Source organism: Cupriavidus sp. HY129, assembly GCF_059492215.1.
Window position 1 is genome coordinate 170,609 of record NZ_CP083256.1, and the last position, 57,671, is coordinate 228,279.

The window sequence follows — 57,671 nt, forward strand, 5'->3', positions numbered from 1 at the left end:
TGAGTGATGACCCACCCGTTCACGACCGTCGACGCCCCCGGATTTCTCACGGTGACCAGCGCAGACGTCAATGCTGCGTATCCGCCAGAAGCTTTCAACTGATCGTAGGGGACACTGCCGAACAGCACATACTCTACATTACTGCCCCCGAAACCTTGCCGGGATGTGTACGAGTATGCGTACGGGGTAGCCGCTGGAACCGGCACGCCGCCACCCGCCGCAAAGCCGCCAGCAACAAGCACAAACGTCACCGTGTTTGGCGGTGGTGGAGGCGGTGGTGGAGGTGGTGGCGGCGGGGGCGGTGCCGGAGCGCCGCAAGTGGCCAGACCATTCTGGACGAGCCAGATCTTCCCGGCAGGACAGTCTGCCACTGTCATTGGTGACGCCGGAAACGTGTACAACTGTGCGGCCGCTGTTGAGAATTCGGCAGCGAGAACGCTCGCCAAAAGAATGCGCTTCATAGATCGATCTTGCTTCTAGTACATGCAGCCTGTCGTGACGGTGCCCAGCAGTTGCCCTCCAAGAGCCCCGGTATCGTTGCCGCTATACCAAGCCGCTGGCGACATGGCGCTTGCCTGCGCGTACCAGTAGGTGCCATAGTCGTTCACTGAGAAGTACGTTCCTTGAATGGGCGGCATTACGGTTCCAGTGATATTCACCATTTCCTGCCTTGGTGTGTACATCGCCCAAGCGGTGCCGCCAGGGCAGTTGTCCTTAGAGAACGTCATTCCATCCGATACGTTCTCGAATTTCCGCGTGATCGACAAGTTCCCCAACCCGTTGGTCAACGCGACATACCGGTTCCCTTTGCAGATGTAGCCGACGTTTGTACCGCTCGTGGCAAGCTGGCCATTGTTTCCGCACCACGTACCGTCGGTCACATTCGTGACGGCCGTGCCGATCGGCTGCCAAATGCCGCCGAAGCAAATCACGAGCCCCGTTCCCGTTGTGCTCGTCCGGATCGATTTGTCGACACCGCATGCGCTGCCTGGGCTTCCGGTGCTGGTCAGGTATGTCTCACCGTTGCTTGTGAGGGATGTGTTTGCCGACACCCGCCTTGCGTTGTTGACGTCATTGCCGCCCAGGTCGAGCGATGTCTGCATCTGGTTCAGCTCGGGATGCCCCGGTACCTGGACCCGGTACAGATACCCGTTATTGGCCTGCGCTCCGGTGAAGGCCAACAACGAAGCCAGCCGGCCACTCCCCGGGTTGGTGTAGTTCGCCAGCGGCACCTGCCACGCGCCGTACGCCCCATAGGCCCTGGTTGGCACCATCGTCGGGTCTCCGTTCTGCCCTGCGTATGGTACGAAGCCGCCCTGCGCACCGGCTTGCGCAGCGATCTGCACCAGCTGGCGCGTGTCTGTGATGGCACGGCCGCCCTGCGATGTGACAAGCGCCTGCAGGTTGTTTGGCGTTGGCTGCATGACCTGGAGCAACCACGTCTGCCCGAACACGTTCGTCACTGAGAAACCAGCGGGCAGATAGCCACCATTGACTAGCATCGCCGGCGTGACCGACACCGGCACACTCGCCGTGGCCTGGGCGACCAGCGTTGCGGCTTCGTCCTGCACGAACTGCAGGGCGGCCTTATCGAAAACCAGCATCTGGCTCGCCGCGGCTGCGGTCTGCACGTTCGTGACGCCGGCTTTCGCCCACGTCGCGAAGCCGGCAAGGCTCAGCATCGAGAGCATCAGCGCGATGAGATATCCGAGTATCGCTTCCATGCGTTTCTCAGGTGTTCAGCTGGACCCAGTGGACCAGCGCCCCAACGGGAATGTTCGCCGGCACGCTGTACGCCATGCCGGTTGCAAGATTGACGCCCGTGCCCTGACTTCGGACGCGGAACCACGCCAGGCTGCCTTGGGTGGTGCCGAGCAGCGACGCGCCCGCCCCTGAGGACACGCGCACATAGCCGTACACGTCCCGCCCCCCAGCTGGGTTGGCCACGGCCATGCAGCCCGCGCCGGCAGGAGTCACCATGCCCGCCGGCAGCACCGGCGTGACACTTGCTCCGACCAGGCCGGGCGTCGCGCCGGCCGTAGCTACGCAGGCTGCGCCGTAGGCCTGCGCCTGCTGTGCGGTGATGGTTGCCACCGATTCCATGCGACCGGGCACACCGGCACCGGGCGCCGCTTGCGACAACTGCGCGAGCTGCGCCACGAATCCAAGACAAAACAGGACCGTGGCGATGGGCATGATCAGGTAACCCATGACATTTCTCCTGAGGAACCAGCACGGGCCCTCGACCTCACTGGAAGGTGAGCGTAAAGGCGGCAGTCCTTGAGAAGCAGGGCCGCGCTCACGCCCTGCTTTGCGGTCCGACCGCCGCCTTCACCAAACTGAATTACCCCTTGCGAGCCACCGTTGGCAGAAGACAGCGTCATGGCATGCCCCAGGAATCGAGCAGCGTGGTGCTGCGAACCATGTCCGTCGGGAACACCCGCCGGTAATCATCGACGGAACGATCGCCGTCGTGAAGTTCGGTGGAGCCGTCGTAGCCCTGCGAGAACCCTGCGCGGGCAATCGTGCTCAGCTGTGCAATGTTGGTTGCCACTGCCCCGGCCTTGTGGCTCTGGATGCGGTTGTACCCCGCGTAGGAAACTACCAATGAGTGCCAACTGGCCCAGAACAATCGCGATGATCCGACCAAGAATCCCATCCACGTCATACCCCTAAAGTGCCATGCTCGATTACGTTGCCTTCCATCGTGGATGTGATACCGATGCAGAAGCGGTCGCTGTAGCCGCACGCTCGCCTTACTCACTGGAATGTCAGAGCGAAGGTCGCCGTGGCGCTACAGGCCGCGCCGGCGGTCGCCTGGTCGGGAAGGTTGGCCTGGTTGAACGTCGTCGAGCCGACTGTCAGCGTCACATAGTCCTTGAGACCCACGGCTGCGCTTACGCATTGCTTTGCGGTCTGTGCGTTGCCGCCGCCGAAGGTGATCACGCCCTGCGAGCCATTGTTGGCGGACGAAAGCGTCACTGCATTGCCCCACGGATCGACCAGCGTCGTACCGCGCACCATGTCCGTCGGAAACATGCCGCCAGTAACCATGGCCGCGATGTTCGCCGTCGTGAAGTTGGTATACCCGTTGTTCCCTTGCGAGAATCCGGCACGAGCGTTCGTAATCAGCTGCGTGAGGTTGGTCGCGACTACACCGGCTTTATGGGTCTGAAAGCCGTTGTAACCCGCGTAGGCAATGCCAACCAGTGCGAGCAGGCCCAAGACAATGGCGACGATGCGCCCGAGAATTCCATCCATTCGATACCCCTTTTTGAGTTTGAAATAAGCCGTTTGTTAGAACTGTCCCATCGAGGACGTGAGGATCGATGAGAGAGAGTTGGAGCCGAGCTGCAGCACCACGAAGGCCAGGAACATCAACCCGGTGAAGATCGCGGACATGACCATCCCTTTGGCGAGCAACTGCCGCTCGATGACCTCAGCGTTTTGGCGCACGGCCACCGTGATCTTTTCGGTGAAGTCATCGAAGCCCGCATATGCGCCGATTTCGTCGATTAGATCCAAGGACGGGAATCCATTGCCGGCCTGACGCATGGCCTCCGCCAGGTCCAGACCATCAGCAAGCCCAAGACGGATCGGCCGCAGCCGTGACGCCAGCCAGGGCGACGCCGAGCTGATCTGTCCCTCCAGCGCAACGGTGTCAGGTACGTTCGCCCGCAACAGTGCGACGAAGGACATCAGCCAGGTGAAGCCAGTAATCTCTCGGTACGCCGTGAACGGGAACACGTGCCGGTCACAGACTCGCCTGCCCGGCCCCGTCCATCGAGACAGCGCCCACCAACTCCAGCCGGCATATGCACCGATCCCGCCGAAAATCACTGGCGCTGGCCACCCCACCGCCAACTGCCCCATCCAGTACATCGCATAGGCCCAGTCCGTCCATCTTTGGAGCGGCAGTACATCGAGGAACTGCGGGACGATGTATCCCCCGATCAGCAGCAAGACCACGTAGAGCGTCACGAGATACACCGTTGGCGCGAAGAAGCTCGCCTGTAGCTTCTGACGAAGGCGTGTCGTCAGGTCCCGAACGTCCAGCACGAGCCGCATCGCTTCCGGCAATTGCCCCGCCCTCTCACCCGCGTCCAGCACGCTGCGCTCGAGATCGCTAAGGCTTGCGCCCATTGCCGCCATCAGTGTCTTGCCGTCGCGTACCTGGCGACCCACCTCGTTCGCCGCCTCGGCCGCGCGCTTTCTGCCGCGCCGAGCTTGCCGTTCGCGGAAATCCTCCAGAACCTGCGCGAGAGTCAGCCCATTCTCCAACTGGCTGGATGCCTGCTGATACAGGCGCCGCCGCATTCCCCAGGACAATCCGTTCACACTTGCTCCCGCATCGGAATGGCATCGACATTTCGCTCGGCGTCAACCGGATCGAGCCGGCCGGCCAGGACCAGGTCCATGGCGTGAGCGATCATCGGCTTGTCGGAGCCGGGCCGCGCCCTGTGGTTGCGCCTCGCCGCCAACACCCCGTCGTTGATGCAGTCTTGCATCAGCGCCTCGTTGGTCACTACGACCTCTGCCACTGCCTGCTGACCGACAATGCCTTCGCCATGGCAGTGTTCGCACCCTGCGCCGCGAACGCGCACGCCAAACAGATCCCCCCAAGAGCGCATCGCACGCATCATGTAGTCCGGCAGCGGTTCTGCCGCGCTTTCAATTGGCACGCAGCATTCCGAGCAAAGCAACGGGACGATCCGTTGCGCAATCAGACCGATGACCTGGTTGTGATTGCAGATCACGTCCATCGCCAGACGCACGTGGTCGAGCATGACGAGCCGCAAGAAGGTTTCGAACGGATCGGTCACGTGCAGGGTGGTCAGTACCAGGTGACCAGTGGCCGCGGCCTGCAGCGTTGCGATCGCCTCTTCAACACCACGGATTTCGCCCAGCAGTACGGCATCCGGGTCCATCCGCAGTGTCATGCGCAGCATCTCCGGAAAGCGTTCGCTTTCCGTGACAAGCTGGATCGCCCAGTCCATCGGGTACTCGGTCGGGTTCTCGATCGTGACCAGCCGCTTCTGGGGGAATAGACGGGCCTGGTGGCGGGTGCACTCGAAGAGCGTCGTCGTCTTGCCGCTGCCGGTTGGGCCCGTCACGACGATCACCCCCATGGGCCGACGAAGTAACTGCGAGATCAGTTCCACCTGTAAGGGCGTGTATCCCATCTCGCCGAGCTTGAAATCGCCCATCGGACTCTCTGGCATCCGAAGGTCCAATCGCTTCGCCGCCTCGAGCGCTTCGGACTTCTTGGCTCCCTGGTGATGTTCCCGGTATTGCAGGCGCGCCACGAGAAAGCCACCGCCGCTCTCCACCGGATAGGCCGGCCCGCGGACGATCCGCACACTGGAAAGGCCCGTGCCGGGCAGCGCGTCGCCGGCAATCTGCGCATCCTGGACGTCCAGCGGATTGTAGGTAGCGGCCTTCACGGTGGCCAAGCCCGTGTACATTGCCCGGATCAGTCGCTCCCCCTCTTCCCTGCGCATGGACAGGGCGGCGACCGTGCGCAGGTCCCCTTTGACCCGCACCTGGATCTCGGTATGGTGCTCACGGACCAGGATGTGGATATCCGAGGCGACCAGCACGGCGCAATCGGCAATCAGCCGGCGCGCCAGGCTCAACGTATGCAGGTCTGCATCCTGCAACAGGCCTGTACCGCGCTGCTGCCGCAATACCGAGAGTTCCTGCGCGGACACCTTGCGCACTTGTGGCGCCGCACCGCTGCGCCGCAGCTTCGCTTCCCAGGTAAGGAAGCGAGGCGTACCAAAGTGCCGCGCGTCCACGTAGATTTCGCAACCGTGCACCGCCAGCACCTGCTGCACTTCATCATTGGTGAGGCCGAACTCCTCGACGAGATTCTCGACATAGAGTCCGCTCTCGGACGCGCGCTGACGCAGAGCCGCCGCTTGCTCAGCCGTCAGGCGGTTCATGTTGCAGGCAACGCGGTCGAAGGTTGCCGGAATGGTCTTCGGATAGAGGATATGGGGCGCCAACACATCCGGTGGCGGCGGCAAGGTCAGCACGTCGGATTTCACCGACGGCTCGGCCCGCAAGGCAATTGCCGTGAAACGGGCAGGATCTCGGCTCGGATTGCGCCACAGGCGCGAAATGGTCCCGATCATCGTGGTTTTCCGACGTTGTGATTGGCCGCTACCGGCGGCGATGCACCGTCCCGCAGTGCGTATAGCTTCCCGGTTCCCTTCCATGCCTGAGTGGCTGCGTCGTAGCTGACTTCCGTGAGCCGCAAGCCAGGCACGGCATCAAGACCTCCGCCCGTGCCGAGCCAAGGCGGTGCGCCGAACGAGATATCTGCTGTCATGGAAAGCCAGGGATCAACCGGTGGATTGCCATTTGACGGAGGCAGCGCGGGCGGCATGGTCAACTGCAAGCCCACGCCACTGCCGTGCGCGTAGGTCCACATTGACCGCTGTGCATCCGCAACGGAATGAACAGCCGACGCCGAAGGCAGAAAGGCAGCCGGGACATTTGACGAGGCATTCGCCTGATTGCCGTCCGACGTGAGCACACCCGGCGCATTGGCGGCGATCCCGCCATCCCGCTTCCAGTTCGTTTCGATCGTCATGGTCGTCGAGGTGGCTCGCTTGCAGTGCCATCCGGCGAGCGTCCACCCAGCCTCAGCGAGCGCCTGGTTGTCCCACGCACGGCGGCATGCCTGAAGGAAGGCCGCCGGCGCGGCCTCTTCCACCCAAGGCAACACCCGTTGCTGCGCGGCCTCATTGGCACGCTGCGCGGCGGCGATTGCGCGTTGACGCATCAGCTGGGCTTCGCGCTCCGCCTTTTGCTGTTGGTCATACCAATACCACCCGCCCCCGGCGAGCGCGGCTGTCCCCGCGATCGCCGCCGCGACGTAAGCGGTCGACTTCCATGGCCCCGTCAGGACGTCCCGCATGGCCGACACGCCCTTCGACGCACGCGCCATCGCCGCCAGGTCGCGCAGCGTCCCCTCAACCTCCGTCCATTCGCCAAGCGCCCGATGCTGCGCGCGGACTGCAGTCAACTCTTCCAGAGTGCCGACTTGATCTCCACCGGTAATGACGGCATGGCCTTGTCTGACCGCCACATACCAGCAGCGGCTGCCTTGCAGGTGAAAGAGGCCCATCCATGGCTGACGATGCTGGCTCGCCACGATGGCGGCGAGCGGCTTTAGCCCAGCAGGCTTCGCGCCGGCCATGGGTTCGCAGAAGCCACTTTGGACCGCACCTTCGGCGCTTTCATGGACCACGCCCCAACGAACATTGCGGCCAAGCTCCAGAGCGCTTGCACGCAAGGCGCTATTGGTAGGCTGTGCCTCCTCGTGCAGCCAGGACAACCCAATAGCAAAGCCGCCCTTCAGCCCGGGGAATGACAGGATCTCGGCCATGGCTCAGGGCCTCAGCGTGCGCACGCGCTTGCCGTTGGCAAGCCTCACGCCGGCGTCATCGATGCTCACCACCTTCCAGCCGCCATCCAGCGTGTCACCGGCTTGAACCGGCACGGTACGCCCGTCGACATCGAGAATGGCGTTGTAGTGGCCGTCGAAGGCGCGTAGCGACACGAGGCGTGTCCCATCTGACAGCCTTGGGCTGGCCCCACCCGTCGGCATCGGACCGGTCAGCGAAATTGAAGGTGCCCCGCCTGGCTGCGGCGCCCCCGCAGGTGCGGCCGTGATCGAGTCCTCCGCGCGCTTCACTTCCGCCTTGTACTTGGCGATCTCCGCACGGGCCTTCCACAGCGCGAGCTGCGACTGCAGGGTGGCCAGCTCCGGCGCATCCGTGTTCCGAGACGGCTGGGTGGCTTCGACCGGAGCGCCTGCAGTGGTGCCTGCAGTCGCACTCGCTGCAGCGATCGCTGCGGTAGGATCCGTGACCGATTTCGCCGTCGGACTGGAAGCCGGGGGCGAGGTCACGTGGGCAGCCCCAACTGAGGCAACTGCGGCAGCAGCCGGATTGGGCGACGCGAGAGCCGCAGTGGTCGTGGCGGTCGCCGACAGACAAGCAACGGCGATGGTCAAGGCAGCCGCAGCCCAACGAAGATTCAATGCGCGTTTCTGCATAGTGTTGTCTCTGTGTTACAGGAGGCGAGCCGAGATCACGATTGCGATGACCGTGTCTCCCCTGGTGGCGCCGACACCGCCACCAAGAGCAGCCATCCATGGCTCACCGACGCCGTTGTTGGTCGTCGCTGCCTTCTGATTGCGCAGGCCTGTCAGCACCAGGGATTCGCCCGGCTTGAGGCTTACCGACTGCGCGAAGCGATTGGTCGGCATGGTGCGCAGCTGCACGCTGGTCTGATTCGCGTCGCCGCCTGCGTTGAACCGCTGCAGCGGAAGCAGGTCCGACAACGTCATATCGAAGTTCATCAGGATCCGGCCATCGACGACCTTGGGCAGGAACGCGCTGGTAAAGCCATAGGTCACGGTGCCTGTCTGGATGGAACTGGTCGAGCCGACATTCGCTGCCAACGTCGTCTGCGACTGCGGCACGTAGTCCTGCAGGGTTGCCGTCTGCAGGGCGAGCACCTTGCCGTTCTGGGTGACGCCTGAGCGCGACACCACCTGCGACACGTTGCCGAGGCTGGAGAGCGCCTGGACCACGGCCTTGCTTCCTGCCAGGGGGCCGCTCATGATCGTTGCGCCCAGGTTCATGGGCGAGGCGCTGCCGGAGATAGTCGGCGTGCTGGGCGAGCTGAAGGAGACGCCGGTGTGGCCGCTCGAGCTTTGGTAAGCGAGCGACAGGTTCAGGCCGTAGTTGTCCTCGCGCGTTACGCGGACTTCATAGACCTGCACATCGATGGCAACCTGCTTGCCATACATGGCAGCCAGGCTCTTCACGAACTGCTCGACGCGATCGCACTGTACGGGGTCGCCAGTGACCGTCAAAGTGCCCAAGTTCTTGTCAACAACGACCTCAGCACTGGCGCCGGCAACCGCCTTTGCCGTGTGCTGGAGTGTTTCCCAGGGCTTCATCTCGACCGACATGTTCGTCGACTGACCGCTCCTACCCGCGCCGGTCCCGCCAGCACCGCTGCCATTGCTGCTGGCACCGGACATGCCGCCGGAACTGCTGTCCGAGGTGGTGATCGATCCGGCCATGGATGAGGAGTCCGCAAGGCTCGGAAGCATGTAGGTACGCGTCTCGGTCCTGAAGAACGTCACGGTGCCGTCGTTATAGCGAGACCACGCGACAAAATGCGCCTCAAGCACCTCCAGAAATCCTTTGAAATTGCCTTCATAGCGCAGGGTCAACGGCAATGCCGGCGCCATGCTTGCGCCATTCGCCGATACCGAGGCTCCGCCGGCCAGCGGAGCACCCAGGTCCACCACACGCGGAGCCCCACCCATCGGGATAGGCCCACTTGGTCGTGGCCCGGATGCCGGTTGTACTTGAGCCGGGATGACTGGCAGCGCCGACGCGTCCACGGTGGCGCGCACACCGACGCTTTGCGCGATCCAGTTGGCGGCCTCGGTCAGCGAGCCGATGCTGCCTTTGAACACCACATGCTTGCTGTAAATGTCCGGTTGTGGCTTGCTTGCGCGAACCTTCTCTCCCATCAGCCATGCGCCCTCATGCACACGGAACACCGGCCGGCTGCGCGGCGCATCGGCATAGTGCGCGTTGGCCTCACTGCCGATCGCAGTTTGTACATTGCGTGTTTCGATCACGCCGCAGCCGGACATCAACGTGGCGGCCGCCACGGCAGCCGCCGTAAAGCGTTTCCTTCGCATACTCATTGCACTATTCCGTTTTGGCTGATGATCACCGTGCGGTTGCCGCGCCAGCTATCGCCGACCACGTCCGCACCATTGCTCGCGAGCTCTTCGACGACACGCTTGACGGCCGTTTCGAAGTCACTGCCGTAAGCTTTGTCGCCGGGGACGATCCAACCGTCCGGGACGTTCCATGCCACTGTCCAGCCAGCCCGGGTAGCCCAGCCTTGAAGCTGTTGTTGGAGGGGCTCCCCTTTGAGGAGTCTGAACTCATGAGCCACCGGCGCGACGGCCGCCGCAGCGGGCGAGGTGTCACCGGAGCCCAACACGGCGCTGCCTGTTACAGTGGTCCTCATGGGCGACACAGCGGCCAGCAGTGCCTCCCCGCCGGCGGCCTTGCTGGTGCGCTCGGGCTGCAACGACTGCCACCCATCGCTCGACAGTTGTTGTGCTGGATGCGCGCTGGGTGCCTTGGAAGCGTTGGCGGCCGGCGTGACGCACAGACTGGTGACCAGCGAGGCAATAGCCCCGGCGATGCGGATGGTTCGGTTGGATTGGCGCATAGCTATGCTTTCGAATGAACGGAATGGACTACCGCAATGCGGCACGTTGCAGCGCCTGCCACCGGGCATGGATCTGGTTGGCGTACCGCAACTGCTTGTCGGGCGACGCGGCGTTGTATGCGCCAACCGCCTTCCATGTCGGGCCGAAGCGCTGGATGTTCTCGCGCAGAATCCAGGCGCCGACGTAGGCATTCACGCAGCCATCGAAGAGGTGGGCCCGCGTAATGCCGTACTTGCTCAGCCGCGGCAAGTGAATCGAGTTGATTTGCAAGAGCCCAATATCCTCTGAGCCGTTCGTATTTCGGTTAGTCACCCACGGCCTCATGCCGGACTCTTGGATGGCGATGCTCCGCAGCAGCGGCGGGCTGACACCGTGGAATACGGCGGCATCGTCCAGGCAGTCGGCATAGGCAGTCCCAGCCAGCAGTGAGGTGACGATCAGCGCTCCGATCCTGCGAATCATCACAGCGCCACCTTCCCGGGTTGCTCTTTGAACCGCACTTGCGGCACGCGATCCACGTAGACCACGTTTCCGTCGGCGATCACCGTCAATCGCGCCGCAATGCCGTTGAATTTGTAGTAGCGGTCCTTTTGCTCACCGTTGCGCTGGTGGTCATCGCCGAAGACCGACACGCTGACCATCGATTTGGCGAAGCTCAGGTAGGTCGTGCCGTCCTTTTCGAAAGCCATTTCCAACCCGGCGCCGTTCTCTCGCGGGAAGACGTAGTCAATCTCCGGCACGCGCTGCACACTCACGGACTTTCCGTCCGCTATCGCCGTAAACCGGTCGACGGTGGCAAAGGACAGCACGCGCTGGGCCTCATCCCACTTCGTCCAGATCTTGCTATCGGTCTCGTCGCGCAACACCAGGTCCCTGGGCTCCTGCTCGAGCCGAATCTCGATGCGACCCTGCTTGTTGTCGCGGATTGCGACGGCACCGAAGGCCGATGCCAGGGTCGGGCCCTCCGGCAAAGGCGTTCCGGCCACCGGCACCGACGCTGCGGCTTCTGTTGGGCCGCCCGGCTCCATATGGGCTGCTGTCGCAGAAGCTTGCACCAGCCCACCCGTCCCCGCGGCCGACGCTTCACCCATCACCGAGAAGCTCTTCGGAGGCGCAACGCGCAGTGCGATGTTGCGGCGAGTGAAATCCACTTCGGCGTAAAGATCGCGGCGATCGAGGACCCGCGCGAGCGCCTGGAGCCAGTTCTCGCCACCCTGCAGCTCAATCGAGACGTCATCCGTCAGCGGAATGTCCTTCTGCGCCGTGCCGGTCCAACCGGCAGGCGCAATAGACTTGACCATTTGCGCCAATGGCAGGGACGACCGTCCCGCGCGCACCAGTGGCAAGCCCGTATAGCTGCCGATCAAAGCCAGCCTGCCCGAGATCGCCGCGCGCGGCAGATCGCCCAGCGGATTGGCCGGCTCGGACGTAAAGCCGTTGGCTCGCTTCCAACGCGCCACGACCGCCTGGCCGTTGGCCGAATAGCGCACCACATCGGGAACACCATCGACCACCCAGTACGGGCCGTTCTGCGCGGCACCGTCAGCCTGCACCACTTGGCCCGGCCGCGGTTGGATATACGTCGAGAGCCCGTCATTGAAGATCAGGGCAGGCCGATCCGCAGCCCGCGCAACGACCTGGTAATCGAAGTCCAGCGGCTCGGTGTCGGTCGCTGCGTGAGCGCTCGCCATCAACACCAGCGCGGAGAGAAGAAGCGACCTGATCATCGGAATTGGGCGACGTGGTTCATGAAACGAGCGAAGTACGGCCCGCCGCGCTCCGGATTGGCGCTGTGGTACCAGGCCACGGCCTTCATCGGGGAGCCGCTGCGCCGCAGGTTTTCGGCCAGGATGTCCTCCGCTACGCGGATATTGGTCGCCGGTGCGAGCGCTTCCCAAGGCGACGAGAAGCGCTTGCCGTGATAGCACCAGTTCACCTGCATAAGACCGACATCAAAATCGCAGCGCTGGCTGGCCAGCAGGCGGTTGACCGCCGCGTACGCTTCCTCGCGCGTGGCGAAGAACATGCCGCGCCCCGCGACGTTCAAGGTCCACGGCCAAGGGCGGCCGCGGTATGCCGATTCATTCATCGCGATGCCAGCCGTAATCTTGGGATCGACTCGTTGGCCCATCTGAGAAAACGGCTCGGTCTTCGGCGCGCAACCCCACCCGCCACGGCGCTCCGCGAGCGCTTCTTGGGCTGCTTCGGTGAGGATGGGCGGCCGCAGCCAGCCTTCGCGTGCGAGGAGGACAGCGATCGGCACGGCCTTCCCGCCGAGTTGGACGACTGGACCTTCCTCGGCCCCGGGCTCGATCAATGCGCCAACCAGCCTGGCCGACCAGCCTAGAAACGCGTCGAGGCCGCAATACAGGACCGGTTTTCCGGCGATGGTGTGCAGCCGGTCTTTTCCATCGGCATGCACTACCAAGGCGTTCGGGCTGATCACAGCCTGAATCATTGCGGCCTGTGCCGCGCCGGCGAGTACCAGCGTGGTCAGGGCGAGCATGGTCTTAGTCACGATATGCCTCCAGCACCATGTCGTGCTTGACTTGCACCATCATCTTCTGGCCCGGCTCGGTCGTGATCGTCGGACGGATGCTCTGGTTGCGGTTCAGGATGGTGGATGCGGTTTGCGCTGCAATCTGGCCGGCAGCATTGCCGTACGTCGTCAGGCCAGACGGTCCCACGGTTGTGGCTGTGTTGCTGTCATTAAAGCGTTGCTGAAGGACACCGATAACCAGGGCGCCACTGAAGATCTTCCAGAAATGGTTGTTGACGTCTCCACTGATGCCGGAGTGCCCGTTTGGGTCCGCCCCTTGCATACCCATGAGGGGCACCGTCTTCCCATTGGGCAACTGCATACGGACGAACGCGGCGAGGATGCGCTCCTGGCCGATCGTGACCTCGGCGCTGTAGGCACCTACCAGGGTGCTGCCGGCTGGGATCACCTTGCACCGCCCATTCACCGTGTCGTAGACGTCCTGCGAGACGGTCGCGCGGAATTCGCCCGGCTTGTCCGAATTGAGGCCGCCCGCGAACGTTGCCGGGATGACGAAGCCTCGGCTCAGCGTGCACTTCGGGAGCTTGCCGTCGAAGCCGGTGCGCAAGGTCGTCATGGCACCTGCTTCGCGGAGAAACTGCTTGTCCGGCGAGACGGCCAGTTCCGGCGCTTCCGGCGCCCCGTTGGCAGTGCTGGCACGGGCCACGGCGGCTTGCTGCAGCGCCCGCATCTGCGCGGGATCGGTCAGATCAGCAAGCCCGGCCGGCACCTTGGCCTGCCCGAGTTGGGACTTGCGCATGCCCTTCTTGAAGATCGAGGCCGTGAAGATATCGTCTTCTTCGTTCTTCTTCGCATCGGATGCTGCAGCTTTGGCCGGGGCGGCAAGATCCTTCGCCGTCATCACTGGCGCGCTGCCTGTGTCCGGCTTCACTGCCAGTGCGCGTTGGCGCTCCGCTTCAGCACGCGCCTTGGCCGCCTGATCACGAATCGTGGCCTCGAGCGTCTGCCCGTTGTCGCCGCTGCTGGCCCGTTGGCGCAGCTGCTCCGCCCGATCCTGCTCGGCCTTGGCATCGGACTGCTCTTCGCTGACCGACTGGAAGTAGTAGCCGAGCCCGCCCACCAGCAAGGCGGCGATCACGCCCAGCGCCATGACGATGTTGCGCGGCAGCTTTCCCTTGACGGTGCGCTCCTGCGCATCCGTCACATCGGAGACACCGGTGGACGATGTGCGATCGCGCATCAGAACAGCCCCAGGATGCGCCGGCGACCGCGCTCGACCTTGACCTCCTCGCTCCCGGAGCGCAGGGCGATGGCTTCCGCCAGCCGCTGTACGACCAGAAAGTCGCCACGGCGTATGAAGTTCACGACCACATAGTCGCTGCCGTCCTTGGCCAGCGGCACCGGCCAGTCCGCGCCCTTCGGTATCCGCAGCCACACCGCCTTGCCATCATCAAAGGCTGCCTCCGGCTTGAAGCTGGCGCTGCCCGAGATGGAATACTCGAAATTGAGCTGCTCAGGCCCTACGGCAAGGGCATCCGGATTGCGAACGCCCTCCAGATCAGCTCTCCCCTCGCCCCGCTCGCCTCTCGCATCACTACGCGCCTTGGCCTTGGCCGCAAACGTCGTGGGGATACGAAAGCGCACTTTCTGGTAGAAGATGCCGCCCAACGGCGACGATACGAGCGTGAACTCGTAGCTGCGCTTGTTGGTGTTCACTGAAAGGGTATTCACCAGACCCGCCGCTTGGGGCTTCACGTACAGATGGTTCAGGCCATCGGTTTCGTAGTCCCAACGAACGCTCTCACCCCACGCCGGCTCGCCAACGATCTGCTCGTCCTCGGGGAACTCGATCGTGGTCATCTTCAGCGGCGCGCTCAGCACACGAAAGATCTGGTCGCGGTTGTAGGTAAAGACGACGAGGCGGGAGTCACCCGGCAGCGCGATCGGCTCTACGCCGCCGTTAAAGGGGTTGGCCGGGTTCATGGCGTCGCTAATGTCGCCGATGCCGAGGCCCGCGACACTGGCGCCGACCCGGCGCACCGGCTTATCGGCGGCGTGCGCGTCCGGTATGGCAAGAGTCAGCGCCATCACAGCGGCGGCAACCAGGGAACTCAGCGGGGATGACTTGCGGATATCCATGAGCGTAGACCCGGCTTCATGCCGGCGATTTCTGGAGGCTGAAGAAAACGGGATGGACACCGAATGGATTCGTGCCAAGCACGGCGTCGCTCGTCGGCGGTTTTACCTGGTAGCGGAACGTCATCGCGTACCGCATCTTGCGCGGCTTGTAGCCGTCCTCCGTCGTGGTGGTAATGAATTCCACCGCGACGGTACTGTCGGGCAGGACGGCCACATTGGTTACCTTGACTTCGCGGACAAGGGTTGCCGACGCACCGACTTGCCGAAACGGTTCATCCTCTGCCACCCAATCCTCGAACTGCTTGCGAGAGGATCCGATCATCTGTTCGCGGACAGAACGCAGGTTGCGCGCCATCCGTGAGTCCTCGACCTGGGTTGTCAGGATCGGTTCGATGGTGAACCAGCGCGTCACGAGATCCTTGAGGGCCCATTGCAACTGAATGCCTTCCGGCTGGAACGCCTCAAGCTCTCGCACGATCGGCTTGCCGCTCGCATCCGCCGACACGCCTACAGCCTTCACGACCGAAGGCGGCGGTTCACGCGTCATGATCGCCGCCAACGCAATGCAGCCCAGGCCGAGGGTTGCGACCTTCCAATGGTTGCGCTCCACGGAGATTCTTGTGGTGCGATCGAAGATCAGCTGCTCGGGGCTTTCATTGCCATACATCCCTGGCGCAACGGCGAGGGGCTTGGCATTGTCGGAATCTTTGCGGAAGAAGCGCATGCTGCGGCAGTCCTTTGGGATGCCGCCAATTTAAGCAGTGAAGTCACCCCTTCAGGTCGCAGAAAGCCATGCGATTTTGCGCGGCTTTCCGAGAATCTCCGCGATCTCGCCAGATCACGCAGGACACTTGAGAGACCTCCGGACGCTGTAGCGACGCCTGGATCCTGCGACGGGCTTTGGGAGCCGGCTAGAGGCGTCGTTTGATGCTGCCTCTCCCGTCGCACCCTATATCCAACTGCCCCGAAGGAGGATTACCCGGAAAGCCGATGGTTTTGGTATCCCTTTCCGCGAAAACAGCATGAGCATGCTCAGACTTTCCTCTTCGCACCACACCAAGGCGTTGGCTCAGATCAGAGCCGTGCCGAAGAACCGTAGAAAGCTGGCAAAAGTCGTATATCTTTCAACGCGCCACACGATACATCGCCCGCCAACAATAGCGGGCATGGAATCCTCAGTCTCCAACCACCCCATATTGCAACTCAGCCAGCTCGAAGAAAGCGCGGTCGCGATGTTCTTTGAATCGCTCGCGCCAATACGCGCCTACATCGATGCGTCCGATGTGGCCGAGGTCATGGTCAACAGGCACGACAGCATCTGGGTGGAGCGGCGCGGCGAGATGACGCGATTGGACGTGAGGATCGAGCCCGCAAAGTTGGAAGGTGCTGTTCGCTCCCTGGCTTCCTCGGTGCAGAAGTCTGCGGTGCGGGGCACCGCACAAGGCATCATCAATGCGGGCCACAAAGGGCTTCGGATCGCCGCCGTCATGCAGCCCACAGCCATTGACGGCCATGCGCTGAGCATCCGCCGGCACCGCGAGACCAATCTCTCTCTTAGCGACTATGTGAAGGCGGGGGCCTTCTCGTCCCGGCACGCCTGCAGCAAACACACCGATCAGCCCATATTCACGGGCTCTGTCGAAGATGAAGCGCTCAAGGATGCCCTCATTGAGCTTGTCCTGCAGCGGAAGAACATCCTAGTCGCCGGCGGCACATCTTCCGGCAAGACCACATTCTTGAACGCACTGGTCGAGAACATTCCCGACGGCGAGCGTGTCCTGACCATCGAGGACACGATGGAACTCAAAACGCGGGTACCCAATACGGTCCGCCTGCTCTCCAACACCGACAAGAACGTGACCACCCAACAGCTGGTCGCGCTCGCCCTGCGATTCCGCCCCGACCGCATCCTCGTTGGCGAAGTCCGCGGCGGGGAGGCGTTCGACCTGCTGCAAGCGCTGAACACGGGTCACGACGGCGGCATGGCGTCGCTACACGCGAACAACGCCCGCTCGGCCCTCTCCCGCATGGAAAGCCTGGCGATGCTTGGCATCCCGCCAGGCTCTCGTTGGGAACTGGATGACATGCGCAAGCTCATCGCTGAGTGCTTTAACTACGTGGTGCATATGCGCCGCACCGGCGAAATGCGGCACGTCTCGGAAATCATCGAGATCAAGGGCTTCCGCAACAACGACTACGACATCGAACGCGTTTTCTAAACCAAGGAGTCTCTCCAATGTCTTCCCCGTTTGTTCAATGTGCCGCCAAGACGGCGCGCAAGTACGCCCCGTCGATGCTGGTCCTGGTCGGCATGCTGAGCGTGGCCACATCCGCCGTCGCGGCCGACTACGGGTTCCTCGGCAACCTCGGCGAATTCATCTGCGGCATCGCCACGTTCATCAACACGAAGTACCTCTTTGTCGCCGGTCTGATCCTGATCGTCCTGGGCGCTATCGGTATCGCCAACTCCGAGTCGACCATCATGAAGTTCGTCTCGGTGATCTGTATCGGTATCGGTCTTGCCGCTGCAGCCCCGGCGATCATGAAGACGCTCGGCGTTGCTGCCCAGTGCTCCGGATTCTGATATGCGCGAACACCACGTCAGCATTGGGCTATCCCGCCCTCGCCAAATCGGCGGGGCCGTGCGCGGACTGGCCATCGCCAACGGCACGGTGGTCGCTCTGCTGGTGTACGTGACGTTCCGCAGCGGCTGGAAGATCCCCGTCGCGGTGGTGCTGATGGGCATGGCGTTTCATGCGCTCTTGCGCTGGCTCACGACCCGGGATCCATGGTGGAACCAAATTCTGAACGTCTATAACCATTACGGCGATCTGTACGAGTCCACCCCGTGGCACGGCAAGCTGCATACCCTCTTTCGCCGTCCCTACGGCTTTGACAGCGACCTGCCATGCTGAAGTTAAAGCGCCGTCCCCTCTATGAGTTGGTGCCGTGGCTGACATCGATTACGCCGGAACTCGTCCTCAACAAGGATGGGTCGCTACTCGCTTCCTACGCGTTTCAGGGTGTGGACGCCGACAGCCCCGACAGCAATGACATCACGTCTGCGCGCAATCAGCTGGACCAGGCATGCCGTACGTTCGACAACCGGATTACCGCGTGGTGGAAGATCAGCCATCGGCGCGCTCGCGACTACGTTGAAGGAGAGTTCGCCTCGCAGGCCGACGAGCGTCTGGACGCCCTTAACCGGGCGCACATGACGACCGGCAAGTACTTCCACAATGCCCACTCGCTGGCACTCGCTTACACGCCGGAGAGCGGCATCGCGAAGTTCTTCGACAAGGCCGGTTTCCACATGACGGTCGGTGGCAAGTCCATCTACGCGGCGATCTTCGAGGCGACGAAGGACACGCTCTTCGCGCGCAGCGCCTTTGCCTTTGATCTGGAGAAGATCTCGACCGATGCGCGTCGCTTCGAGTCGATGCTCGACGCCTTCACCGGCGGCGTGCCGCGTCTGCGCACGCGCCGCCTTGTCATGCAGGAAAGCTACGCCGCCCTGCACCAGGCTGCCAATCCGAGCGTTCCGCCGAGGCGCATTCGCTACCCGGTGACGCTGCTCGACACCCACCTGACCGAATCCGAAGTGACCGTCGGCGCCGAGCGCCTGTTGTTCGAGTCCGCCCATGGCAAGCGGTACGCGGCAATCGTCGCCGTTAAGGAATGGATGAGCTTTCAGGAAGCGGCACTGGACAGCCTGATGCAGCTCGACGCCGAGCTCGATGTCTGCATCATGTATCGATTCCTCGACACGGCTCGCGCTGCGGCCTACATCGAAAAGGTGAGGCGCTTCTACAAGATGGCAGCGCTCAACATCCGCTCCATCCTGAAGCAGTACTTCGCCAAGGAAGAGGCCGAGAACGACGAGGGCCGCGAGGAACTGGCCAAGGAAGCTGGCAAAGCGCTCCAGCGGCTAACGGCCAAGAACACGCAGCACGGCTTTGCCAACATCTCCATCATCGTCTACGGTGATTCCGAGGCGGCCGTCGAGGACTCGGTCAGCGAGGTGGTTGGGGCGCTCACCAACGCTGGCTTCGGGGCAATCCGCGAGAAAGCCAATCTGATGGCCGCCTGGAACTCTACCCTGCCCGGCCGCTGGGACAAGCAGCGCCGACTGCAGTTCGTCGAGACGCCCGCGGTTTCCGACCTCGCCCCGGTCCGATCGGTCATGCCCGGCCCCTCGCGCAACGACTGGCTCTCGGACAAGGCAGGCAAGGAAGTGCCACCGCTGACCTGCCTGCCCACCCGCCATCGCACCGCGCAGCGTGTCGACCTGCACCAGCCCGGTGGAAATGCCCACCTGATCGTCATTGGCCCAATCGGTGCGGGTAAGTCCGTGTTCCTGAACTTCCTGGTTTCCCAGGCTGGCAGGCACGAAGCTCGCCGCATCCGATTCGACAAGGACAGATCCACTCGCATCACGGCGCTCCTGAGTGGCGGGAAGTTCATCGACATCACCGGCAAGTTCGAAGCGGCGACTCGGGTCAATCCGCTGTCGTTGTTGGCCGATCCTATGAACTTCACCTACGTCTCCGAGTGGGTGACGCTGGCCATTGAGGACGACTCCTTCACGCTTTCACCCCAGCAACGCCAGGATATCTTCGAGGCAGTGAAAATCCTTGCCGGATATGGGCGAGAGAGCTGGACCCTGGGCCGGCTCGCAACGCTGCTGCACGACAGCTTGCGGGAACGTCTGCAAATCTGGCTGCAAGGCGGACAGTACGGGCATTTCTTCGACCATGCCGAAGACGCGTTCGAGATCAGCGACAACCTGTCCATCGAGATGGGGGATCTGTTCCTGAACTATCCGCGGGCGGGCGCGCTGTTCATGGACTATGCGTTTTATCGCATCAGCCAGAGCCTCGGCACGCGATACACGATCATCGAGGTGGAAGAGCTGGGCTTCTTCTTCACCAACAAACGGTTCTACGAGCGGTTCGAAATGTGGATCGTGACCATCCGCAAGCTCAATGCGGCGCTCTGGGGTGCGACGCAATCGCTCAAACAACTGGCCCGGGTTGCCGACTTCGAGATCCTGAAAGAGAACGTCGGCAACTTCATCTACCTACCGAACAGCCAGGCGAACACCAGCAAGGACCTTTACAAGGAGAAGTTCGGCCTGACCGATGACCAGATCCAGATGGTCAACGATGCAGTACCGAATCGCGACTATCTGTGGATCACGCGCTCCCAGACCCGGATGCTGCAAAGCCCGTTCTCCGACGAGATGGTGGCGATGTTGCGCTCGGATGGTGTCGCGCAATCGATTCTTGATCGTCATTACGCGTCGGGTGCACCCGACTGGCAGCAAAGCTACGTGCGCGAAATGCTCGCGCGATCCGTCTAAGGAAAGTTCCAGTGAACAAGTGGTTCATCAAGGCCGCGGTCGCGGCATCCCTTCTTGTTTCGTCGGTGGCCCACGCCAGCGGGCTTCCCGTTATCGATGTGGCCAATCTGGTCCAGACGACGCGGACCGCCCTGCAATCGCTGAAAACGGAGATCTACGAGAACACAAACATTGCCTATCAATACCGGATGATGGCCAACCAGCTGCTGCAGGCCACCGGCATGGACCCCGTGCACCTGGCTGAACAGCTGGACGCCATCAAGGACGACATCGGCAAATACGACGTCTACGGCGTGACGCTGAAGGATCTCTATGGCACGGTTTCCGAGAATGCCGACTACCTGAGCAAGGTTCAGAGCATGGTGGCCGCATCCGGCAAATCCAGCGGTCAGTGGCTTGAAGATCAGCGCACGCTTCTCACCAACGGCGACAAGACCGCGAAGAACCTGTTCAACCTGGGCAACAGCGTCGTCAAGAACGTGCAGACCCAGGCGAAGCGACGCCAGAAGATCCAGAAGGAAATGAAGCTGACTGGAACGGCACAAGCTGCTGCCGAAGCGACGAATGAGATGCTGGATGTCCTCGCAAACCAGAACTCCGATCTGCTGCAGATCATGAGCGCCAAGACGCAGTCAGACGCCGACAAGGATCAAAAGGCACTGGCCGTCGAGGCCGAGTCGGTAGACGTCGCGCGCCGGCTGCAGGCAGAACGCGAACAGCAACGTCAGCGCATCCTGAACCTGAAATGAGCCACGCCTCGCTGATCCGACACAGCCTCTGTGCGATGCTCACCGCGCTCGTCTTCAGCTTCCTCACCCTCTTTTCCTGCGTTGCCGTCGCGCAGGAAGCGATCAGCAGTGGGGATAGCGCCACGGCTGCAAGTGCTGGCGCACCTGGTGAGGTCGGTCAAGGCATCAAGAAGGCGCTGGACAAGATGAACGGCCTGCGAAGCGGGCTCATCCAGGCTGCAGTTTGGCTCAGCGAGCGGACGCGACCTGACGCCAACAAGATCGCATTCGGACTCGGGGTAATCACCCTCGTCTTCGCCGGCCTACGATTCGCGGCAACGAGCGACGCAGTATCCGCGTGGACGGATCTCTTTGAGACCTTTCTGGTAGTTGGCATCTTCGCGTCTCTCTACGCCAGCTACACCAGCTTTGCGCCCGGGCTGTTTGTTTGGTTCAACGATCTCGCCCAAGCTATCAACGGGGGGGTAGACATCTACAACGTCCCAATCTCGTTGGCAAGGACCGGAGGTAGCTTCTACGACTCCGTGCTGAGGACACTACTCGCGGGGTTCGCCAACCCACTCAAACTGATTGATGCCGTCGTCTCAGCGATTCTGTTCGGCTTGGCATTCATTGCGGTGCTGATTGCGGCCTTGATCTACTCGTGGTTCATTCTGGTGGGTCACCTGCAGGTAGCCGTAGGCATCGTGGTGGGCCCACTAGCCGTCGCATTTGGCATGGCGGACGTCTCCCGAAAATACTTCACAGCGTGGCTGGACTACATGGTTACAGGATCGATGTATATGGTGGTCGCCGCCATCATCTCTCAGCTGGTGAGCGCCACACTGCTCAGCATCGTCTCAGACGTTGGCAACATCGGCACGGACACGCTTCTTGCTGCAAGCTACGCACTCAGTATTGCCATCCTATTGGGCTTTGTCGCGCTGGAGATTCCGAAGATCGCCGGATCTCTCTTCGGAACTGGTGGCGGGGTGAGTGGCACCGGTGGCATGAAGATGTTTGGGCGCGGAGCCTGGAACCTCGGCAGGAAGTTGGCAGGGAAATGATGACCCCTCACATTCACCTTTCCGCTTCCGATCTCCTTTCCTCCCAGGCAGACCGCGTCGCGCTCATCCGACAGTACGCCAACGAAGCGGATGGCGCGGACTTCAACAGCAAGTGGCTTGATGTGCTGGAGCGTTGTGCGACGTGGTTCTCCAGCATGCCGCTGCGCCACAACGAGCACGCCGAGGCCGGTGGTGCGTTCCGGGCAACGGTTGAGGCGGCCTACTTCGCCATGCGCCTGTCTGGCGCACAAAAGTTCGCGGCCAATCAGACGTCCGAACGGCGCAGGCAGTTGGAACCGCAATACCTGTATGCGCTGTTTCTCGCCGCCTGCTGCTCCCGCCTTGATGAGTCATGCCGACACTTCAAATTCTTTCGGGATAGGGATGGGGCGGAGTGGATCCCCGCCGTGCATGGAGCTTTCGGTCCGTGGCTAAGCGATGACACGTATCGCGTCACCCGTCGCGATGCGGTGCTCCCACTGGAGCGCATGCGCACCGCGTTGCTGGCGCGCGAGATTCTTGGTGCGGACCGGCTCGCACAGTTCGACGGCCAGGTCCTCGCTGATCTTTTTGGCGCCATCAACCCCGAGCCTCGACCGACCGGACTCGAGACCTTGCTTCAAAAGGTTGTCCGGCAGGCCATCGACACAGTGACACAGTTCGAGATCAAAGCCCGCCGCGCCGCCTTTGCGCCCGACAGGACGCCTGCACCGAGTGTCGAAGCGCTAGCCGCCGCGGTAGATTCGACCCAGATCAAGGCACCCGCCCCACCAGCACCGGCGCAAGCCGATTCGACACCCGGCCCGGAGAACGCGAGCACCGTGGTGGTGTCGCAGATGGAGAAGGAAGCAGGCCCTGGAACTGGCGAAGCCCAGTCTCAAGCCGAGACAGCCGAAGGCACGCAACGCGAGGTAGCGCGAAGCATCGTACAACTCGACGGCACCAAGTCGCTGCGCCCCGATCAGGCTGCCGACCCCTTCAAGGAAGCCTTGGAGGGTGCGTCCAACCTGATGCGCGAGTTCTTCAGGGCGCTAGCACAGGACGTGTCAGCGGGAAAGGTGAAAGTATCGTGGGTCGATAACAAGCTGGCAATTAGCAAGCGCATGCTCGGCAATTACGGCATCGCGTCCGAGACGCTCATCGACAACCTTCGCAAGTTCCAGCTGCTCTACAAGATCGTCGGCCAAGACATCCTTCTGGTTGACAAGGTGGCGAACCTCATTGCGTCCCCTCCGCAATCCCCAGAGAGCAGCGAGTGATGCACCACTACATCAATCACTTTCGGCCCATTTATGAATTCCGGGCCGCGATCGGGTGGCTTCTTGCCGCAGCTTTGATGTTGCTAAGCGATATGCCGAGCGCCGGGTATTTTTCCCTGTTCTGCGTTGGCATGCTGCTGTTCCGGTCTACACAGGTTTGGCGCGCGCTGAAGTTTCGGCTGGCCATCTCCACCAAGTGGCTTGCGGTCCTTCCGATCGAGGCGCTCCTCGCGCTGAGCGCTCGCATACGAAAGACCGACGATGCCATGTATCTTGGCACTGGCTTTGAGTGGACACAGAAGCATTGCCAGATCGCGCACGACATCCTTCGCATGCCGTCAAGCGATATTCCCGGCTTGCCGCGGTGGCTGCCGCAGCCTATAGTGGAGCGCGTCGAGAAACTGCTCGCGCCTGCGGGCAGCATTGCCGACCATTCGCCCCAGGGCAAATCATGGATACACGGCATGGAGCCGAAGAAGATCCAGGTGCCCTTTCACTACAAGGCGATGCCCGGCCATACATCGGTAAGCGGGACGACCGGCTCAGGCAAGACCCGGACCTACGAGGTCATTTCGACCCAGGTCATCCACAATCCCAACGACGTTTTAATCGTCATCGACCCGAAAAATGACGGCGAGTGGGTCGCACGTGTCAAGCGCGAGTGTGAGCGCACTGGGCGCAAATTTCTCTACTGGAAGCAGGCCGCTCCCTCGCAGTCCATCCGCCTGAACCCGTTAGAAAATTGGTCTCAACCCTCGGAAATCCCAACTCGCATCGCCCAGCTGATGGAGGAAGGACCCTTCCGCCAGTTCGCATTCTTGTTCATCGACCGCGCGGTAAAGGGCGAACTCTACGTCGGCGACAAGCCGAACCTGCGGTCAATCCTTCAATACGCCCAGAACGGCATTAACAATCTTCTGGATCGGGCCCTGCAGCGCTTCTTCCCTGAAGCCGGCAAGCCGGATTGGGAAGAGGAGGTGATGGGCTACATGCAACAGGCCGGCCAGCGCCCAGGCGGCACGCGCTTGGACGGGATGGCCCGGCTCTACATCGAGCGCTTCTCCGACAAGGGGAATGGCCACGAGGCTATCGATGGCCTCATCGCCACGTTCCAGCACGATCGGGACCACTACGGCCGCATCATCGCCTCTGCCCTGCCGTTGCTCCAGATGCTGGCCACCGGCGAGACGGGCCTCATGCTGGCGCCAAAGGCAGACGACTTCGACGATGACCGTGAGATCTGGGACATCGATAAGGTCATCAAGCAGAAGGCGGTGCTCTATGTCGGTGCGGATTCGCTCTCCAACTCTATGGTGGCCCAGGCTGTCATGTCGATGCTGCTAGCCGACATCGCTTCCGTCGCCGGTTCCATTTACAACTTCTACAAGAAGCCTCCAGAGATCGTCCTGATCGTCGACGAGGCAGCCGAGGCGATCAACGAGCAGATGCTGCAGATCCTGAACAAGGGCCGTGGCGCAGGCTTCAAGGCATTCGTCGCCTACCAGACACGCTCGGACTTCACCGCCAAACTGGGAAACGTGGCGAAGATGCAGCAGGTTTTAGGCAATCTGAACAACCAGCTCGTCTTACGATTGGAAGATATCGACACGGCCGAGTGGTTCTGCGAGAAGGCTGGCACCACGGCCATCCGGAATGTCGTGGTGTCGAGCAGCACAAGCACTGGCACCGAGGCGCATGTCGGGGAGTTCAGCGGTTCCGTGTCACGTTCGACCCAGCTTGAGAAAGCGCCATTGATTCCGCATGAGTTGATCATGCAGTTGCCCAACCTGCAGTACTTCCTGCGTATCTCCGGTGGCTCCGTCTACCAGGGTCGAATTCCAATTATCCAAGGTTAAAAGGTCAATGCGCACCAGCCTGTTCCGACAAATCGCCAAGGAATACAAACTCTCCGCGAAGCTCTCGCCCGTTTTCATCGTCTCGCCAGACCTGGACGACGTATGCACGCGGGTAGTCGAATACATCGGCGTGAACTTCCGCGTGCGTGAAGACCCGTTGGTCAAGGAGATGCTAACAGACGCTATCGCCGCCTGGCGCGCCGCTCGAAAGCATGGTGACGCCAACGCGGCCTTCATGAAAGGTCTGTTCGGCCGTGCCCACGATCTCTACGCCAAGCGCTACGCCGCATTCAAGGGCGAGAAGTACAACGTTTGGTATCCCTATCACGAGTCGATCCCCTCTTTCGAGCAACGCCAGCCCATCGGCTACGTCTGCCAGGTGGTAGACGAACCAGTTCCCGGGAATGTGACGCAGCGATGCGCAGCATTCCAGTTGGCCGCACGCGTGCTGACCGGGTACAGCTTTACCCGCTACTTCGAGAACTACGATGTCGCTCGAGACTTTGCATACTAAGGCGAGGCAATCGCTCGCTTCGCTGCGCAAGACCCAGCCGCGGATCGCCGCACGGCTCTTTCGCGTCGACGAGGCACTCGCGTTCGAAATGCAGGCGTGGATTTCCGCAGGGAATGCGGATACCCCGATACCAAGCGCATTCCTGCTCGGCAACGCGGCCCCGTGCTTCGCGCTGATTGGCATTGCGGCGCGTAAGCCGGCATTGTTCTGGGGCGCGCTCGCTGCGATCCCTGCGCTGCCTGTTCTGCTCGCTCTGCACTGGATCTGAGCCATGGCCAACAGTCGATTCGTCTCCCATGTTCGGATGTGGATGCTAGCCGCGCCGCTGATGATATGTGCCATCGCTCCGTTCATACAGGACGATGCCGTATTCGAAGTGAGTGAAGCGGAACAGGGTTCGGTTGAACATGTGCTCGGACAGCCCAAGGCGGACAAGGCAACGATGTTGGCTAACGACCGCTTTGATCGATGGTTTGTCCGGTCTGGTGCGTTGCGCGCATCGTTCTCCGGCTCGGATGCGAACACGGCGCTACCCGATGCCGGCGCATCCGAATTTGGGCGTGGTTGGATGCGGCACTTCTGGTTGACCATCTATCGAGCGGTCTATCGGTCGGCGGTTGCGCATTACTGGCTGTTTGGCGGCATGGTGCTGCTTGCTGCGCTGCTCAACGACGGCGCCGTGTCGAGAAGGATCCGAGCCGCCGGCGCTGGGTTCGCGAACCCGGTGACGTTCCATGTCGCCGCACATGGCTTGCTGCTGTGCTTCGGCTTCGGTGCATCCGCCCTGCTGCTTCCGATTTCCCTGCTGGCCTACTGGTGGACCTTAGGCGTCTGCCTGGTCGGCTTGCTCAGCTGGCGCCTTGCGGCGTCATTTCATGTCGGCAAGTAGTCGACACCATCTTTCTGAATGCCAAAGGCCAAGTGGCTGGCCATCCAAGGAGAAATTATGACCACTACCGATCTAATCCCTGCCGAGCTGCCCGCTACGGTCAGCGAACTGCTTGATCAGCCACTGGCCGCTGTTGCGGTCGACGTTGCCGGCACCGCGGATCGGCCCGATGACGTCGAGTCGGAGCTGCTTGAGATGGAGGCGTCTGCCGACGCCCTGCGGAAGGAAGGCATCATTTCAACGGCTGACCTGGAGAAGAAGAAGGCAGAGGTCGAGCGCACCCGCAAGCTGTTCCGCGAACTCTCGCCGGCAGACCGCCAAGCCATCGTTCGCCGGCGTCGCGAACTGGGTCGTCAAATTCTCGAGCGCGAGCTCGCTGGCGCGGCTGTCGTGGCCGTCGGACTGAAGTTGAATCACACCCGACTGCGGCCGCTGTTCGAGCAATGGTGGCCGTACATGAACCGCATGTCGCTCAACCTGCAGCGCTTCGGTCAGTCGACCTTCTCGCGCAGCGAATTATCGACCATCGAAACGTTCCTGGAGCGTGAGTTGGCAAAGCTCGAGGACTATGTCGACGAGCAGCTGCGCGTCGCAACCGCCTACCGCCAGCAACGCGAGCAGGAGATGCGGGCCAAGGACGACATCGTTTTCGAACCGACGATTACGCGGCCGTCCGTCGAGCTGGAGGTCCAGGCCTACTCTCGCTTTGCCGTCCGAGCGCTTCAGGTCCTCATCAAGTTCGACCAAACCATGGACCAGTTCGATTTCATGGTCTGGAACGGGATCCGCGACATGACGGACGTCAATGACGAGGTCACGAGGTTCCTGCGAAAGTTCCAGCCGCTCGGCCTCCGCTGCTATACGACACACCTGAAGCTGATGACCACCGTTCGCGGCGTCTGACTGTCCGCCTGCACGGTCCCGCTCAGTCACACCAAGTCCCACCAAGCCCTAGTTTCTACCCTCCGTTTAGAAGTAAGAGGATTGGCACTCTGTGGGACGCAGTGCCACTTGGTGATGGCTAGTGGGACCACGTGAGACATGATCTCACTTTCGAACGTATCAACAGACGTCGACATCTGCCCCGAGGTACCACTTCGGGGTACTTGCTGTTTTGAACCGGCACCAAGTGCCACTTACTGCCACACTGCGATCGCCATGTCGCTCGAAAAGGTATTGGAAGGACTGAACCCCGCCCAGCGCGAGGTGGTCGACCTGCGTCAGCACTGCGTCGCCGTGGCCGTGCCAGGCGCCGGAAAGACGGCGACGATTGCGGCGAAGGCAGCCGTGCTGCTCGCCAACCCAGACGTGACGGTGGGCGCGGTAACGTTCAGCAAGGACGCTGCGGTCGAATTGCGTGACCGTATCCTGGCGCTAGCCGGGGCCGATGCCAAGAAGCGACTGCTCGCGGGCACCTTCCATTCGCTGGCCTATAAGCAACTCGGGAAGGGAACCGGCAAGCTCACCGATATCGTCCACGACGGCGTTCGATTCGCTATCGTCGGGCAGATCCTGCAGGAAGGGGGATTTGATGGGAAGGTCGAGGATGCGATCGCTGCGATTGAGCGCGCCAAGATGCAACTGGCCGACCCGCCTTCAGGAACTGTGGAGGCTCAATTGTATGAGGCCTATCAGAGCGCCCTGGCCCGGAACGGCAAGATCGACTTTCAGGACATGCTGCGGTTGGCTGTAGCTGGGATGCAAAGCGGAACCATTGCGCCCTACCGTATGACGTACCTGCTGGTCGATGAGTACCAGGATTGCGACAGCTTGCAATCACGCTGGACGGCGCTGCACGCGGAGGCCGGTTCGATAGTGACGGTGGTCGGGGACGATGATCAATCGATCTACGGATTTCGAAGTGCGCTCGGATTTCGGGGCATGGAGGTATTCATCAAAGAGTTCGACGCACGGTCCGTCATCCTCGGGAAGAACTACCGCTCACACACTGAGATCCTGGACATCGCGGATCGTGTCATTCGAAACAACAAGGACCGTATCCTGAAGGAGCTGGTAGCCCATCGCGGGCCTGGCGGCGCTATCGAGTTCAAGCGATTTGAGGACGAGTACAAGGAAGCCGTTTCAGCCGTTGAGGCGCTGACACCGGTTTTGCGGGCTGGCAAAACGGCGGCCGTGCTGGCGCGGACGAACCGCATTCTCGATCCATTGGAGGCCGTCTGCCGCTCGCACGGTATCAAGTACTACCGGGCAACCGGCCGCTCTATCCTCGATCGCCCGGAGGCAGCGTTGATGGGGGACCTGCTGGAACTGATTCAGAAGTCCAAGAGCTCTGGCATCGATGCCCTGCTAGGTTTCGCCGGAATCAGCTCGCATGAGCTGCAGCTGCTACACACGCAGACTACGGCGAAGCCGGAGGGATCGATTCCGCGAAAAAAGGACCTGGTGCAGGCCGGGATCGCAGAACCAACAGTCGACAAGTATCGCGATTTCCTGAAGAAGCTGGCGGAATGGCAAGCGCTCTGTGAACGCGAGTTCCTTTCCCTCGTTCTCGATGGCGTGCGCGAATGGATGCTCAAGTTTGTGGCGGACGAGCCGGGCAAGCGCGCTATCAATACCGCATATGACGTCCTGACGCGGCTGAACGGTCCATTCTCGGAACGCGTGCTGTTTCTGCGCCAAAAGAATAACGAGCCGGCCGACGACGCCTTGGTGCTGACGACCATGCATGCCTCCAAGGGGCGCGAATGGTCGGCTGTTGTTGTGATCCGGGCCGAGGAAACCATCGTTCCGGACGAAGCCAGTCCGGAGAGTGAGGAGCGGCGACTTTTCTACGTTGCCCTCACGCGCGCCCGCGACTGGCTGCAGATTTCTACGGCAAAGAAGAACCCCACGTCCCGGTTCGTTGTTGAAGCCGGGCTAACTTGATTTATTAAGCAACCGATCGTTCGTGGCGTCTGATGGTTGCGAGCTCCCTGCCATCGCGCGTGCCATAGCCGTCCGGCACTTCATTTTTGTGCGTAGCGGTGGCACTCGGATTTCAAGGAGGGGTTGTTGAGCCCGTAGGCATCCTCATAAGCGAAAAAAGCCTGGAGTCCGCATGCTCCAGGCTTTTAATCGGCATTGACAAAAGGCGTAGCGGGCTTCAAAACCCTCTTGACTCGTCCAACAACAAGACAGTCTGAGTTTATGAAGCCCACCCTTCGTTGTCAATGCTCCCCACAAGTTTGCGCATTGATCGAAGAAGATGAGATATCGCTTCGACGGGCTTCCTATTGCCCGAAGAACAACAACGTGTGGCGGTGCGCCGCACTCTCCGGCCCCTGTCGAAAGCCACGGTTCGCAAGCCAAGCCAGCCAGGTGCGATGCCGGCCGGCTGCCGGAGCGGATTCTCAGAGCGATCGCGTTGGTCTACGAGTCCGATGGGCTCCGCGCTTTGCACATCACCAATCGCCAAGTCTTGGCAACGCTCATCCGCTTCGCCCTGAACCAGAAGGATCCCACCTCGCTCGCCTTCATAAAGAAGGCAACGATTGCGCAGCACCTCGCGATTAGCGAGGCCACTGTCTATCGGGCGCTTGGCGCACTTGAAGACGCCGGGCTTATTGAGCGTGAAAGGCAGCAACGCACGAGGACGCAACTCGAGGTTGTCGGGCGCATCGGGTTCACCGCAAAGTTGCTACAGTGCATCGGGATCGCTAGCCGGGAGCTTGGGCACCCAGAACCTCGAACGGGCTCCGATGAGTCGCGGTCCAGCTCCGCATGTCTCGCACCGGTGAGTGGCGTAAACAACCCCAACCAGTCTTCTACGAAGAAACATTCGGGGCCGAGAGAGTTTGTGCAAATTGATGATCGGGCCGTGCCCATTGATCTAGCGCCTCTCGTGCGTGACCAAGAGCTGACGACGTCCGCCCTCTTCCTTTTGATGCGGCTCGCGAGGGAGGCCGGCCACCGACTGTCGGACGTTGTTTCGGCAGCGGGTCACTTTCTTGGTCCACTCCGGGGACGAGAGCTGTTCGCCTACCTCAAGTCTCTCCTCGGAAGGCCCATAGACTATAGGCATGTCGTCCAAACTCGGAAGGCCCAAGAAGACGAGAGGCGCGCAACCGCCGCGCAGGCGGCACAAGACCGGCTGGAGGTTGCCCAACTCATTGAGCGATACCGTGGGCGACGGGTGTCTGCACCCGACGGTCGGATCTATGAGGTCGACTCGGCGTCGATTGTGATCACCGAGGCCAACGGTCGCCGTAATTCATTAGGGCATGAGCAAGCGCGTGCCTGGCTGATCGAGATGGACAGAGCTGCGACTGGGCTCTCGCGTGCCCTAGCCCAGCCGTCGTCAGCGAAACGGTCATCGTCGGCCATGGCACAGGCCGCTATTGAGCAAGTTCGCGGCATCCTCGGTGGCAGACCTCCTTCCAACATGTTCAGTCGGCCTGCTTAATGAGGGCATCGGCGTTGCGCATTTGGTGGGCCGGGTGGGATTTGAACCCACGGTGTCCTCTCGGAGGCGGATTATGAGTCCGCTGCCTGCAACCAGCACGGCGTCCGGCCCTGAGTATTGCGCACCTGCACTTCCAGGTGCGGCGATTGTATGCGTGCAGCCGAGGTTGGTGGGGGCCGGCCCGCAATAGAGCGGACGCCGCCGTGGCCTAATTTGTCACGCGATACCGCTTGATGCCGGTGAGCGCGGTCCACGCTGCGCGGCGTTAGGCCGGCTTTCCGTCACTAAAGAACGTTGTCCTGACTATTCGCACGGCTGCGGGCAGCCTTCCTCAGCTCACCGGCCACAAATGAACAGAATGAAGTGGCAATATTTGGTCGCTCCATAATGTTCTTTGCGTTTATGTCCGCAGGTTTGAGACCTTGACGCTCGATCGTTCGCGTCCCAATCGTCTTCGTCGTGACGAACTTACGGACTAGGTCTTCACGGGTCGTCATCTCGGCGCTCTCAAAATAGTCTCGAGCCGCGCGGACTTCCTCCAGCCTGCGACGCTCTGCGGCGGCGTCTGCCGCTGCAACGCTCGCCGCGACCGCGGTCTGCGCAGCAGACTTCGATTCGACTTCCTCCTTAGCCTTGTCTGCGAGCTTGGCTTGAACTCTCTCAACTTCCTTGTCTGCTTCGGAAACGCGATAGTCGTTTGCGATTGCATCCAACAAATAGCCTGATGCTCGCTTGACCTTGTCACCGGAACGGATACGCCATCGAACGTATTCGATAGCCTGCTGAATCCTCTCATCCGTCCAGACGCTGCGGTTATCCGCGATTCGCTCGAACTGAGAGTCAGTCAGTGCAAACTCCTTCTCCAATGCCTGGAAGAGCGCCACCGAATTAAGCATGGCCGCTTTGGACGCCAGGGCGGCATCCTTTCGCTTCATCTGGAAACGAATCTGGTCTTTCTTCCTAGACCGGGGTGTCCCCGCACGGGTCTCATAGGACAGTTCAATGTCGGAAAGCTCGTTGATTTGGCTTACTGCTTTGTCAAGGTAGTCACGCTTGAAGTACTTGAACTCCGCGTTATTGGCCCATGACTTGCCCGGTAGATTCCGCACAACATCGAGGGGCAACCAGTCCGTCCGCTCGTCCGATACGTTGGGCAGGATGTGGTCATAGATGGCGCGAGCGTAGATGAGCGTGAACTTCGACGTGACCAGAAGGCTCGTCCAATACGAATTCTCCGGGTCTTTGATGAGCCGTTGAAGCTCTACAGGGACACGGAATCGAATCCGTCCGTCCCTCACACTGACCCGACCGATCAATTCGAGCCAGTCGCCCTCTTCGTCTGAGACCCGCACGGTATCGACATCAGGATTGCGGGCATCGCTGTCAGTCTCGTCGCCGTCATGTGCCGCACCGGGGCTTTCAAGGAGACGGCCGCTCGCGTCCACCGACACAACGGGTGCGCTGGTCACTTCGAGCATCGACGACTTCACGCTGCGAATAACGCTCGAAAAGTGTTTCCTGTTCTTGCTGTCATAGCGCATCAGCCATTTGAAAAAGCTTAGCGAGACTTCGTAGCCTTCCTTGACCTCGGGTTCCTGCGCCACGATAAAGTACGCAGCGTCGACAAACCGGCGAGCGGACATCCCCAGTCCGACAATGCGAGCGAAGACCTTGTTTTTGTGGTAGCCAATATCCTTGTCGGTGGCGACCTCATGTATGGCTGTCTGTGCGGGCGCCATCTCGACGAATAAGTCGAGCGCGTACTGTAGTGGTGTCACCCGCTTTGCTACGCTGCTTGCCATGCCGGGATTCCTGAGAGGGCAGCTTGTTTACGTTATGAATTGCACGAGACTTTAGTCAGGTGATGGTGAGATGTCAATGTGGACTCATCTCACCTGGAATAGGTGCCTCGTGTCGGCCGAGGTACATGATCTCTCACCTTGGTACACAATCTCTCACCTCACGATCGTCGGCTGGTTGAAATTGCTTTTATAAAACAAGCGTATACGAGAGATGTCCACAGGAGTGAATCAAAATCTCTCACCTGAACTACCTATCTGGTCTCTTTTCTCACCTTCGGCTCCGCGATCTCTCCCTTTAGACGTATACAACTACCACCTGAGGGAACAAAGTTTCTCACCTTGCGGTAGGCGTATCCCTCACTTTTGGCTGATAAGTTTTTGATTTTTATGAGGATCACCCTGCTCTGTTTGTAGGTTTGTTGGTTTTTCTTTGTTTACAACACAAACAAACAAACAGACGCCAGTCAAAATTCGGTCGCCATGGGTGGGAGCTGCAGGTGACTGAGTCCCACGCGAGATCCATTGAAGGTGAGAGATTTTGTGCCGCAGCTGTTCGGGCGCTGAAGTCAAGGTGTTATCCGAAGGTGAGAGATTTTGTAACCTGCGATCGCACTTGAGTTTTTGAACAGCGATGAAGCCTTCAAAAGGTGAGAGATTTTGTACCTAGGCTCGTTTTGAGAGTTCGCTGGTGGTCTGCTTGTGGCCACCTCAGCGCGCGTAGGCTTCTTGATTGGCTTGGCAGAGCACAAAATCTCTCACTTTTACAGCCCCCTGGTTCTAGGAAGTGGCTTCTAACTCTGCGGACCAGTCGATCGGGTGAGAGATTTTGTTCGGAGTTCTGTTGATGCTGTGCGTAGGCGTCGCGTGGCTTACAAAAACTCTCACCTTAGGTTTCATCTTGAGCTTTGAAGTGTGGATCGAACAGCACATCGCTGGCGATGGATGCGGGATTGGGTGAGAGATTTTGTACCAAAGAACACGGCTAAGGTGAGAGGTGAGAGGACTTGGCTCTCACCTTTTATGGCTCCTTGGCGACTTCCAAAAGTTCTTTGAGTCGTTTGCGCCACCTCTTCCCATATCTTCCGAAAACGTTGTAAATCAAAGGCTTGTAGCTTAGTTTCGTAAACTTTAGTGATTTCGCTGTGTCGCGGATTACACAAAATATGCGGACGCGTTTGCTCAATTGCTGTATTCTGCGCTTGTCCAAATTTCGGAAAAAGAGCTGCGATGGCGAATATCAGTCAACCGATGCCCATAGACCCGACGGTCACCCTAGCTGAGATTAGCGATTTTGCAGATGTGGTGACCGACTACGCAGTCGAGTTACGTGACCAGATTCTTGCGCCGCGGCCACGTAAGACGGCACCGATGTTTAGTACTTCAGAAATTGCAGAGCTGTGTGGTTTGAGCCGTCAGCAGGTCTTGCACATGGCGAAGAATAGCGACGGTGTGCTGCCTGAAGGGCAGACCGTTGGTCGCGGCCGAACGTTTACTTTGGCTGAGGCAAGAAATTGGGTCCAACAAGTATCGGACATCTACCAGACCCCGCTGGTTGCTGGACCTAGCGATTTCGAAGGCAAGATTATTATCACTTCGCAATTGAAGGGTGGGTCCGCAAAAACGACTACGACTATGTGCTTAGCGCAAGGCCTTAGCTTGCGTGGCCGTAAGGTGCTGGTCGTCGATTTGGACCCCCAGGCGTCCCTTTCTGAGTTGTGCGGCTTGTACGCGGAGAAGGAGGTATTCGCCGATGACTCAATTCTGCCTTTCATTTACAACCAGGATGTCGAAGGTGGCTTGGAAGCGAAGTTGCAATCGACATACTGGGATGGCCTGGACGTTATTCCGGCTCACACGGAACTAGTGGGTGCGGAGTACCACCTCCCTGCTATGCAGATGAAGGTGCCAGGATTCAAATTCTGGCAGGTACTCCGTGATGGTCTCCAGCCACTGCGAAAGAAGTATGACTACATTATTCTGGATACTTCGCCGTCGCTGTCCTACCTCAACTTGAACGCATTGATGGCGGCCGATGCCATGGTCATGCCCATGGTGCCGGAAAACCTGGACTTCTTTAGCTCCTTGTCGTTCTGGCGACTCTTTTCGGATGTCGCAAAGTCATTCATGAGATTCGAAGCCGATAAGAAGTACGACTTCGTGTCAGTGCTCTTGACGCGAGTTAACTATGGGCCCACATCGGCAGCTCCTGTGGTGCGAACTTGGGCTCAAGGTGCATATCGGCATTGGCTCGCCCCTTTTGAAGTGCCTGCCAGCTCAGTGATGAGCTCCGGCGCACTGGCATTTACCACGGTGTTTGACATCAGCAGCTCACACAGCCAAGCCAAGTCGCTTCAGCGTGTTCGGCAGCCGCTGGTGGATTACTGCCGTTGGGTTGACGACATGTTTGTGAAACAGTGGAGGCCTGCACAATGAGCAACATTCGCGAACAAATGCTCGCCAAGACGGCGAACATCCGCTCAACGGCGGACCGTAAGCCGGATGCCACTCGTCGAGCAAATCGGACTGAGACAGCGCCAGGTATGGCGGGCGCATTGGCTGCCGCGCAATTGAGGGTTCAAGAGTTAGAGGCGACGGGGTTGCCTTCGGAACTGCCGGTTGCGGATATTGTTCCCAACCCCTGGCAGCCGCGGCGCACCTTCAATGAACTCAAGCTGACAGAGCTTGCTGAATCGATTCGCGAGGTTGGGTTACTGCAGCCTATCGTAGTACGTCGCGTTGAGCCAGGTTTCCAACTTGTGGCCGGTGAGCGCCGGTGGCGTGCACATAAGATGTTGGGGCTCGAGAACATCAAGGCTGTCGTCGTCGACTGCAGCGACGCGGACATGATTGTGTTGGCCTTGGTCGAAAACATCGGCCGAGACGACCTTTCCGACTACGAGATCGCCTTGTCTATTCAACGTTCGGAAAAGGAGTTCCCGAACCGTACACGACTTGCGGAGGCGGTAGGCTTGTCCAGGCGAGGGCTTTACAAGTTCATGGCTTTCTATGATTTGCCCGATTTCGTGAAGCATGACTTGGACCTGCAGCCAAGTCTTCTTGGGAGTAACGCCGCAGATGCACTGGCGTCTTGCCTGAAGAAACACGGAGAGGCGGGTGTGTCGGCAACTAGAGAACTATGGACCGATGTCGTCGGGGGCCATCTTGATCAGGGCAAGCTCGCCGCGGCCGTAACCGCATTGGCTACTAAAAAAGTGTCGGGCTCAGCGGCTCGCGAGCGCTCCATCGAAAAGTTCTTTGCTGGTCAGAACCACGCGGGCAGCATCACAAAGGATATAAAGAACTTTACAGTAAAAATCAAAACCGGAGTTCTATCCGACTCCCAGGAGACGCGGATTCGCCAGTTCATCAGCGAACTATTCAGTGGCACTCCAAATTGATGCGCAGTTTAGTCACATCAGAAGCCCGCCAATGGCGGGTTTTTTTACGGCTTAAGTGTGCCTAAAAGGCCGACTCAGAGCGAGGGTGCCTACGGCCGCCAGAACTGTGCTTCTAGGCATAATCGGCGGTGGCGCGAGGTGTGCCTATTAGGCACAACTTGTATCGCGTGACTTCAGTTGCTGAGATATTTCGTCACTTCGTCTGTGCCGCGTGCGCGCTCTGCCTGGACGTGGATGAAGTCGTCTGTTGGGAGCGTATATGAGGAGGCGCTGCAGGACGTCAATGGGCATCAGCTTTGCGGCTGGCTGCGTGGGAAAGGTGACAGACGAATGGAACCTACAAGCGCGCCGCGCCACACGCTTGCCGGGCAAGTCGGTACTCTGGTCGTCAACCCCGTTTGAACCTAACAAGTACTGTCCGGCGAAAAGCCGTTACCGGCCAGTGTGTTTGTCGTCTCAGTCGGGCTGAAATGCTTACCCGTGGGCCCATGGCGTGTCCGAAATCCCTACAGGGGATAGAAGCGCGAACGAACTCAATGATGAGTTGAAGTCGTAACCCGGCCGTCCCAACGCAACAGAATGGCGTCCACTACCGTGTTAGAGGAAAGGTATCTCTTTAAGTTACCCAATTCCCAGAGGACGGTGGGTCCGCCTGAGGTTGTGGCACGCGCAACCGTGGACGCGTCCCAGTCTGCTGACGGCGCCGCTAGAGCCGGGCCCACTCGCCCTCGACCGCAGCCTACCGTCGGTGTGTCTAATAGGCGCACTCCTGGCGCCGTTCGCTGAGCGCGCCTATTAGGCACAGTGAGGGCCCACCTTCCCATTGTTCGAATGACAAGGTCATCTGGAGGCCGAGACGAGCTCCGCTCCCGCAGCCTAACAATGGTGTATAGGCTAGTCATCCTGTGGTTATGCCCGTTGTGACGGCGCCAAGAACGTGTGCCTATTAGGCACACTCCGGAACCTCCGTCCTCTTGTGCGCAAGCCGCACTGTGCGTAGCTATGCTTAGCGGCACACGACGTCGCAACCGGACAGACGGTGATTTTGCGTTTGTAAAAGTCTCGAAACACTACAATTTGGTGACCTTACAAGAAGCTACCCGCCGCGACCCACAATCTTGGTGTTCTTGCCGCAGTGAGAAAGGGCCACGAAGGCCGGATATAGAAGCATGAGGATGCTCCTCACTGCCATCGCAGATCTCGACGCCGGAACAGACAACCGCGCGGTCGGCGGGCTTGTCGGCTGAGGGCGGCCTCGCTGCAACTTTGGCCACGGTGCAGGGCCAAGACGCCGGACAGGCTACGCGCCCAATGCTAAAGGAGCTCACACGCCTCGCCAGTCATCGCATTCGACTCTGGTGCGAAAACTCGGCCGTTGCCGGTTTGGCGCCATGCGCGCTAGGTCGGATGGGCCGGTGCCAAGTATCCCGTCGCTTATGAAGCCGTGGGCCTCTGCTGAATCCCACCTGTCGGATGACGGACATTTGTCTTAGTGGGGAGGAAGTGTGCTGCAGCTGGGGCACGTTCCCAATGAGATCATTCTGGTGAACCGCGGCGCAGTAGCCGGCTGGTACCCCGCTGGCCTCTAGCTTGATTACCGGCTCGTGTAACAACTAGAGCGTTTTGGTCAGCCCGACCCTACGCGGGTTGGCTCGTCCCTGTTGACGCTATGGCAGCGATCATCCTGTTCGCTTGGGATTGCACTCTTCCCTTGTTGTCACGTATGGCTCTCAAAAAGCTTGGCGATTTCATGTAAGGTGCGCTTTCTCTCCGAGGGCACATACAGCGAAGTCGTTTGCAATGAGGCATGGTCCAGCAGCCTTTGAAGGACATCTGTCGGGACATCATTGGCTACCGCATGGGTGGCGAGGAAGGTGTTCCGCAATGGATGGGGCGTAGCAGCTGCCGCTCCACCTGATGAAGAAGTAACGTCGTATCCCCTGCGATGCGCTGCAACGCCCGTTGACAGCATTCGGTAGAGCCCATCCGGGGAAAACCATGGCCCCGTCAGTGCTGGTATCTCCGCGCTTAGCTTAATGTGGATTGACTGTGCTGCGGGCGTAGAAGGCATTCACCACAGGGGAGAGCAGGGAGAGCTCCTGGTCTCCCGGATTCTCAAAATAACGTACGCCATCAACCCAACCCGCTCGCAATGCGTCAATGACGCGCGTGGGCAGGCGCACCGTGCGCCATTTGCTTCGCTTGCCGAGGAGTGCCCTGCCATAGCCAAGGATACCGTCTCGCCTCGCGAGGGCTTCCCACGACTCTCCAGACAACGCCTTGTCGACTGCAAAGGGGATCTCGCGCCGTGCTGCAACTGGCTCTTTCGCTGTCAGCCAGGGGTTGCCGCCCCAAATAGCGCACGCCGGCCAACCAGAAACAAATCCGCGCGCACCGCATAGCGCTGGGATTCCCCCTTTAGCGGTCCGGCGAACGGGCGTCAGCACGCTGCAGTTAGCGAAGTCTTGGGGCCGATCCAGAGCGCATCCGGCTGCGCTAGGAAATTCTTGTAGCGATCGCAATCGTCGGCGCCCACGTAACCCCATTGATATATTCTCGCCCCGCTGGAAATGAGAATGGCTGGATCCGTCGGCGACGACCTGTGAGGTTCACGACCGCTCGCGATGCTTTGTAAGTTGCGCTTCCTCTCCCCAGCGGACAGGCAGCGAACTCGTCTGCAGCGATGCCTGGCCAAGCAGCCTTTGGACGACGTCGGGCGGGATATCGTTGGCCACTGCCTGAATGGCGAAGGTGGGTCGCAGCGCATTGGGTGCGGCCCTGCGCAGCAAACGGCGCTCGGCCTCGTCAAGCGGCAGGGTACTGTCTACCGCGAGGCGAAGCAGCGTCGTTGTCAGCATCCGATAGAGTCCGTCCGGCAAGAACCCCTGGCCATGCCGCTGGCATCGGCAGCCTTCCAAGTGCCAAGTAATCGGCCGAACGCATGGCATGCCAACGCAGGTGGTGGAACCGGGCAGGGGATGCACGCGCGGCTATTCCCCTATAGCAGCTTTGATGTAGTGCCAGATTCGTACTAGCTGACGGTCGAACCGATCGCCGCACACGCAGCCCCGCCGCACGTTCGGAGGATGGGCCGCAGCACCCCTCCTGCCAGTGAAAAGCTGCCGGGGGGGCATGGCGGACTAGGATGCAGCAAGCGACCGGTTGGCGCCTCCCTACATTAGGCCGGTCAGGCCGGCAATGCCGCGTAACCCATACAAAGTGTACACTCACTTTCCAAAATTCGGATAATGATAAGCCAAGTGACAAGGCAGGCCGAGGTCTACGAGCACTCCAGTCGGGATTGTCGGCCAGTAGACTTCTGTGAGCTGCTTGTGTTGTATGGACCCGCGGTGGGGGGAGGGATTTCGCCTCCGGCGCTTCGGTTGGCCTTGGCATCCAGGCGCTAGCAGCTCAGGCCCGGCTGGCGCGCGTGCGAAGCTGGCCGGGCGTGAACCCTTCCGATGGGACCCCGCGCTGCTCGCTGAAGCGCCGCCACAGACTACGCAGCAATTGATCCAGGCCGGTGGCCGAGTACCCGCCCGCCACGCCCGCAAGCCGCTTGTTGCGCCCGCGCGCGGTGGCAGGCTGTATCGTGGGCGCCAACAGGGCTGCCTGCGCCGGCGGCATCATGCTTGGCCAGCCACGATCGACCCAATGCGCCTGCAAGGCCTGTCGGACGGCCGTGTCAAGGGCCACCAGCTGCTGCCGCGCACCCGGGCGTCGCAGGAAGGTGCCCTCGGCACTCGACTGCAGACTGGCGCAGCGCAGTGCGGCCAGCTCGCTCAGTGGCAAGCCTGCGTCGCGCATCAGATGTATGGCAGCCAGCGCAGCCCGATGCCTCGGGCCCTGGCGCGCCTCCCCCAGCCAGACCAGGAACGCCTCCGCGTCGGGTTGGACGGACGGCGCGCGCAGCGCCGTGGGCGCAGCGGCGGCGGCTTGCCTTGGGATGAGCGGGGTGCCCGCCAGATGCCCGGCCTTGACCATTGCGCGTAGCAGCGCCCGAACCACCCGTAACGCGGCCGCCACCGAACTGGTCCCCAGTGGGCCTTCGAACGGCCGCCAGTGCATCCTGTCGCGCGCCCCGCTCGGGCCGCACCAGAACGCCGCCGGCTGAGGGTCCGCTAAAAATTCCGCATACGCCTCCAGATCGCAGGCCTCCAACGCCTGAAGCCCCTTCTTGCGCGCTGCATTCCACAACAGCAGCCTCTCGGCCTCGCGCCGGTAGCTGTTGCGGGTATGTGGCGCACGATCCTGTAGCCAGCCGCGTACGAACGCCAGATCGGCGGCAAGCCCCGGCCCTGTCGCGGTATTTGAGGCTGGCACCAGCATGTGCTCGAGTGGCACGGGATATGGCATACCGGGGGCCAAGGCCAAGGGCACCAGCGCGTCGCGGTGGGCGTGGGCGGCAGGCGGCAGCACATAGGCCTTGACCGCCGCGGCGCCCATGGCCGAGCGCTGGCGCACCAGCCAGTGCGTGATGACCTCGGCCGACTGCGCGCCAATGCGTGGCACGGCACGCCACCAGCTGCTGCCGCGCCGATTTGCCAAGGACGTCAGGTCCTCGATCCGCCGGATCTCGGCGGCCATCAGTCGGCGTGCCAGGCTCGGCTTGAACCAGAGCGACACCTCGTGCTGGGGCTGGGGGTAGCCTTGTCCAAGCTGCTCAAGCGCCGACACGGCGTCTACCCGCCGCGACATGCCCACCCCTGAACGCGCGCGCAGCGCCTCGAACATGCCGGCAATCTCGGGCCGGCCATGCTGCAAGGCGAACTGCACCAGCCGGTCGCGCAAGGCCAGGATCCGCTGGATCGCCTGGGCCTCGCTCAGGTGCTCGTCCTCATCCGGGTCCAGCAAGTAGCGGTTGGCGATGTCCACCGGCCGCATGCCCTGCGCATAGGCACGGACCACGGCAAACTCGGTGCGGGTGAGCTTGGTGACGGCGTTGAGGCTGGGATCCAGAACCATGGAGGCAGCGGTAAGTGCTTGAACTATAACAATATTCAGCAGGAGCCATCCGGAGCCGGGCCGAAATGCTGACTAAAGCGCAATGTAAATTATTTTTGTGCCGGCGGCTAGGCCTCACCCAGGACTGTACGCCACGCCCATGACCGTGCCGTGCGAATGTCCCGAGGGCAGGGCGGCCACCGCTCCGGGCCAGATCGCTTACGCCTCTGCCGTCAAAACGATGTGGTCGCCTGCGGACGCGACGCCGCGCCAGATCCCGGCCTCGGGCGCTACGACAGAAGGGGAACTAGCGCCGGTTTCTGACAGCATCAATCGCCCGTCGTACGCCGCCGGGCAAGCTGTGGGTGCGGTTCGAGGTAGAACGTCTATACGCGTTGAAACTTCTAGTGGTTTTGTTTAGACTTGTATCAACGTTCTTGGAAGGCTTTGATCATGCGAAAAAGTGCAACTCTGACGATCCAAAAGTGGGGGAACAGCTTGGCCGTCCGGATTCCGACCGCAGTGGCCCGCTCGGCCCATTTCGCTGAGGGTCAGGAAGTCGAGGTCTCGGTCGAAGAGATTGGTGTCACGGTACGGCCCGTTGGACGTCGTGCCCTCACGCTCGCGGAGAAGTTGGCTCTGTTTGATCCTATCAAGCATGGGGGTGAAGCCATGGCCACGCAGCGTGTCGGCGCGGAGGCTATCTGATGGCGGGCAAGGTATGGGCACCTGAGCGACGCGACATCATTTGGATCGACTGCAATCCGCAAGCCGGCCGTGAGATGAAGGATATGCATCCGATGCTTGTGCTTTCTCCGCGGCCGTTCAATGAGCGGACCAGTATCGTGATTGGCTTGCCGATGACCACGGCGGCCTACAACGACACCAATCCGTTTGCGATCAGGTTTCAGGGACCGAAGGGGAAGGACAGCTACGTTCTGGCCCATCAGCCCAAGTCATTTGACTGGCGAGCCCGCAACGCAAAGGCCCACCCCTGGAAGCAGGCGCCTTTGGAGGTCTTTGCTGCCGCCTGCGAGCAATTGAATCAGATCATTGCGATCGCAGAGTGACCTCAAAGGGATTTGCCGACTGCCACGGTGTGAGTGTGGATGGTCACGTGACCTCCGCGCCCGGACTGGGGGCAACAGAAGATCCATGATTTTCCCGACCACCGAACAAATTCAAGCCTGATAATACGCGCGGTGCCGCCCCAAGCTTGGCAGAAGTCATCGGTTGCCACAGCGCCGCCTTGCCAACTGCCCGGATTGCGCCTGTAATGGCTGCGTGGCAGGCACAGGCAGTCGGGAGGCGAGATGCGCTGCACGAATTGCCAGTTCGAAAACCCCGCGGGAGCCAGGTTCTGCGAGGAGTGTGGGCAACGGCTTGCGCAGATCTGCCCGCAATGCGGCAGCGCATCCAGCCCCACCGCGAGCGTGCGGCGCGTTGTTGGCGGACACGGCGGCGCTATTCCTCATTGCTCTTCGAGCTGGGCGCTCCCTTCAACGCCGCGGCAAGGCTATCAGCACTCGAGAAACTGAGTCGCGAACTGCTTCGAAAAGTTTCGGCGCGCATGCTGATCGTTGACGAGGTTCATCACTTGTTGGCAGGCTATCGGGAGCAGCGTGCATCCCTGAATCTGCTGAAGTTCCTCGCCAATGACTTGAAAATCGCGGTTGTCCTCGTTGGCACTCAAGACGCCGTCTTGGCGCTCCAAACGGATCCTCAGATGGTCAGTCGATTCGCCCGTTTCGAGGTGCCGAGATGGCAGGAGACGGAGGCATTTCGTTCTCTTCTCGCAGCCTTCGAGATGATTTTGCCGCTTCGACGTCCGTCGAATCTCGCACGGCGAGAGATCGTACATGCCATTCTGACTGCAAGTGGAGGGCTAACCGGGGAAGTGTCGCGTGTCTTGACTGTTTCCGCAGAACTCGCGATCCGGGATGGGAAGGAGGCCATCGACCTGGGTCACATAGAGAATGCAGCGCGAACCCTGCTCTCCTGAGGGTGTCAGGCCTTGGCCCGTTGCTCCGCGTCCATTCGATGACGAAGCGTTTGGCGGTTGGCTCGGTCGCCTGGCCGCAAGGTATCAGATCAGTGTTGACCAGTTGTGGCAGATTGGCGACCTTGGTGCGTTTCCGGCGTTGACCAATTCTGGCTGGCTGCTATTTCCCCCGATGGACGAGCAGGCACTGTGCCGCCTTGCGATGCTGACTCATATTGGTATGCCAAGGCTCGAGGCACTTCAAACACCTATGGCGTGGGTGTCAGACCGAGATCAGCTCCCATACTGCTTCGACTGCCTGGTTCTGAATCCCGTCGACGCAGCTGTGGCAGCCTCAACTCAAACCAACTGGCCTCCTCGAAAGCCGGGGCGATTCAGGCCGACACGCGCGGTGGAGCCTGCATGCCCCCATGCCCTTCATGTCGCCTGTTTGGAAGCACAATCCATTTCTGCCGCGGGAAGAACGCTCTCGGAGACGCTGCGCAGCTTGTGAAGCAAGGCAACAGAGTCGCGCTCGATTCGCTTACGCAAAACCAGCCGATCAGCCATGCGGGCCACCACACTGGAAAACCGATACTCCAGCGTCCGCACGAAGCGCGTGCCAGTGGCTGTGCCGATGCACTCATACGTGACGAACATCTCAAGACCCCGGTTGCCACGGGCCCGGGTTCGCCAGAGCCGATCCGGAAGACTTTCCACGACTTCCCACTGCAACTTGCCTGCACGGCCGCCGACGTACGCAAAGTGGCTCCCAACCGGCAGCGACCCTCCCTGCCCGGTGACCGCTACGTGGTAAGGATGCCACTCATGCCAACGAAGCGGAGTACTCACGTAGGCCAGTACCTGGCTTGGCGTCCGGGCGATATCAATGGAATGCTGCATCTTGACGGTGGGGACCAGGCTCTCGCTTGCTTCTTCGGGCTCCCAATGAAGGGTTCCATAGATCCAGTCCCACAGTGGAAACACTACGGCGAAGTTCTTGGTCTGCATCAGGTCACGGCGGTGATGCAATTCATGCAACCGCCGCATGTGGCGAATCCACGGCAGGCGACAGATCGGATTCTGCGGCGGGAGGTGCTCGCAGGCATGAAAGATCTCGTAGCTGAGATAACCGCCCAGTAGCGTGGCGGCAAACAGCGCAGCGACGTTCGCATTGACCAGGCCGATGATCGACCAAGCGAGCAGCGCGCCAATGCTGTAGACAACGATCAGCCATGCCGGGAACAGAATCACCCGCCAGTCCTTGGCGAACTCGTAGCGCATCTGGTCATCTGCGAAAAAACTATGATGGTCGCCCGTGTGGCGCTGGTAGAACGCCTTCGCGAATCGCTTCTTGTTGTGCCCGAGACCCTTATGGGTGCGGTACTCGCCCCTGCTGTAGAAAATTAAGGTCGCCGGCACAGTTAGCCACTCCACCGCGCTGACGTGGTCCAACTTGTTCAGCAAGAAGAGGATCAAGGTCACGCCGAAAACAAGAACGAAGCCAGCATGCAGCCAGGGGTTGTAGTAAGGCGAAATGTTCGCCCGGTATTTCTTCCGGAAGGTTTGGGTATCAAAAGACATGATCGGCTCTCAAAGACTGTTGCGCTGTCGGGCTCGCGATACGTGGCCAGTTCCGCCAAGCCCCCGCGGACCTTTCTGACGTCTGGCGCCAGTAGGTCGCTTGGTGTTGTAGTCTATTGGTGCGATCATTTTCATTCCAATGGATATTGATGATGAGAATTATTGATGAATCAGAATTTGCAGCAGATTGATCTCAATCTCCTCTTCGTGTTCGACATGCTGATGCAGGAGCGCAACCTGTCACGCGCGGCCGAGCGACTGCACAAGAGCCAGCCGGCGGTGAGCAATGCTCTCAGTCGTCTGCGCGAGCAACTGGGGCAACCTCTTTTCCGCCGTACCGCTAAGGGACTCGAGCCCACTGCCGGGGCGATGACGCTGCACGTGCCGGTACGGCAAGCCCTGCGCTTGCTGCAGGCAGGGCTTGCCGTTCAAGAGAGTTTTCAGCCGGACACGGAGCGAACCTTCCGACTGTCGATGAATGACTATGGGCAGCTACGGCTGTTACCGAGCCTGATGACCCGGCTGATGGCGCTGGCGCCGCAGGTGAAGCTGCAGGTACTGTCGGACGAAGGTGCCCTGATCCCGCAGCGGCTGGCCAGCGGAGATCTGGACTTGGCGATTGATTACCTGTACTTCGACGACGCCGATTTGCTCTACCAACCGATTCACGAAGAGCGCCTCGCAGTTATCGGCCGACCGGGCCACCCTGCATTCAAGGAAGGCCTCGACAAGACGGCGTATCTGGCCGCACAGCACGTCTCGCTCCTGCCGCGGGCCGGCCGCGGCAGTCCGCTCGAGATCGTCCTGGGCTCGGCCAAAGTGCAGCGCCATGTGCAGTTGCAAGTTCCGCACTACCTGACCATTCCAGCCATCGTCGCCAGCACCGATTTGCTGGGTACCGTGCCCTGGCACTTGGCCAGGCATTTCGTGCACAACTATGGCTTGCAGCTCGCGGATCTTCCTTTCGAAACGCCTGCGGTGCAGGTCAGCTTGATATGGCACCGTCAACAACAACACATGTCTGGTCTGCAATGGCTGAAGGAGCAAATTGCGCAAGTTGCACAGACCGAATCGAGCTGATGTGGCGGGCCTCATTGGGCTGCCTGCGCGATGGATCTTTGAATCCATAGTGGCGCTGCCGGCGCTGTGTCGGGAAATCGGGCGGCGCGTTCGAGCCCTGCAGCCGCACCAATAAAATCAAGGGTTTACAGGGGTTTTCCTGTAAACCCTTGTGCATTTTGCGGTCTATGTAACCGCCATGTAACCCGATTGGATCGCCGCGATCCATCTGGAACCATGTCCTGCCTGCGCCTACAGTTGCTTCGTGCCCCATTTGCCCGTGTGGCACATAGGTCTCGCGCGATAAAATCCTACCCACTGCATCAAAGGGGAACGGGATCGTGTCACAAGCAACAACGCCACAAGAACGCGTCGCTGCCGCAAGGCAGCTTTATGCCGTTTTGAAAGGGCATCTCGATCGTCCAACTTGCACCGGCAGGATGTGCGGAATTCCCTCGTGAGGCGATGGGCCTCGATGGAAAAGCGGACGTCATCGACCGTCAGACCAAGGCTCGCGAAATCATGCGGCTATGGGAAGTCTTGGGACGATCAGGACAGTAATGCATGATGGCAAGGTGTTGCACTTTTGATTTGAGGCCGCCATCTATTATCGAGGTGGCGCAGTACTTTCGCGAATTACTAGGTCAGGCTCGAACTCGGTCTGGATGTTTTTGGCTCCTCCTTCGATCTGCTCAATCAAGTTGCGCGAAGTAAGCTCGCCAATCAGAACGGGATTCGAGTGCACTGTCGTTAGCGCGGGTGTTACCAGTTCCGCCATCTGCCAGTCGCCGAAGCCTGTGACAGAGATGTCGCTCGGAACCGAAAGTCCCAATGTGCGGCACTCCGCGATCGCCGCCACAGCAATGAAGTCATTGATGCATATCAGGGCGGTCGGCTGTTCCCGATGCAACAGCAAGTCCTTGCGCTGCAGGCAGACGCGCACCGCTTGTCGCACAGCAGATGCATCGTAAGGGGTCGGAAAAATGCGGTTATCGGGTAAGGAAATGTCGTTCTCGCTGAGGACGTCTCGGATCCCCAGAAGCCGTTGAGACGATAGAAACTGAGTTTCGAGAGGACCTGGGAGCACTGCAAACTGCCGGTGTCCTTGTTTGACTAAGTAGGTGGTTAGCCTGCGCATAGCCAAGCGGTTGTCATACCCCACCGTCGGATGCATTCCTTCGCGGTCCACGGCCCACATTAGTACATACGGAATAGCGTGCTTGTGTATCAGCGAGAAGACTTCGGGATGATGTTGTGAACCGATTATTGCGATCCCGTCGACTCTACGCTCCAATAGGGCGCGCGCACAGCGCAATTCGGTCTCACTGTCGTCCCGATGGCAAGTCAACAGAACGGTATATCCAAGCCGGTCGAGCTGGGCCTCCAAGGTATCTACTGCTTTGGCGTAAAGTTCATTCATCAGTGTCGGCGCAATTATGCCGACCGATCGCGTGCGCCCCTGACGTAGTTCGCGAGCCGCCGAGAAGGGAACGTAGTTGAGGCTTGCAATAGCGTTCTGCACGCGCTCCAGCGTGTCAGGTCGCAGCCTATCCGGCGATGTCAGTGCACGGGAGACTGTTGCCGAGGAAACGCCGGCGAGGAGGGCGACTTGCTTGACATTCACCATATCGGGTCAGATGTTATCTTCAGCCGGAATGTCGGCCGTCTGCCATCCATTGTAACGATTGGTAGTCGAAAGCAGTTTCCGTCGTCGGGGGGTTCCCGACGACGGATCGACATCCCTGGTGAGGCTAGTCGAGCCGGACCTTTGCTGAATCTGCCACTCGCTTCCACTTCGAAACTTCGGCGCGAAGAAACGCATTGAACGCCTCAGGCGTGCCGCCTGCGATCTGCGCTCCTTGAGCCATCAGCTTGTCGCGGAACTCCGGATCCTGAAGGGCTTTGTTGAACTCGCTGTTCATCTTAGCAATGATGGCCTGTGATGTCCCGCTCGGGACCATGAACCCGCCCCAGGAAACGGCTTCGTAGCCGTTTATCCCGAGCGCTTCATCTACCGTGGGCACATCGGGCAGTGACGGTAATCGAGTCTTGCTCGTGACCGCGAGCGCCCTGAGCTTTCCACTCTTGACTTGCGGCATTCCCGCGAGCGAGGTGGGAAGGGCAACATTGATCTGCTGACCGAGCACGTCTGTGAGCGAAGGCGCGTCTCCCTTATAGGGAACGTGGTTCATCTTGACGCCAGCCATGGTACTAAGGAGTTCCCCGGCCAGATGGCTGCCCGAACCATTGCCGGCGGATCCAAAGGTGATCTGCCCTGGCCTAGCCTTTGCCATCGAGACTAATTGGCGCAGGTCCTTTATTGGCGAATTTGCTGCTGTGACGATAATGAGCGGCACCGTTGTCACTAAGGAATTGCTGATCAATGAGGTTTGCGCTTGATGTTGCACAAGCCAAGGACTTCAGCTTTCGCAATCCGGGAGAGATGGGCCGATTCAAGCCGTCTTTCTCGCGTTTCGCACCTTTCCTGGTCGCGCTTTTGCGCGCTCAGGACGGATTGCTCCCCTCTGAGGACAACAACAGCCTCCTGGCGAACACCAGATTCGCCAAACCAAACAGGCTGAACAACTGCGCCGTGTTCTTGAACAGGCCCTTGTAGCGAACCTTGCGATGATCAAACAGATTCTTGATAACGTGGAACGGATGCTCAACCCGCGACCGAATCTGTGCCTTGACCCGCTCGACGGCGATCAGCAAGTCCTTGACGGCTCCGTCACACATCGCCTTGATCTTGCCGCGCTTGACGGCCACCTGCCACTTCACGGTCTTGCCTTGCATCTCCTCGCGCTTGTCCACGCCCGTGTAGCCCGCGTCGCCAAACGCATGCTCCTCGTGGCCATGCAGCAAGGCATGGGCCTGCGACACGTCCGACTCTTGGCCGCAGTGCCCACCACGCTATGCACCAGCCCAGAGGCCGCATCCACGCCGACATGGGCTTTCATCCCAAAGTGCCAAGCATTGCCTTTCTTGGCCTGGTGCATCTCCGGGTCGCGGCTCTTCTTTTTGTTCTTGGTCGACGGTGGCGCCTCGATGATGGTGGCATCCACAATCGTGCCTTCCTTCATCATCAGTCCCCGCTCGCACAGCATGATGCCGATCTCGTCGAACAGCTTTCGCGTCAGTTCATGCTCGACGAGCAGGCGGCGAAACTTCAGCAGCGTGGTCGCGTCTGGCACCGCCTCGACTGCCAGGTCGATCCCGGCAAACGCCCGCATCGCCATGCTGTCGTACAGCGCGTCTTCCAGTGCCTCGTCCGACAGCCCGTACCACTGCTGGAGGAAGTAAATGCGCAGCATCCGCTCAAGGCCGATCGGCGGCCGGCCACGTTTGCCCTTGGGGTAGTACGGCTCGACCGCCGCAATCAGGCGCGCCCACGGCACCACGCTCTCCATCTCCGACAGGAAGCGCTGGCGGCGCGTCACACGCTTCTTGCCGTGACTTTCCGCTTCCGCAAAACTGATCTGTCGCTTCATCACAGGACCTGAATCATGGACACGCTCATGACAACGCGCTCACCCAATGCCTCGATGACTCGCGCACTGATTTAATCAGACGGTATGGACGCCTCCCCCCGGCAACGGGGCGCCGCTTACCTGCAAGAGTAACTGTAAGGGTCCTCGCTGCCATGGCATCCCTATGCCAAAGTGGAGGTGTCGATTGCAAACGACCCTGATCGGGACGATCCAAAATGAAGCTTACCGTCATCGGCATGGATATTGCCAAGCATGTCTTCCAACTTCATGCGGTGAATGCCAACACTGGTGAAATCGAGCGCATCAAGTTGAAGCGGAGCCAGGTCACCGACTTCCTTGCTCAGCGGGAGCGTTCACTCATTGCCATCGAAGCTTGCGGCAGCGCCCACCATTGGGCACGAGAACTGCAGAAGCTCGGCCACGAAGTGAAGCTCATCTCTGTGCGATCGGTTCGTCCCTTTGTGTTGCGTAATAAAACCGACGCTGCCGATGCCAGAGCTATCTGGACAGCAGTCCAGCAGCCCGAGGCGCGGTTTGTTGCGATCAAGAGCGAGCAGCAACAGACCATTCTGGCGCTGCACCGCATCCGGGCTCAACTGATGAAGTTCCGGATCATGCAGACGAACGCATTGCGCGGCTTACTCTATGAGTTTGGTGAAGTCCTTCCGGAAGGATATCGGGAATTTGCCGAAAAAATTTCTGGTGCGCTTGCCAAGATCGCGAATCGCTTGCCAGCCATACTGATCGACAGCCTACGAGAGCAATGGGCACGCGTGCAGGCAACCGACAAGGAAATCGCTGTGCTGGAACGTCGGCTCAAGGTTGCGCTTTGCGACAATCAGGAATGCCAGAAGATCGCTGAAATTCCTGGCGTGGGGCTGCTAACCGCCACGGCTGCGGTGGCTGCGATCGGCGATGCCAAAACGTTTCGCTCCGGGCGTGAGTTCGCTGCCTGGTTAGGCTTGGTACCGAAACAAACGGGCACCGGTGGTCACGTGCGCCAGCTTGGCATTAGCAAGCGAGGTGACACCTACCTGCGCACCCTACTCATACACGGCGCCAGATCGGTGATCATCAAAGGCGCATGAACCGCCTGGCTCGACGGATTGCTTCAGCGACGTCCTTTCAATGTAGTGGTGGCTGCCGTAGCCAACAAACTCGCCCGGACCATCTGGGCGGTGCTAGCAAGGGATACGAGATACACGGCACCCGCCATGGCTGCATAGCCAGGTGCGTGGCCCGCCTGAACTGACTTCTTCTCAAGGAGCGCAAGCATTGATCGCATGATGGCTAACAGGTTGGACCGGGGCGAGGAAAACCCGATAGGGAATGTGAGCAGCAACGCTCGATGATCAGATGAGGACCTCGCCAGCGAATTCCATATGGGCCAGCAGGCTGAGCGGCCTGCACAAAAGGGCCGGACATAGGCGTGCTGCCTTCACCTGTCGACCACCATGTCAATCGGCTTGCAATCCGGGAGGCGTCCACATAAGGCGATTCCCTAGTGACGGATCGCGCCGCAGCAACTATGACAGTTGTGCATCGCCAGAACACCGGGTTGTCGCGCCATCATCAGTACGAGCACGCTGACAACCAAGGTGGCCGCATTGATCTGGAGTATCGGATGCGGGCTCAAAGTACTGGCTACTGAGCGGCCCCAGATCTCAATGCCTTTACGTTGACCGCCAGCCAAAGCGGCAGTGTCGCAGACACCACGCATCAGAACAGCTTCGAAGATTGATCCTGCCCGGCAACTTTCATGTCGCAGAATCGTCTGCGTAGCTAGGTACGCCTCCGCTACTCCCAAATTAGGGCGTCATCTCCTGGATGCAGCTTGATGCGGGTTTCAACGTGCCTTCCTTCGGCGCGAGTATGCCTGCGGACGGTCCATTCTCGATCGTCTGTTGCGAAGATATTGGCGCCAACATGGGCGTTGCCGTACGGGGCGTTAGTATGCGCAAGTGATCTGCTAATGCGATTTCCAGCGTCCCATTGCCAGTTGCAGCTAGTAGAACGACCACGCCTGGGTTACGGTGAAATGGGAAGCGCTGATCATCCAAGAAATCAGAATCGTGCGTCAGTATGATGCGTCGCGTTTCACAAGCCGTCGCGAAACTGGCCTCGTCGGCGTGTCCAATGAGCGCCATGCTAGGGTAAGCCGCCTACTTTTCCGATGAGCGTAAGGCGTCCGGGCCAGCCCTTGCGCCCGCAGCGCTCGTGCCGCCGTGATGCCGTGATGCCGTGATGCCGGCGGCGGGTGCCCCGACGACTACGATGTGCTCACGGGAAATCATCAGAGATCCTCGTGAACCTCGATTGCAAGCGCCGGACAGATCCCAGCGGCCAAGCGGGCAGATTCGTGTTGATCAGTCGACGGTTCCGCACCCGGGGCGATGAGCGAACTCCCTACGCTGGCCCCATCCCAACAAGCCTTGAGACCATCGCTGCGGCATTCTGAAGTGTTGGAATGATTTCATTCTCGATCCTTTCGGGTGTCGCCTCGGCTGGCGATGTGGAAATCCCGATAGCCAGCTGGCGGTTGCCAACCCGAGCAAGCGGGACTGCAACTGAGATCTGATTGCTCTCTGGATACTCGACCATCGCCCATTCACCGACCCCGAGGGTCAACGCCTGTGTGAGCGCGCTACTTGGAGGCAGGATGCTTCCAACCCGGAGATTCATCACCACGAGGCGACGGCGTTCCGCGAGTGCCATCGCCCTTCCAATAATGATCACCCCGTCGGGGTTCGCTTCACCCAGGTTGGATGTTCCTGCGTACGTGTCAGCCAGTTGCTGGAGCATCTGCTGAACCGAGTCTGTCACTCCCAAACTTTCCAAAGCAGCAAAGCCGATTTCGAAGACTCGGGTAGTCAAGCGCCATTGGTTGCCCTCGCGCGCGACATATCCCTCCTCCTCCAAAGTCAATAGAAAGCGCAGAACGGTCGGGTGCGGCAGGTCTACGGCACGCGACAACTCCGCCAACGTAGGTCGCCCGTTCTCTCGGAAAGCGCGCAGCACCGCTAGACAGCGTTGGATCGATCTATTATTCTTCATTCGTACACCCTGTGTACCGCTAGTTCACCTAGTGAACATCATAAGCCAGGTGCCCTTGAGATGCAACCTGCTTCTTGAGGTCAGGAGACAACGAATGAAACGATGGATATTGGGCTTGAGCGCCGCTGTGGTGGGGTGCTGGGCAGCGACCGGTCAATCTGTTGCGAACGCCAGCGAGTCCTGGCCGAGTCGCCCGATCAAGTGGGTCGTGCCGTATCCGCCGGGCGGCACCACTGACATGCTGGCACGTATCGTCGGTGCCAAGCTCTCTGAACGACTCGGGCAGCCCGTGGTGATCGAGAACAAGCCAGGCGCTGGGGGCGATGTTGGCACGGCCTATGTTGCGAAACAGCCCGCTGATGGATACACCATCGTTATGGGCAATATTGGTCCTATTGCCATCAACCCCACGCTTACTCCCGACGCTCGCTTTTCTCCCACGCGAGATCTCGCGCCGGTGACGCTCCTGGCGGAGGTTCCCAACCTGCTGGTGGTCAACCCGCAACTGCCGGTCAAATCGGTGAAGGAACTCGTTCAGTACGCGAAGCAACAGCCCAATCCCTTGTCGTACGCAACGCCTGGCAACGGAACATCTTTGCACTTGGCGGGTGAACTGTTCGCTTCGACAGCGGGCCTGCGCATGGTTCATGTGCCATACCGCGGTAGCGGCCCCGGCCTGAACGACACGATGGCAGGCCATGTACCGATCATGTTTGACAACATGCCTTCGGCATTGAATCTCGTAAAAGGCGGAAAGGTTCGCGCACTCGCCATCACGAGTGCTGTCCGTTCCCCGTTGCTGCCGGACGTCCCAACGATGACTGAAGCTGGTCTGAGCAACTATCAGATCACTGGTTGGTTCGGCGTCTTGGTACCTGCCGCAACGCCGAAGCCGATCGTCACCCGTTTGGATGCCGAAATTCAAGCTGTACTCAAGATGCCTGACGTCCGCAGCAAGATTGGCGACATCGGCGGAATCATCTCTGGCGCAGGACGAGATGAGTTCGGCCGATTCATCCAGCAGGAGTCGGCGAAATGGCAAAAGCTCATTCGTACCGCGCACATCACCGTGCAGTAGGTCAGTTACTTTAAGGAAGAAGCAATGTTGAACTCGGTTGACAGAATCCTCGTTGCGGTGCGCGACCTCGATCAAGCAGAGCAGAACTACAGGGAAGTACTTGGGGCGCAGTATCTTGATGAGCTTGCAAGCGACCATCTGAATGCCCGTGGCCGTAGCCTGGTAATCGGCGAAAGCACGGTCGAACTTTGGACCCCGCGGGGAGCAGGGGTCGTAAGTGATCATCTTGATAGCTTCGGGGAAGGCCTCTTCTTTGGAGGGGTCTCGACAGCTAGCCTGGCTGAATGCCAGAGGTTCCTTGCCGAGCAAGGTATCCGATTTGCTGAAGCCGACGGCCGTCTCTATTTGAACGCGGGCGGCCTCTATGGCATGCCACTCGTTGTCAGCGAAGCGGCAGCGCGGGTTCGAGCGAATGGTCCTGTGTCGTTTCTGTACGAGCTCACCATGGTTCTCAGCACCGACTGGCGAGAAGTCGCGGATTGCTACGCGCGAAAACTGGGCCTGCAGCGCGACAAGGCAGTAGACATCACGTTCGCGCGATTTGGCTATGAAGGCACGCTGCTGATGTTCGCGCCGGATCGTCTCGATCGCATCGAATTGGCTGAAGCGCATGATCCCGCCTTTGCCATGGGCAGGTTTTCGGGCAAGCGAGGTGACGCACTTTACATGTGCTACATCGAAACGCATGATTTGGCGGACGTAATCAGGCGACTCGAATCGCGCAACGCAAAGTGGACCCGAAGGACCGACACGGGCAAGCCCGAGCAGGACGGCCTCTGGATCCATCCGAGCGCGCTGAATGGCGTCCTACTTGGTGTATCCCGAACCTCGTTGGCGTGGGGATGGTCCGGTAGCCCCGAGAAAGTCGAAGAGATTTCAGAGGTGCAGTCGTGATGCCGGAGATCTTCGATCAGCAATACATCGGGGGATCGTGGCGCCGTGCTTCTGGCACACAGCTCATCGACGTAGAGGACCCGAATACTGGCCTGGTATCGGCCCAAATTCTTCCAGGTACCGAGGAGGACGTCGGTCTCGCCTTGGGTGCCGCGCAGAACGCATTGGCCAGCTGGTCCGCAACATCCGTGTCGGACAAATGCGCAATTCTTAATCGCCTAAAAGACCAACTCACAAATCGGCAGGAGTCGTTGGCCGATGCTATCGCGGCTGAGGTTGGCACGCCCTTGAAGATCTCACGCATCGTTCAAGTCGACTCGCCCATTCGGAACATTGGGAACTTCGTAAAGCTGGCGGAAGGATTTCCATGGCAATCGCGAACGGGCCCATCTGTCATCGTCCGGGAGCCATTCGGCGTCGTGGCATGTATCACGCCATGGAATTTCCCGCTTCATCAGATCATTCTGAAGGTGGTGCCCGCGCTTCTGGCCGGGAACACAGTCGTGCTCAAACCAAGTGAATTGACGCCCCGAACAACGCGCCTTATCTGCGATGCCATCAATGACGCAGGCTTTCCTTCGGGCGTGGTGAACGTTGTGAACGGCTTGGGTGCGGTAGTGGGCGCAGCGTTGGCGCGAGCTGACGGCGTGGACATGGTTAGCTTCACAGGATCCACGGAAGCGGGTCGTGCAGTGTCTTGCTTGGCCGCGTCGACCATTAAGAAGGTGACGCTGGAATTGGGCGGCAAGTCGCCTTCCTTGGTATTGCCGGGTGCGGACCTGACTGTGGCCGTCAAGGGAACGCTCGCTTCCTGCTTCCTCAACAACGGTCAGACTTGCAGCGCGCTGACCAGGTTGATTGTTCACTCGCGTGATGTGTCGGCCGTCGAAGCCCTGGTGAAGCAAGAACTCGCCAAGTTCTCTGTCGGATCCAGCCTCGTCGAAGGCCATCGGATCGGCCCGCTCATTTCTGGCAAGCAGCGTGACCGCGTGCAGGAACTAGCGGAAAAAGGGGTAGCGGAGGGCGCCACGCTCATCGCGTCAGGCCAGGATGTTCCGCCTGCAGGATTCTTCGTCAGCCCGAAGGTGTTTCTCACAGATCAACATAACTATCTGGCCAAGGAAGAGGTGTTTGGCCCCGTGCTCTGCGTGATTCCCTACGACGAAATCGACGACGGCATCCGCATCGCCAACGCAACGGTGTATGGCCTGGCGGCGGCCGTTTGGGGCGATCCTGACCTCGCACTCGACGCCGCTAAGAAGATTCGTGCAGGACAGGTCGATATTAACGGCGCCCGATTCAACCCCGTAGCGCCCTTCGGCGGCTTCAAACAAAGCGGTGTTGGCCGGGAGGCGGGTCACGTCGGTTTGGATGAGTTCCTCGAGTACAAATCTATCCAAATGAACGAGGGATGACGGAATGTCTCTTATGCAGAAACAAGCTCTAGGGAACATTCGCGTATTGGATATGACGCGAGTGCTCGCAGGGCCATGGTGTACCCAGATGCTGGGCGACATGGGAGCCGATGTCATCAAGATTGAGCACCCATCGCGAGGGGATGATACGCGGCAGTGGGGGCCGCCGTATGCGATGACGAGTGAAGCGGAAGTGCTTGAGGATTCCACCTACTTCGCTTCCGCAAATCGGAACAAACGATCGGTTGGCGTGGACATCGCCAACCCAGACGGTGCGGATCTGATCCGTAAGCTCGTTCTTGAGTGCGACATCTTTGTAGAGAACTTTAAGGTTGGTGATCTGGCTCGTCGAGGGCTTGACTACGACAGTCTGAAAAAGATCAATCCGCGCCTGATCTATTGCTCTATCACCGGGTACGGCCAATCCGGGCCGTACGCTGACCGCCCCGGCTACGACTTCGTTTTCCAGGGGGAAAGCGGGCTGATGAGCATAACGGGCGAGCGTGATGACGAGCCTGGTGGTGGGCCACAGAAGGTCGGGATCGCCATTGCTGATCTGACGACGGGACTGTATGCGACGGTCGCGATCCTCGCCGCGTTGAACCACAGGAATGTCACGGGAGAAGGTCAGCACATCGATTTGGCACTGCTCGATTGTCTGGTTGGCTTGTCGTCGAATCAGGGATTGTCGTGCCTGATCAATGGCGCCGAACCGCACCGGTGGGGGAACGCGCATCCGTCTCTCGTACCGTATCAAGTCTTTGATACGGCAGACGGTAAGGTGGTAGTTGCTGTGGGGAACGATTCCCAGTGGCAACGCTTTTGCCAAGCGATCGACGCCAAAGAACTGGCCCGGGATTCGACGTTCTATTCCGCATCCGGACGCATTCGGAATCGAGAGGCGCTAATTGCGCAGGTGTCGTCGGTTCTTGCGGCGCGCCAAACCGAGCATTGGCTTGCCGCGTTCTCCGCAGCGGATATCCCGCACGGTCGTATCAATACCTACAAGGAAGCCTTTGCTCACCCACAGGTCATCCACCGTCAGATGACGATCGACGTGCCGGTTGACAAAGGTATCGGCTCGGTACGGGGCATCGCCAATCCCATCAAATTCAGTAAAACGCCGGTGCACTACGTTCGGGCGCCCGCGAAACTCGGTCAGCACACAGAAGACGTGCTTTCCGACTTGCTAGAACTTTCCGCGGACCACATCGCCGGTCTCGAAGAACGTGGGGTGATTAGTTGCCAAACGTCAAAAAAGACACTTCAGGAGCAATCATGAGCATCCAAGCTAATAATGTCGGAAACGTCCTGGAGATTTGCATTGCGCGTCCAGAAAAGCGCAATGCGATCAGCGCCGCGATGTACCAGGAACTGACCCGTCTTCTGGATGAGGCCAACGCGGACAAGGAATGTGCCGCAGTCATCGTGCATGGTGCGGGCGGACACTTCACTGTCGGTGCCGATATCAATGATTTCCAGACCCGGCGGGGTAATGAAGATTCCCCTGCTGTCACGCTTCTCCGGAAGATGGCCGCGATCGATGTGCCGCTAATCGCAGCAGTCGAGGGACTGGCGATTGGAATCGGCGCCACGATGCTGCAACACGTCGATTTTGCCTACGCATCCCAAGATGCGCGCTTCCGCATGCCGTTCGTATCGCTGGGTCTGTGCCCCGAGGGCGCATCCAGCTACCTGCTCGAATCGCTGGTAGGTGTCCGGAAGGCACGTGAGTGGTTGATGCTTGGAAAGTTCTTTGATGCAGAAGAAGCTTTCGATGCCGGGCTTCTGACGTCGCTGACGCAGGACGGGGAAGCCCTTGCACGGGCGCGCGAAACGGCTGCCGAACTGGCAAAGCTTCCCAAGGCTTCGGTACGCGCGACAAAGCGGATGTTGAACCACGAGAATCGTGCCGCTGTGGGTTCTGCGCTCGACCTGGAAGTGAAGATGTTCGCCGAACTCTTGAATAC

The 57,671-nt window shown here is 60.1% G+C and carries 50 protein-coding genes, 1 tRNA gene and 2 pseudogenes (1 of these 53 cut by a window edge); 26 read left to right on the forward strand and 27 right to left on the reverse strand.

Annotated features, from left to right (window positions below):
* Positions 1-476: 476 nt before the first annotated feature.
* The 16 genes from pilV to K6G35_RS29825 form a co-directional block, all read right to left on the reverse strand.
* The gene (gene pilV, locus K6G35_RS29750) at positions 477-1,691 is read right to left on the reverse strand and encodes a shufflon system plasmid conjugative transfer pilus tip adhesin PilV (protein WP_495677152.1); all 1,215 of its coding nucleotides are present in this window, start codon (positions 1,689-1,691) and stop codon (positions 477-479) included.
* A 40-nt stretch (positions 1,692-1,731) separates the two neighbouring features.
* On the reverse strand, positions 1,732-2,211 hold the full coding sequence (locus K6G35_RS29755; protein ID WP_058698190.1) for a hypothetical protein: 480 nt from the start codon (positions 2,209-2,211) through the stop codon (positions 1,732-1,734).
* 169 nt (positions 2,212-2,380) lie between these two features.
* On the reverse strand, positions 2,381-2,554 hold the full coding sequence (locus K6G35_RS29760; RefSeq protein WP_234788237.1) for a hypothetical protein: 174 nt from the start codon (positions 2,552-2,554) through the stop codon (positions 2,381-2,383).
* Positions 2,555-2,760: 206 nt separating this feature from the next.
* The gene (locus K6G35_RS29765; RefSeq protein ID WP_058698191.1) at positions 2,761-3,261 is read right to left on the reverse strand and encodes a prepilin type IV pili; all 501 of its coding nucleotides are present in this window, start codon (positions 3,259-3,261) and stop codon (positions 2,761-2,763) included.
* Between the two features lie 36 nt (positions 3,262-3,297).
* A complete protein-coding gene (locus tag K6G35_RS29770; protein ID WP_058698192.1) occupies positions 3,298-4,338 on the reverse strand; it encodes a type II secretion system F family protein in 1,041 nt (346 codons plus the stop codon).
* Complete coding sequence (locus K6G35_RS29775; protein WP_058698193.1) at positions 4,335-6,137, reverse strand: GspE/PulE family protein; 1,803 nt, start codon at positions 6,135-6,137, stop codon at positions 4,335-4,337. The genes K6G35_RS29770 and K6G35_RS29775 overlap by 4 nt, the downstream gene beginning before the upstream one ends.
* Positions 6,134-7,396: a type 4b pilus protein PilO2 gene (gene pilO2 / locus K6G35_RS29780; RefSeq protein WP_058698194.1), complete on the reverse strand. Its 1,263-nt coding sequence runs from the start codon at positions 7,394-7,396 to the stop codon at positions 6,134-6,136. The genes K6G35_RS29775 and pilO2 overlap by 4 nt, the downstream gene beginning before the upstream one ends.
* Positions 7,397-7,399: 3 nt before the next feature.
* Complete coding sequence (gene pilP / locus K6G35_RS29785) at positions 7,400-7,921, reverse strand: type IV pilus biogenesis protein PilP (protein ID WP_495677153.1); 522 nt, start codon at positions 7,919-7,921, stop codon at positions 7,400-7,402.
* A 162-nt stretch (positions 7,922-8,083) separates the two neighbouring features.
* The gene (locus K6G35_RS29790) at positions 8,084-9,745 is read right to left on the reverse strand and encodes a type II secretion system protein GspD (protein WP_058698195.1); all 1,662 of its coding nucleotides are present in this window, start codon (positions 9,743-9,745) and stop codon (positions 8,084-8,086) included.
* Entirely contained in the window at positions 9,742-10,284 is a 543-nt protein-coding gene (locus tag K6G35_RS29795; RefSeq protein ID WP_058698196.1) for a toxin co-regulated pilus biosynthesis Q family protein, read from the reverse strand. Before K6G35_RS29795 ends, K6G35_RS29790 begins: the two co-directional genes overlap by 4 nt.
* 28 nt (positions 10,285-10,312) lie before the next feature.
* Entirely contained in the window at positions 10,313-10,747 is a 435-nt protein-coding gene (locus K6G35_RS29800) for a lytic transglycosylase domain-containing protein (RefSeq protein ID WP_058698197.1), read from the reverse strand.
* Positions 10,747-12,012, reverse strand: a complete 1,266-nt coding sequence (locus K6G35_RS29805) for a TrbG/VirB9 family P-type conjugative transfer protein (RefSeq protein ID WP_058698198.1) — start codon at positions 12,010-12,012, stop codon at positions 10,747-10,749. The genes K6G35_RS29800 and K6G35_RS29805 overlap by 1 nt, the downstream gene beginning before the upstream one ends.
* Positions 12,009-12,791, reverse strand: a complete 783-nt coding sequence (locus tag K6G35_RS29810; RefSeq protein ID WP_058698199.1) for a lysozyme family protein — start codon at positions 12,789-12,791, stop codon at positions 12,009-12,011. Before K6G35_RS29810 ends, K6G35_RS29805 begins: the two co-directional genes overlap by 4 nt.
* 4 nt (positions 12,792-12,795) lie before the next feature.
* Entirely contained in the window at positions 12,796-14,025 is a 1,230-nt protein-coding gene (locus K6G35_RS29815; RefSeq protein ID WP_058698200.1) for a TraB/TrbI/VirB10 family type IV secretion system protein, read from the reverse strand.
* Positions 14,025-14,924: a TrbG/VirB9 family P-type conjugative transfer protein gene (locus tag K6G35_RS29820; RefSeq protein WP_058698201.1), complete on the reverse strand. Its 900-nt coding sequence runs from the start codon at positions 14,922-14,924 to the stop codon at positions 14,025-14,027. The genes K6G35_RS29815 and K6G35_RS29820 overlap by 1 nt, the downstream gene beginning before the upstream one ends.
* Before the next feature lie 16 nt (positions 14,925-14,940).
* Positions 14,941-15,648, reverse strand: coding sequence for a VirB8/TrbF family protein (locus tag K6G35_RS29825; RefSeq protein WP_058698202.1), 708 nt, complete (start codon positions 15,646-15,648; stop codon positions 14,941-14,943).
* A 442-nt stretch (positions 15,649-16,090) separates the two neighbouring features.
* Between K6G35_RS29825 and K6G35_RS29830 the strand changes: the two genes are divergently transcribed.
* From K6G35_RS29830 to K6G35_RS29890, 13 genes are all read left to right on the forward strand, one after another.
* Positions 16,091-17,143 (forward strand): TadA family conjugal transfer-associated ATPase, encoded by a 1,053-nt coding sequence (locus K6G35_RS29830; protein WP_058698203.1) that lies wholly within the window; start codon positions 16,091-16,093, stop codon positions 17,141-17,143.
* A 17-nt stretch (positions 17,144-17,160) separates the two neighbouring features.
* Positions 17,161-17,508, forward strand: coding sequence for a TrbC/VirB2 family protein (locus tag K6G35_RS29835; protein ID WP_058698204.1), 348 nt, complete (start codon positions 17,161-17,163; stop codon positions 17,506-17,508).
* Position 17,509: 1 nt separating this feature from the next.
* On the forward strand, positions 17,510-17,839 hold the full coding sequence (locus tag K6G35_RS29840; RefSeq protein WP_058698205.1) for a VirB3 family type IV secretion system protein: 330 nt from the start codon (positions 17,510-17,512) through the stop codon (positions 17,837-17,839).
* Complete coding sequence (locus K6G35_RS29845; protein WP_058698206.1) at positions 17,833-20,286, forward strand: VirB4 family type IV secretion system protein; 2,454 nt, start codon at positions 17,833-17,835, stop codon at positions 20,284-20,286. The genes K6G35_RS29840 and K6G35_RS29845 overlap by 7 nt, the downstream gene beginning before the upstream one ends.
* Positions 20,287-20,297: 11 nt before the next feature.
* Positions 20,298-21,035: a TrbJ/VirB5 family protein gene (locus K6G35_RS29850; RefSeq protein WP_070940838.1), complete on the forward strand. Its 738-nt coding sequence runs from the start codon at positions 20,298-20,300 to the stop codon at positions 21,033-21,035.
* Positions 21,032-22,081 (forward strand): type IV secretion system protein, encoded by a 1,050-nt coding sequence (locus K6G35_RS29855; RefSeq protein ID WP_058698208.1) that lies wholly within the window; start codon positions 21,032-21,034, stop codon positions 22,079-22,081. Before K6G35_RS29850 ends, K6G35_RS29855 begins: the two co-directional genes overlap by 4 nt.
* Complete coding sequence (locus K6G35_RS29860; RefSeq protein ID WP_058698256.1) at positions 22,081-23,340, forward strand: TraI domain-containing protein; 1,260 nt, start codon at positions 22,081-22,083, stop codon at positions 23,338-23,340. Before K6G35_RS29855 ends, K6G35_RS29860 begins: the two co-directional genes overlap by 1 nt.
* Positions 23,340-25,196: a conjugative transfer system coupling protein TraD gene (gene traD, locus K6G35_RS29865; protein WP_058698209.1), complete on the forward strand. Its 1,857-nt coding sequence runs from the start codon at positions 23,340-23,342 to the stop codon at positions 25,194-25,196. The genes K6G35_RS29860 and traD overlap by 1 nt, the downstream gene beginning before the upstream one ends.
* A 7-nt stretch (positions 25,197-25,203) precedes the next feature.
* On the forward strand, positions 25,204-25,710 hold the full coding sequence (locus K6G35_RS29870) for a hypothetical protein (protein ID WP_058698210.1): 507 nt from the start codon (positions 25,204-25,206) through the stop codon (positions 25,708-25,710).
* Positions 25,685-25,978: a hypothetical protein gene (locus K6G35_RS29875; protein WP_233528063.1), complete on the forward strand. Its 294-nt coding sequence runs from the start codon at positions 25,685-25,687 to the stop codon at positions 25,976-25,978. Before K6G35_RS29870 ends, K6G35_RS29875 begins: the two co-directional genes overlap by 26 nt.
* 3 nt (positions 25,979-25,981) lie before the next feature.
* Positions 25,982-26,599: an IncC plasmid conjugative DNA transfer DtrJ family protein gene (locus K6G35_RS29880; protein WP_058698211.1), complete on the forward strand. Its 618-nt coding sequence runs from the start codon at positions 25,982-25,984 to the stop codon at positions 26,597-26,599.
* A gap of 57 nt (positions 26,600-26,656) precedes the next feature.
* Entirely contained in the window at positions 26,657-27,502 is an 846-nt protein-coding gene (locus K6G35_RS29885; RefSeq protein ID WP_058698212.1) for a hypothetical protein, read from the forward strand.
* Between the two features lie 255 nt (positions 27,503-27,757).
* Entirely contained in the window at positions 27,758-29,485 is a 1,728-nt protein-coding gene (locus K6G35_RS29890) for an ATP-dependent helicase (protein WP_058698213.1), read from the forward strand.
* A gap of 1,539 nt (positions 29,486-31,024) precedes the next feature.
* Here K6G35_RS29890 and K6G35_RS29895 read toward each other — a convergent pair.
* Together K6G35_RS29895 and K6G35_RS29900 are read right to left on the reverse strand one after the other, a co-directional pair.
* A tRNA-Ile gene (locus K6G35_RS29895) sits at positions 31,025-31,112 on the reverse strand.
* Between the two features lie 173 nt (positions 31,113-31,285).
* Complete coding sequence (locus tag K6G35_RS29900) at positions 31,286-32,803, reverse strand: replication initiation protein (protein WP_058698215.1); 1,518 nt, start codon at positions 32,801-32,803, stop codon at positions 31,286-31,288.
* Between the two features lie 1,227 nt (positions 32,804-34,030).
* Here K6G35_RS29900 and K6G35_RS29905 point away from each other — a divergent pair.
* Positions 34,031-35,236, forward strand: a complete 1,206-nt coding sequence (locus K6G35_RS29905) for a ParA family protein (protein WP_171514465.1) — start codon at positions 34,031-34,033, stop codon at positions 35,234-35,236.
* Complete coding sequence (locus K6G35_RS29910) at positions 35,233-36,201, forward strand: ParB/RepB/Spo0J family partition protein (RefSeq protein WP_058698216.1); 969 nt, start codon at positions 35,233-35,235, stop codon at positions 36,199-36,201. The genes K6G35_RS29905 and K6G35_RS29910 overlap by 4 nt, the downstream gene beginning before the upstream one ends.
* A 1,717-nt stretch (positions 36,202-37,918) precedes the next feature.
* Here the strand turns inward: K6G35_RS29910 and K6G35_RS29915 are convergent.
* From K6G35_RS29915 to K6G35_RS29925, 3 genes are all read right to left on the reverse strand, one after another.
* Positions 37,919-38,272, reverse strand: coding sequence for a tyrosine-type recombinase/integrase (locus K6G35_RS29915; protein ID WP_116318651.1), 354 nt, complete (start codon positions 38,270-38,272; stop codon positions 37,919-37,921).
* 538 nt (positions 38,273-38,810) lie between these two features.
* Complete coding sequence (locus tag K6G35_RS29920) at positions 38,811-39,059, reverse strand: site-specific integrase (RefSeq protein ID WP_058698217.1); 249 nt, start codon at positions 39,057-39,059, stop codon at positions 38,811-38,813.
* Positions 39,060-39,612: 553 nt separating this feature from the next.
* Positions 39,613-41,166 carry a phage integrase family protein gene (locus tag K6G35_RS29925; RefSeq protein ID WP_058698218.1) on the reverse strand — a complete coding sequence of 518 codons (1,554 nt, stop codon included), beginning with the start codon at positions 41,164-41,166 and terminating at the stop codon, positions 39,613-39,615.
* Between the two features lie 432 nt (positions 41,167-41,598).
* On the opposite strand from K6G35_RS29925, the gene K6G35_RS29930 reads away from it, so the two are divergent.
* From K6G35_RS29930 to K6G35_RS29945, 4 genes and pseudogenes are all read left to right on the forward strand, one after another.
* Entirely contained in the window at positions 41,599-41,853 is a 255-nt protein-coding gene (locus K6G35_RS29930; RefSeq protein ID WP_058698259.1) for an AbrB/MazE/SpoVT family DNA-binding domain-containing protein, read from the forward strand.
* Positions 41,853-42,215: a type II toxin-antitoxin system PemK/MazF family toxin gene (locus K6G35_RS29935; protein ID WP_058698219.1), complete on the forward strand. Its 363-nt coding sequence runs from the start codon at positions 41,853-41,855 to the stop codon at positions 42,213-42,215. Before K6G35_RS29930 ends, K6G35_RS29935 begins: the two co-directional genes overlap by 1 nt.
* 243 nt (positions 42,216-42,458) lie before the next feature.
* Positions 42,459-42,524, forward strand: a pseudogene (locus tag K6G35_RS29940) (zinc-ribbon domain-containing protein); the annotation flags it as partial.
* A 23-nt stretch (positions 42,525-42,547) separates the two neighbouring features.
* Positions 42,548-43,147 carry a TniB family NTP-binding protein gene (locus K6G35_RS29945; protein ID WP_081050312.1) on the forward strand — a complete coding sequence of 200 codons (600 nt, stop codon included), beginning with the start codon at positions 42,548-42,550 and terminating at the stop codon, positions 43,145-43,147.
* Positions 43,148-43,564: 417 nt separating this feature from the next.
* On the opposite strand, the gene K6G35_RS29950 is transcribed toward K6G35_RS29945, so the two are convergent.
* The gene (locus K6G35_RS29950; protein WP_058698221.1) at positions 43,565-44,710 is read right to left on the reverse strand and encodes a sterol desaturase/SRPBCC family protein; all 1,146 of its coding nucleotides are present in this window, start codon (positions 44,708-44,710) and stop codon (positions 43,565-43,567) included.
* Positions 44,711-44,875: 165 nt separating this feature from the next.
* Here K6G35_RS29950 and bsrA point away from each other — a divergent pair, with 165 nt between their 5' ends.
* Entirely contained in the window at positions 44,876-45,790 is a 915-nt protein-coding gene (gene bsrA / locus K6G35_RS29955) for a LysR family transcriptional regulator BsrA (protein WP_058698222.1), read from the forward strand.
* A 586-nt stretch (positions 45,791-46,376) separates the two neighbouring features.
* Here bsrA and K6G35_RS29960 read toward each other — a convergent pair.
* The 3 genes from K6G35_RS29960 to K6G35_RS29970 form a co-directional block, all read right to left on the reverse strand.
* A complete protein-coding gene (locus K6G35_RS29960; RefSeq protein ID WP_058698223.1) occupies positions 46,377-47,396 on the reverse strand; it encodes a LacI family DNA-binding transcriptional regulator in 1,020 nt (339 codons plus the stop codon).
* Positions 47,397-47,520: 124 nt separating this feature from the next.
* Complete coding sequence (locus K6G35_RS29965; protein ID WP_233528039.1) at positions 47,521-48,153, reverse strand: tripartite tricarboxylate transporter substrate-binding protein; 633 nt, start codon at positions 48,151-48,153, stop codon at positions 47,521-47,523.
* A 121-nt stretch (positions 48,154-48,274) separates the two neighbouring features.
* A protein-coding gene (locus K6G35_RS29970) for an IS5 family transposase (RefSeq protein WP_412459421.1) occupies positions 48,275-49,260 on the reverse strand; the annotation gives its coding sequence in 2 pieces (ribosomal slippage) (positions 48,275-48,663 and positions 48,663-49,260; 987 coding nt in all).
* 215 nt (positions 49,261-49,475) lie between these two features.
* Between K6G35_RS29970 and K6G35_RS29975 the strand changes: the two are divergent.
* Positions 49,476-50,486 (forward strand): annotated as a pseudogene (locus K6G35_RS29975) (IS110 family RNA-guided transposase).
* A 582-nt stretch (positions 50,487-51,068) separates the two neighbouring features.
* Here K6G35_RS29975 and K6G35_RS29980 read toward each other — a convergent pair.
* Positions 51,069-51,407, reverse strand: a complete 339-nt coding sequence (locus tag K6G35_RS29980) for a DUF5615 family PIN-like protein (RefSeq protein WP_377747427.1) — start codon at positions 51,405-51,407, stop codon at positions 51,069-51,071.
* 259 nt (positions 51,408-51,666) lie between these two features.
* Positions 51,667-52,314, reverse strand: a complete 648-nt coding sequence (locus K6G35_RS29985) for an IclR family transcriptional regulator (protein WP_043355366.1) — start codon at positions 52,312-52,314, stop codon at positions 51,667-51,669.
* A 94-nt stretch (positions 52,315-52,408) separates the two neighbouring features.
* Between K6G35_RS29985 and K6G35_RS29990 the strand changes: the two genes are divergently transcribed.
* The 5 genes in view from K6G35_RS29990 to K6G35_RS30010 are tightly spaced (at most 24 nt apart) and all read left to right on the forward strand, a layout consistent with a single transcriptional unit that may run on beyond the window.
* The gene (locus K6G35_RS29990; protein WP_058698224.1) at positions 52,409-53,392 is read left to right on the forward strand and encodes a Bug family tripartite tricarboxylate transporter substrate binding protein; all 984 of its coding nucleotides are present in this window, start codon (positions 52,409-52,411) and stop codon (positions 53,390-53,392) included.
* A gap of 24 nt (positions 53,393-53,416) precedes the next feature.
* Positions 53,417-54,286 carry a VOC family protein gene (locus K6G35_RS29995; protein WP_052495072.1) on the forward strand — a complete coding sequence of 290 codons (870 nt, stop codon included), beginning with the start codon at positions 53,417-53,419 and terminating at the stop codon, positions 54,284-54,286.
* Entirely contained in the window at positions 54,286-55,701 is a 1,416-nt protein-coding gene (locus K6G35_RS30000; protein ID WP_043355360.1) for an aldehyde dehydrogenase family protein, read from the forward strand. Before K6G35_RS29995 ends, K6G35_RS30000 begins: the two co-directional genes overlap by 1 nt.
* Positions 55,702-55,714: 13 nt before the next feature.
* A complete protein-coding gene (locus tag K6G35_RS30005; RefSeq protein ID WP_058698225.1) occupies positions 55,715-56,983 on the forward strand; it encodes a CaiB/BaiF CoA transferase family protein in 1,269 nt (422 codons plus the stop codon).
* A protein-coding gene (locus K6G35_RS30010) for an enoyl-CoA hydratase/isomerase family protein (protein ID WP_043355358.1) crosses the window boundary here: on the forward strand, positions 56,980-57,671 show its 5' portion. Its footprint extends 49 nt past the window's final position; 692 of the gene's 741 nt are visible here — the first part of the coding sequence; the start codon lies at positions 56,980-56,982; its stop codon lies off the right edge, out of view. Before K6G35_RS30005 ends, K6G35_RS30010 begins: the two co-directional genes overlap by 4 nt.

Coding starts and splice junctions, on each gene's coding strand:
- pilV (WP_495677152.1), bottom strand. CDS start 1,691: ATGCTCTCGATGCTGAGCCTTGCCGGCTTCGCGACGTGGGCGAAAGCC.
- K6G35_RS29755 (WP_058698190.1), bottom strand. CDS start 2,211: ATGGGTTACCTGATCATGCCCATCGCCACGGTCCTGTTTTGTCTTGGA.
- K6G35_RS29765 (WP_058698191.1), bottom strand. CDS start 3,261: ATGGATGGAATTCTCGGGCGCATCGTCGCCATTGTCTTGGGCCTGCTC.
- K6G35_RS29775 (WP_058698193.1), bottom strand. CDS start 6,137: ATGATCGGGACCATTTCGCGCCTGTGGCGCAATCCGAGCCGAGATCCT.
- pilO2 (WP_058698194.1), bottom strand. CDS start 7,396: ATGGCCGAGATCCTGTCATTCCCCGGGCTGAAGGGCGGCTTTGCTATT.
- K6G35_RS29790 (WP_058698195.1), bottom strand. CDS start 9,745: ATGAGTATGCGAAGGAAACGCTTTACGGCGGCTGCCGTGGCGGCCGCC.
- K6G35_RS29795 (WP_058698196.1), bottom strand. CDS start 10,284: ATGCGCCAATCCAACCGAACCATCCGCATCGCCGGGGCTATTGCCTCG.
- K6G35_RS29800 (WP_058698197.1), bottom strand. CDS start 10,747: ATGATTCGCAGGATCGGAGCGCTGATCGTCACCTCACTGCTGGCTGGG.
- K6G35_RS29805 (WP_058698198.1), bottom strand. CDS start 12,012: ATGATCAGGTCGCTTCTTCTCTCCGCGCTGGTGTTGATGGCGAGCGCT.
- K6G35_RS29810 (WP_058698199.1), bottom strand. CDS start 12,791: ATGCTCGCCCTGACCACGCTGGTACTCGCCGGCGCGGCACAGGCCGCA.
- K6G35_RS29815 (WP_058698200.1), bottom strand. CDS start 14,025: ATGCGCGATCGCACATCGTCCACCGGTGTCTCCGATGTGACGGATGCG.
- K6G35_RS29820 (WP_058698201.1), bottom strand. CDS start 14,924: ATGGATATCCGCAAGTCATCCCCGCTGAGTTCCCTGGTTGCCGCCGCT.
- K6G35_RS29825 (WP_058698202.1), bottom strand. CDS start 15,648: ATGCGCTTCTTCCGCAAAGATTCCGACAATGCCAAGCCCCTCGCCGTT.
- K6G35_RS29830 (WP_058698203.1), top strand. CDS start 16,091: ATGGAATCCTCAGTCTCCAACCACCCCATATTGCAACTCAGCCAGCTC.
- K6G35_RS29835 (WP_058698204.1), top strand. CDS start 17,161: ATGTCTTCCCCGTTTGTTCAATGTGCCGCCAAGACGGCGCGCAAGTAC.
- K6G35_RS29840 (WP_058698205.1), top strand. CDS start 17,510: ATGCGCGAACACCACGTCAGCATTGGGCTATCCCGCCCTCGCCAAATC.
- K6G35_RS29845 (WP_058698206.1), top strand. CDS start 17,833: ATGCTGAAGTTAAAGCGCCGTCCCCTCTATGAGTTGGTGCCGTGGCTG.
- K6G35_RS29855 (WP_058698208.1), top strand. CDS start 21,032: ATGAGCCACGCCTCGCTGATCCGACACAGCCTCTGTGCGATGCTCACC.
- K6G35_RS29860 (WP_058698256.1), top strand. CDS start 22,081: ATGACCCCTCACATTCACCTTTCCGCTTCCGATCTCCTTTCCTCCCAG.
- traD (WP_058698209.1), top strand. CDS start 23,340: ATGCACCACTACATCAATCACTTTCGGCCCATTTATGAATTCCGGGCC.
- K6G35_RS29870 (WP_058698210.1), top strand. CDS start 25,204: ATGCGCACCAGCCTGTTCCGACAAATCGCCAAGGAATACAAACTCTCC.
- K6G35_RS29875 (WP_233528063.1), top strand. CDS start 25,685: ATGTCGCTCGAGACTTTGCATACTAAGGCGAGGCAATCGCTCGCTTCG.
- K6G35_RS29880 (WP_058698211.1), top strand. CDS start 25,982: ATGGCCAACAGTCGATTCGTCTCCCATGTTCGGATGTGGATGCTAGCC.
- K6G35_RS29885 (WP_058698212.1), top strand. CDS start 26,657: ATGACCACTACCGATCTAATCCCTGCCGAGCTGCCCGCTACGGTCAGC.
- K6G35_RS29890 (WP_058698213.1), top strand. CDS start 27,758: ATGTCGCTCGAAAAGGTATTGGAAGGACTGAACCCCGCCCAGCGCGAG.
- K6G35_RS29900 (WP_058698215.1), bottom strand. CDS start 32,803: ATGGCAAGCAGCGTAGCAAAGCGGGTGACACCACTACAGTACGCGCTC.
- K6G35_RS29905 (WP_171514465.1), top strand. CDS start 34,031: ATGGCGAATATCAGTCAACCGATGCCCATAGACCCGACGGTCACCCTA.
- K6G35_RS29910 (WP_058698216.1), top strand. CDS start 35,233: ATGAGCAACATTCGCGAACAAATGCTCGCCAAGACGGCGAACATCCGC.
- K6G35_RS29915 (WP_116318651.1), bottom strand. CDS start 38,272: ATGCCTTCTACGCCCGCAGCACAGTCAATCCACATTAAGCTAAGCGCG.
- K6G35_RS29920 (WP_058698217.1), bottom strand. CDS start 39,059: ATGCTGACAACGACGCTGCTTCGCCTCGCGGTAGACAGTACCCTGCCG.
- K6G35_RS29925 (WP_058698218.1), bottom strand. CDS start 41,166: ATGGTTCTGGATCCCAGCCTCAACGCCGTCACCAAGCTCACCCGCACC.
- K6G35_RS29930 (WP_058698259.1), top strand. CDS start 41,599: ATGCGAAAAAGTGCAACTCTGACGATCCAAAAGTGGGGGAACAGCTTG.
- K6G35_RS29935 (WP_058698219.1), top strand. CDS start 41,853: ATGGCGGGCAAGGTATGGGCACCTGAGCGACGCGACATCATTTGGATC.
- K6G35_RS29945 (WP_081050312.1), top strand. CDS start 42,548: ATGCGGCAGCGCATCCAGCCCCACCGCGAGCGTGCGGCGCGTTGTTGG.
- K6G35_RS29950 (WP_058698221.1), bottom strand. CDS start 44,710: ATGTCTTTTGATACCCAAACCTTCCGGAAGAAATACCGGGCGAACATT.
- bsrA (WP_058698222.1), top strand. CDS start 44,876: ATGAATCAGAATTTGCAGCAGATTGATCTCAATCTCCTCTTCGTGTTC.
- K6G35_RS29960 (WP_058698223.1), bottom strand. CDS start 47,396: ATGGTGAATGTCAAGCAAGTCGCCCTCCTCGCCGGCGTTTCCTCGGCA.
- K6G35_RS29980 (WP_377747427.1), bottom strand. CDS start 51,407: ATGGCGCTCATTGGACACGCCGACGAGGCCAGTTTCGCGACGGCTTGT.
- K6G35_RS29985 (WP_043355366.1), bottom strand. CDS start 52,314: ATGAAGAATAATAGATCGATCCAACGCTGTCTAGCGGTGCTGCGCGCT.
- K6G35_RS29990 (WP_058698224.1), top strand. CDS start 52,409: ATGAAACGATGGATATTGGGCTTGAGCGCCGCTGTGGTGGGGTGCTGG.
- K6G35_RS29995 (WP_052495072.1), top strand. CDS start 53,417: ATGTTGAACTCGGTTGACAGAATCCTCGTTGCGGTGCGCGACCTCGAT.
- K6G35_RS30000 (WP_043355360.1), top strand. CDS start 54,286: ATGCCGGAGATCTTCGATCAGCAATACATCGGGGGATCGTGGCGCCGT.
- K6G35_RS30005 (WP_058698225.1), top strand. CDS start 55,715: ATGCAGAAACAAGCTCTAGGGAACATTCGCGTATTGGATATGACGCGA.